This window comes from Hyphomicrobium sp. CS1BSMeth3 (assembly GCF_900117415.1).
GTDB lineage: Bacteria > Pseudomonadota > Alphaproteobacteria > Rhizobiales > Hyphomicrobiaceae.
Genome location: NZ_FPEI01000002.1, coordinates 112983 through 169191 on the forward strand (window position 1 = coordinate 112983; position 56209 = coordinate 169191).

At 65.6% G+C, this 56209-nt stretch carries 48 protein-coding genes (2 of these 48 only partly in view); 18 read left to right on the forward strand and 30 right to left on the reverse strand.

The window, feature by feature from the left end:
- The 3 genes from CS1BSM3_RS00535 to CS1BSM3_RS00545 all read right to left on the reverse strand — a co-directional run.
- A protein-coding gene (locus tag CS1BSM3_RS00535; protein ID WP_072385022.1) for a pyridoxamine 5'-phosphate oxidase family protein crosses the window boundary here: on the reverse strand, positions 1-76 show its 5' end (the start). The gene continues 560 nt to the left of window position 1, outside the view; 76 of the gene's 636 nt are visible here — the first part of the coding sequence; it begins with the start codon at positions 74-76; its stop codon lies beyond the left edge, outside the window.
- 70 nt (positions 77-146) lie between these two features.
- Positions 147-2345 (reverse strand): malate synthase G, encoded by a 2199-nt coding sequence (locus CS1BSM3_RS00540; RefSeq protein WP_072385023.1) that lies wholly within the window; start codon positions 2343-2345, stop codon positions 147-149.
- A 94-nt stretch (positions 2346-2439) separates the two neighbouring features.
- Positions 2440-3054, reverse strand: coding sequence for a hypothetical protein (locus CS1BSM3_RS00545; RefSeq protein ID WP_143149026.1), 615 nt, complete (start codon positions 3052-3054; stop codon positions 2440-2442).
- Between the two features lie 278 nt (positions 3055-3332).
- On the opposite strand from CS1BSM3_RS00545, the gene CS1BSM3_RS00550 reads away from it, so the two are divergent.
- Positions 3333-3713 carry a hypothetical protein gene (locus tag CS1BSM3_RS00550; protein WP_072385025.1) on the forward strand — a complete coding sequence of 127 codons (381 nt, stop codon included), beginning with the start codon at positions 3333-3335 and terminating at the stop codon, positions 3711-3713.
- A gap of 36 nt (positions 3714-3749) precedes the next feature.
- Here the strand turns inward: CS1BSM3_RS00550 and CS1BSM3_RS00555 are convergent, their stop codons facing one another.
- Positions 3750-4559, reverse strand: a complete 810-nt coding sequence (locus CS1BSM3_RS00555) for an SGNH/GDSL hydrolase family protein (RefSeq protein WP_072385026.1) — start codon at positions 4557-4559, stop codon at positions 3750-3752.
- A gap of 385 nt (positions 4560-4944) precedes the next feature.
- On the opposite strand from CS1BSM3_RS00555, the gene CS1BSM3_RS00560 reads away from it, so the two are divergent.
- A complete protein-coding gene (locus CS1BSM3_RS00560) occupies positions 4945-6327 on the forward strand; it encodes a L,D-transpeptidase family protein (protein ID WP_083528112.1) in 1383 nt (460 codons plus the stop codon).
- Between the two features lie 462 nt (positions 6328-6789).
- Here CS1BSM3_RS00560 and CS1BSM3_RS00565 read toward each other — a convergent pair whose 3' ends face one another.
- The 7 genes from CS1BSM3_RS00565 to CS1BSM3_RS00595 form a co-directional block, all read right to left on the reverse strand.
- Positions 6790-7962 carry an acyl-CoA dehydrogenase family protein gene (locus CS1BSM3_RS00565; protein WP_072385028.1) on the reverse strand — a complete coding sequence of 391 codons (1173 nt, stop codon included), beginning with the start codon at positions 7960-7962 and terminating at the stop codon, positions 6790-6792.
- Positions 7963-8033: 71 nt separating this feature from the next.
- Entirely contained in the window at positions 8034-9233 is a 1200-nt protein-coding gene (locus CS1BSM3_RS00570) for an ABC transporter substrate-binding protein (protein ID WP_072385029.1), read from the reverse strand.
- A gap of 95 nt (positions 9234-9328) precedes the next feature.
- Positions 9329-11167: an AMP-dependent synthetase/ligase gene (locus CS1BSM3_RS00575; protein WP_072385030.1), complete on the reverse strand. Its 1839-nt coding sequence runs from the start codon at positions 11165-11167 to the stop codon at positions 9329-9331.
- Between the two features lie 18 nt (positions 11168-11185).
- On the reverse strand, positions 11186-11998 hold the full coding sequence (locus CS1BSM3_RS00580) for an ABC transporter ATP-binding protein (RefSeq protein ID WP_072385231.1): 813 nt from the start codon (positions 11996-11998) through the stop codon (positions 11186-11188).
- A 28-nt stretch (positions 11999-12026) separates the two neighbouring features.
- Positions 12027-12785 (reverse strand): ABC transporter ATP-binding protein, encoded by a 759-nt coding sequence (locus CS1BSM3_RS00585; RefSeq protein WP_072385031.1) that lies wholly within the window; start codon positions 12783-12785, stop codon positions 12027-12029.
- A complete protein-coding gene (locus tag CS1BSM3_RS00590; RefSeq protein ID WP_072385032.1) occupies positions 12782-13933 on the reverse strand; it encodes a branched-chain amino acid ABC transporter permease in 1152 nt (383 codons plus the stop codon). Before CS1BSM3_RS00590 ends, CS1BSM3_RS00585 begins: the two co-directional genes overlap by 4 nt.
- A gap of 15 nt (positions 13934-13948) precedes the next feature.
- Entirely contained in the window at positions 13949-14824 is an 876-nt protein-coding gene (locus tag CS1BSM3_RS00595; RefSeq protein WP_072385033.1) for a branched-chain amino acid ABC transporter permease, read from the reverse strand.
- 218 nt (positions 14825-15042) lie between these two features.
- Between CS1BSM3_RS00595 and CS1BSM3_RS00600 the strand changes: the two genes are divergently transcribed.
- Positions 15043-15708 (forward strand): protein-L-isoaspartate O-methyltransferase family protein, encoded by a 666-nt coding sequence (locus tag CS1BSM3_RS00600; protein WP_072385034.1) that lies wholly within the window; start codon positions 15043-15045, stop codon positions 15706-15708.
- Positions 15709-15759: 51 nt separating this feature from the next.
- On the opposite strand, the gene CS1BSM3_RS00605 is transcribed toward CS1BSM3_RS00600, so the two are convergent.
- Complete coding sequence (locus CS1BSM3_RS00605; protein WP_072385035.1) at positions 15760-17502, reverse strand: AsmA family protein; 1743 nt, start codon at positions 17500-17502, stop codon at positions 15760-15762.
- Positions 17503-17823: 321 nt separating this feature from the next.
- Here CS1BSM3_RS00605 and CS1BSM3_RS00610 point away from each other — a divergent pair, with 321 nt between their 5' ends.
- Positions 17824-19797 carry an acetoacetate--CoA ligase gene (locus CS1BSM3_RS00610; protein ID WP_072385036.1) on the forward strand — a complete coding sequence of 658 codons (1974 nt, stop codon included), beginning with the start codon at positions 17824-17826 and terminating at the stop codon, positions 19795-19797.
- Positions 19798-19952: 155 nt separating this feature from the next.
- On the opposite strand, the gene CS1BSM3_RS00615 is transcribed toward CS1BSM3_RS00610, so the two are convergent.
- The 3 genes from CS1BSM3_RS00615 to nspC all read right to left on the reverse strand — a co-directional run bounded on the left by CS1BSM3_RS00615 (position 19953) and on the right by nspC (position 23343).
- The gene (locus CS1BSM3_RS00615; RefSeq protein ID WP_072385037.1) at positions 19953-21221 is read right to left on the reverse strand and encodes an MFS transporter; all 1269 of its coding nucleotides are present in this window, start codon (positions 21219-21221) and stop codon (positions 19953-19955) included.
- Positions 21222-21399: 178 nt separating this feature from the next.
- Positions 21400-22170, reverse strand: a complete 771-nt coding sequence (locus CS1BSM3_RS00620) for a glucose 1-dehydrogenase (RefSeq protein ID WP_072385038.1) — start codon at positions 22168-22170, stop codon at positions 21400-21402.
- 33 nt (positions 22171-22203) lie between these two features.
- Positions 22204-23343 carry a carboxynorspermidine decarboxylase gene (nspC, locus tag CS1BSM3_RS00625; protein WP_072385039.1) on the reverse strand — a complete coding sequence of 380 codons (1140 nt, stop codon included), beginning with the start codon at positions 23341-23343 and terminating at the stop codon, positions 22204-22206.
- A gap of 179 nt (positions 23344-23522) precedes the next feature.
- Here nspC and radA point away from each other — a divergent pair, with 179 nt between their 5' ends.
- Entirely contained in the window at positions 23523-24950 is a 1428-nt protein-coding gene (radA, locus tag CS1BSM3_RS00630) for a DNA repair protein RadA (protein ID WP_072385040.1), read from the forward strand.
- Positions 24951-25066: 116 nt separating this feature from the next.
- Here radA and CS1BSM3_RS00635 read toward each other — a convergent pair whose 3' ends face one another.
- From CS1BSM3_RS00635 to CS1BSM3_RS00645, 3 genes are all read right to left on the reverse strand, one after another.
- A complete protein-coding gene (locus tag CS1BSM3_RS00635; RefSeq protein WP_072385041.1) occupies positions 25067-28501 on the reverse strand; it encodes a GMC family oxidoreductase N-terminal domain-containing protein in 3435 nt (1144 codons plus the stop codon).
- A gap of 9 nt (positions 28502-28510) precedes the next feature.
- On the reverse strand, positions 28511-30304 hold the full coding sequence (locus CS1BSM3_RS00640) for a GMC family oxidoreductase N-terminal domain-containing protein (RefSeq protein ID WP_072385042.1): 1794 nt from the start codon (positions 30302-30304) through the stop codon (positions 28511-28513).
- Positions 30305-30638: 334 nt separating this feature from the next.
- Positions 30639-31592 (reverse strand): dihydrodipicolinate synthase family protein, encoded by a 954-nt coding sequence (locus CS1BSM3_RS00645; RefSeq protein ID WP_072385043.1) that lies wholly within the window; start codon positions 31590-31592, stop codon positions 30639-30641.
- Positions 31593-31767: 175 nt separating this feature from the next.
- Here CS1BSM3_RS00645 and CS1BSM3_RS00650 point away from each other — a divergent pair, with 175 nt between their 5' ends.
- Both CS1BSM3_RS00650 and CS1BSM3_RS00655 read left to right on the forward strand, forming a co-directional pair.
- Positions 31768-32334, forward strand: a complete 567-nt coding sequence (locus tag CS1BSM3_RS00650) for a DUF2478 domain-containing protein (RefSeq protein ID WP_143149027.1) — start codon at positions 31768-31770, stop codon at positions 32332-32334.
- On the forward strand, positions 32316-32810 hold the full coding sequence (locus CS1BSM3_RS00655; RefSeq protein ID WP_072385233.1) for a CinA family protein: 495 nt from the start codon (positions 32316-32318) through the stop codon (positions 32808-32810). The genes CS1BSM3_RS00650 and CS1BSM3_RS00655 overlap by 19 nt, the downstream gene beginning before the upstream one ends.
- Before the next feature lie 6 nt (positions 32811-32816).
- On the opposite strand, the gene CS1BSM3_RS00660 is transcribed toward CS1BSM3_RS00655, so the two are convergent.
- The 4 genes from CS1BSM3_RS00660 to CS1BSM3_RS00675 form a co-directional block, all read right to left on the reverse strand.
- Entirely contained in the window at positions 32817-33278 is a 462-nt protein-coding gene (locus CS1BSM3_RS00660; RefSeq protein WP_072385044.1) for a type II toxin-antitoxin system RatA family toxin, read from the reverse strand.
- A 184-nt stretch (positions 33279-33462) separates the two neighbouring features.
- Positions 33463-34425 (reverse strand): lipoyl synthase, encoded by a 963-nt coding sequence (lipA, locus tag CS1BSM3_RS00665; RefSeq protein WP_072385045.1) that lies wholly within the window; start codon positions 34423-34425, stop codon positions 33463-33465.
- Between the two features lie 118 nt (positions 34426-34543).
- Entirely contained in the window at positions 34544-34795 is a 252-nt protein-coding gene (locus tag CS1BSM3_RS00670) for a GlsB/YeaQ/YmgE family stress response membrane protein (RefSeq protein ID WP_072385046.1), read from the reverse strand.
- Positions 34796-34959: 164 nt separating this feature from the next.
- Positions 34960-36138 (reverse strand): multidrug effflux MFS transporter, encoded by a 1179-nt coding sequence (locus CS1BSM3_RS00675; RefSeq protein ID WP_072385047.1) that lies wholly within the window; start codon positions 36136-36138, stop codon positions 34960-34962.
- A 234-nt stretch (positions 36139-36372) separates the two neighbouring features.
- Between CS1BSM3_RS00675 and CS1BSM3_RS00680 the strand changes: the two genes are divergently transcribed.
- On the forward strand, positions 36373-37983 hold the full coding sequence (locus CS1BSM3_RS00680; protein WP_072385048.1) for a rhodanese-like domain-containing protein: 1611 nt from the start codon (positions 36373-36375) through the stop codon (positions 37981-37983).
- 148 nt (positions 37984-38131) lie between these two features.
- Positions 38132-39154 carry a KPN_02809 family neutral zinc metallopeptidase gene (locus CS1BSM3_RS00685; RefSeq protein ID WP_072385049.1) on the forward strand — a complete coding sequence of 341 codons (1023 nt, stop codon included), beginning with the start codon at positions 38132-38134 and terminating at the stop codon, positions 39152-39154.
- Here the strand turns inward: CS1BSM3_RS00685 and rfbB are convergent.
- Positions 39151-40206, reverse strand: a complete 1056-nt coding sequence (gene rfbB, locus CS1BSM3_RS00690) for a dTDP-glucose 4,6-dehydratase (protein WP_072385050.1) — start codon at positions 40204-40206, stop codon at positions 39151-39153. The two genes, CS1BSM3_RS00685 and rfbB, sit on opposite strands and share 4 nt — an antisense overlap.
- A gap of 183 nt (positions 40207-40389) precedes the next feature.
- Here rfbB and CS1BSM3_RS00695 point away from each other — a divergent pair, with 183 nt between their 5' ends.
- Together CS1BSM3_RS00695 and CS1BSM3_RS00700 are read left to right on the forward strand one after the other, a co-directional pair.
- Complete coding sequence (locus CS1BSM3_RS00695; protein WP_072385051.1) at positions 40390-41343, forward strand: class I SAM-dependent methyltransferase; 954 nt, start codon at positions 40390-40392, stop codon at positions 41341-41343.
- A complete protein-coding gene (locus CS1BSM3_RS00700; RefSeq protein ID WP_072385052.1) occupies positions 41327-42163 on the forward strand; it encodes a TrmH family RNA methyltransferase in 837 nt (278 codons plus the stop codon). The genes CS1BSM3_RS00695 and CS1BSM3_RS00700 overlap by 17 nt, the downstream gene beginning before the upstream one ends.
- Before the next feature lie 279 nt (positions 42164-42442).
- On the opposite strand, the gene CS1BSM3_RS00705 is transcribed toward CS1BSM3_RS00700, so the two are convergent.
- A complete protein-coding gene (locus CS1BSM3_RS00705) occupies positions 42443-44245 on the reverse strand; it encodes a M3 family oligoendopeptidase (protein WP_072385053.1) in 1803 nt (600 codons plus the stop codon).
- Between the two features lie 320 nt (positions 44246-44565).
- Here CS1BSM3_RS00705 and CS1BSM3_RS00710 point away from each other — a divergent pair, with 320 nt between their 5' ends.
- The 3 genes from CS1BSM3_RS00710 (at position 44566) to CS1BSM3_RS00720 (ending at position 47502) form a co-directional block, all read left to right on the forward strand.
- Positions 44566-46071, forward strand: coding sequence for a sigma-54-dependent transcriptional regulator (locus CS1BSM3_RS00710; RefSeq protein WP_072385054.1), 1506 nt, complete (start codon positions 44566-44568; stop codon positions 46069-46071).
- 152 nt (positions 46072-46223) lie between these two features.
- Complete coding sequence (locus CS1BSM3_RS00715; RefSeq protein ID WP_072385055.1) at positions 46224-46520, forward strand: DUF1330 domain-containing protein; 297 nt, start codon at positions 46224-46226, stop codon at positions 46518-46520.
- 67 nt (positions 46521-46587) lie between these two features.
- Positions 46588-47502, forward strand: a complete 915-nt coding sequence (locus tag CS1BSM3_RS00720) for a CDP-alcohol phosphatidyltransferase family protein (protein ID WP_244540392.1) — start codon at positions 46588-46590, stop codon at positions 47500-47502.
- A 134-nt stretch (positions 47503-47636) separates the two neighbouring features.
- Here the strand turns inward: CS1BSM3_RS00720 and CS1BSM3_RS00725 are convergent, their stop codons facing one another.
- The 3 genes from CS1BSM3_RS00725 to CS1BSM3_RS00735 form a co-directional block, all read right to left on the reverse strand.
- Positions 47637-48383, reverse strand: coding sequence for an SAM-dependent methyltransferase (locus CS1BSM3_RS00725; RefSeq protein WP_072385056.1), 747 nt, complete (start codon positions 48381-48383; stop codon positions 47637-47639).
- Positions 48384-48551: 168 nt separating this feature from the next.
- Positions 48552-49991, reverse strand: a complete 1440-nt coding sequence (locus tag CS1BSM3_RS00730) for a mannose-1-phosphate guanylyltransferase/mannose-6-phosphate isomerase (protein WP_072385057.1) — start codon at positions 49989-49991, stop codon at positions 48552-48554.
- A gap of 172 nt (positions 49992-50163) precedes the next feature.
- Positions 50164-51366 (reverse strand): pyridoxal phosphate-dependent aminotransferase, encoded by a 1203-nt coding sequence (locus CS1BSM3_RS00735; protein WP_072385058.1) that lies wholly within the window; start codon positions 51364-51366, stop codon positions 50164-50166.
- A 242-nt stretch (positions 51367-51608) separates the two neighbouring features.
- Here CS1BSM3_RS00735 and CS1BSM3_RS00740 point away from each other — a divergent pair, with 242 nt between their 5' ends.
- The 3 genes from CS1BSM3_RS00740 (at position 51609) to CS1BSM3_RS00750 (ending at position 54106) form a co-directional block, all read left to right on the forward strand.
- A complete protein-coding gene (locus CS1BSM3_RS00740) occupies positions 51609-51998 on the forward strand; it encodes a TIGR02300 family protein (RefSeq protein ID WP_072385059.1) in 390 nt (129 codons plus the stop codon).
- Positions 51999-52078: 80 nt separating this feature from the next.
- Positions 52079-53146, forward strand: a complete 1068-nt coding sequence (locus tag CS1BSM3_RS00745) for a succinylglutamate desuccinylase/aspartoacylase family protein (RefSeq protein ID WP_072385060.1) — start codon at positions 52079-52081, stop codon at positions 53144-53146.
- Between the two features lie 207 nt (positions 53147-53353).
- Complete coding sequence (locus tag CS1BSM3_RS00750; RefSeq protein WP_174263586.1) at positions 53354-54106, forward strand: CsgG/HfaB family protein; 753 nt, start codon at positions 53354-53356, stop codon at positions 54104-54106.
- A 45-nt stretch (positions 54107-54151) separates the two neighbouring features.
- On the opposite strand, the gene CS1BSM3_RS00755 is transcribed toward CS1BSM3_RS00750, so the two are convergent.
- Together CS1BSM3_RS00755 and CS1BSM3_RS28480 are read right to left on the reverse strand one after the other, a co-directional pair.
- The gene (locus tag CS1BSM3_RS00755; RefSeq protein ID WP_280174703.1) at positions 54152-54703 is read right to left on the reverse strand and encodes a dihydrofolate reductase; all 552 of its coding nucleotides are present in this window, start codon (positions 54701-54703) and stop codon (positions 54152-54154) included.
- Positions 54660-55100: a hypothetical protein gene (locus tag CS1BSM3_RS28480; RefSeq protein ID WP_072385062.1), complete on the reverse strand. Its 441-nt coding sequence runs from the start codon at positions 55098-55100 to the stop codon at positions 54660-54662. The genes CS1BSM3_RS00755 and CS1BSM3_RS28480 overlap by 44 nt, the downstream gene beginning before the upstream one ends.
- 186 nt (positions 55101-55286) lie before the next feature.
- On the opposite strand from CS1BSM3_RS28480, the gene CS1BSM3_RS00765 reads away from it, so the two are divergent.
- Positions 55287-55985 carry a type 1 glutamine amidotransferase family protein gene (locus tag CS1BSM3_RS00765; RefSeq protein WP_072385063.1) on the forward strand — a complete coding sequence of 233 codons (699 nt, stop codon included), beginning with the start codon at positions 55287-55289 and terminating at the stop codon, positions 55983-55985.
- 3 nt (positions 55986-55988) lie between these two features.
- On the opposite strand, the gene CS1BSM3_RS00770 is transcribed toward CS1BSM3_RS00765, so the two are convergent.
- Positions 55989-56209 carry the 3' end of a glutathione S-transferase family protein gene (locus tag CS1BSM3_RS00770; RefSeq protein ID WP_072385236.1) on the reverse strand. The gene runs 406 nt beyond the window's last position, so 221 of the gene's 627 nt are visible here — the last part of the coding sequence; the start codon falls outside the window, past its right edge — the gene reads right to left on this strand; the stop codon is at positions 55989-55991.

Sequence of the window (56209 nt, forward strand, 5' to 3'; positions counted from 1 at the left end):
GCTTCCCGTAGAGCGCCTCCAGCTCGGCGATCGAAGTGATGCGATGGGTATCGGTGACCACAGGTGCGTCGTTCATGCGCGTCCGCCTTCCTCGAAGTCCTAGAACGCTCCGACCATAGGCATGTCCGCCGCCCAAGTCCATCCGCTCAGCCGGCAGCGCTGTCCCGCGCTTTGGCCTCGATCCGGCGCGCGTGCAGGATCGGCTCGGTATAGCCATTGGGCTGCTCCCGCCCCTTGAGCACGAGGTCGAGCGCCGCGGCAAAGGCAATGGAGCTGTCGAAGTCGAGCGCCATCGGCCGATAGGCGGGATCACCGGCATTCTGCTGATCCACGACCGCCGCCATGCGTTGCATGGTCTCGATGATCTGCGCCTCGCTGACGACGCCGTGATGCAGCCAGTTGGCCATGTGCTGGCTCGAGATGCGCAGCGTCGCCCGATCCTCCATGAGCCCGATATTGTTGATATCGGGCACCTTGGAGCAGCCAATACCCTGATCGATCCAGCGCACGACATAGCCGAGAATGCCCTGGGCGTTGTTCTCGAGCTCGCGCTGGATGTCCTCGGACGACCAGTTGGGCCGATCGGCCAGCGGCGGGGTCAAGAGATCGTCGAGCGATGCCCGCTGGCGGCCGGCGATGGCTGCCTGCCGCGCACCGACATCCACGAGATGATAATGCACTGCGTGCAAGGTCGCGGCGATCGGCGAAGGCACCCAGGCCGTGCTCGCGCCGGCTTCTGGGTGCGCGATCTTCTCCGCGAGCATGGCCGCCATCATGTCCGGCTTGGCCCACATGCCCTTGCCGATCTGCGCACGGCCCGGCAGTCCGCAGGCAATGCCGATATCCACATTTCGGTTCTCGTAAGCCTTGATCCAGCGCGTCGCCGGCATCTCCGCCTTGCGGATCACCGGGCCCGCTTCCATGCTCGTGTGGATCTCGTCGCCTGTGCGATCGAGGAAACCCGTATTGATGAAGAACACGCGCGACTTCGCGGCCCTGATACACTCCTTGAGGTTGGCGCTTGTGCGGCGCTCCTCGTCCATGAGGCCCATCTTGAGCGTGTTGCGCGGCAGGCCGAGCACATCCTCGGTCATCGCGAAGAGCTTGTCCGCGAAAGCGACCTCCTCGGGGCCATGCATCTTCGGCTTGACGATGTAGATAGCTTTCTCGCGGCTGTTGCGGAGCGCCCCCGTCTCCTTGAGATCGTGCAGTCCAATGAGGCTCGTGACGAGCGCGTCGAGAATGCCCTCAGGCGCGGGCGCGCTCGAACTGTCGAGCACGCTCGCATCGCTCATGAGATGCCCGACATTGCGCACGAGCATCAGGCTGCGCCCCGGCACTGACGCCTCTCCCGCATCGGGAAGCCGATAGACGCGATCCTCGGCGAGCCGCCTGACCTTCGAACCACGCGCCGTCTCGATCGTCGCTTCGAGCGTGCCCTTCATCAGGCCGAGCCAGTTGCGATAGCAGGCAACCTTGTCCTCGGGATCGACGGCCGCTGTCGCATCCTCGAAATCGATGATCGTCGTCAGCGCCGCCTCGACATGCACGTCCGACAGACCGGCAGCGTGCGCCGCACCGACCGGATTGTTGCGATCGAAGCGCAGCTCGATGCCGAGGCCGTTGTGCTCGAGGAGAATGGCGCTCGGGTTCAGCGGATCGCCCTGATAGCCGAGGAACTGGGCGCTGTCGGAGAGATAGGCGCGCGGCTCGGTGTCGCCGACATCGAAAATGAGCGTGCCGACCTCGATCGTGTAGGCAAGCACCTCGCCGTGCGAGCGCGGTCCTTTGAGGTTCTCGATCGGCAGGAAGGCATCGAGCCACTCGCGGACCTGCGTCACGACCCTGGCGCCGCGAACCGGGTTGTATGCCGCCCCGCGCGCCGCGCCGCCATCCTCGGGAATGGCATCCGACACGTAGAGGGCATCGTAGAGGGAGCCCCAACGCGCGTTTGCAGCATTGAGCGCCATGCGCGCATTGCTCACGGGCACGACGAGCTGCGGCCCGGCCATGCTCGCGATCTCATCGTCGACGCCCGTAGTATCGATGGTGAAATCCGGGCCTTCCGGCACCAGATAGCCGATGCCTTCGAGAAAGGCCCGATAGGCCACGGGATCGTGCGGCTTTCCGCGATTGGCGCGATGCCAGGCATCGATTTCGGCCTGGAGTGCGTCGCGCTTCGCGAGGAGCGCGCGGTTCTCCGGCCCAAGTACGTCCACTATGCGTTCGAGGCCTGACCAGAAAGCCGCGCCATCAACGCCCGTACCAGGCAATGCTTCCTGATCGACGAAGTCGGCGAGGATTTTTGCAACGCTCAGCCGGCCCTTCGAGACGTAGTCGATCATGGTCGCGCAACACCCTGCTTTTGATGGAAAACCATGCCACAGGCTCCAAGGGCCGCGGCGGTCGCAGGGGTTGTTCGCCGAATGCGGCTCGGGGTCAACCCCCGGCGACCACTTTCGGGCATTCCTCGCGGATGAATTTATTCACGGCCTTGATCATCCGGCGATGAAAGAGGCCGACGGAGTCCTCGAGCTGCGCTGCCGACCACACGACCCCTTTGATCACGCCCGGCGCCTTGATGTCGGTGACGTTGACCCAGATCTTCTTGGCTTTGCCGTCCTTCAGCTCGATGATGGGCGCGAGCGTGATCTGCGCCTTGTCGACGCTGTTCTCGCGCTCGACCTCGCAGTCCACGGTATGGGGCGGCAGCGTGACCTTGATCTCGGCCGCGGAAAGCGCTCCGACGATCGTCTCGCGCGGCACCTTGAGATCCACCTCGCATTTGGCCGCGCCAAAGCCCCAGCGCAGCTTGCTGCCCGAGCCTTCCTTCATGGTCTTCTTGGACCAGGCTTTGCTCAGGGGGCACTGCAGGTCGCCCTTCACGGGCTTCTTCGCGACAATGAGCGTGCAGAGGGACTTCTCACAGGCCTTGAGCCGGTCTTTCTCGTCCTTGCGCGGCTCGATGGCCGAAGCAGGCGCAGCTAGGCTCCAAATGAGCGCGATGAGCCCGGCCAGCCGGACATGATGCATCCAGTGTTGCACGTTCACCACCTTGGCCCCCCTTGGCGGGCTGAGCTGTGCGGCCCACCGCCTTCACTGCACTGGGCCGAGCCGTTAACCAGCTCTCGGCCTGGGCGCCACGCCGAAAAATCCGGCTCGCCCTCTGCCTGCTGTCGGGGCGCATTGCGGCATCAGCGTGACAGCTAAAGCCCAAAATTCAGCATTTTGACATTAGATACACAACGTGATCGGCGCTTCGGTGTAAGCTCTCGCGGAACCACGTGATTCGTCGCCCGGGAGGGCGGCGCGCCCGCCTGAGGAGACCGACGATGCGCTGGACAATGCCATTGCTGGGGCTTGCCGCCGTAGCTGCTTTCGGGGCCGTGCCGCTGCAGCAGGCTGCCGCGGACGGCATGAAGGACCGCGGCAAGGTGAAGGTCACCCGGAAGTACGCTCACCACGATCACCGCTACGTCTTCGACGTGGATCCGTACGCCTACCGCTACAAGCCGCGTGGCTACTACCCCTATTACAATTCAGACTACTGGTCTCCCGGGCGCTATGTCCGCGCACGCCAGCTGGCTCACTACTACCACTGGATCCAGGAGCGGCCGCCGTACTTCCAGTCGTGGGGTCATCCGCGCAAGGACTGGAACCAACGCGAGTGGCACGCGCGCCATCACGGCTACATCCGCCGCAACCACTGGTGAGAGCTTCAGGGGGCCGCGCGTAGCGGCCCTCTCAGTTTAGTGAGCCGATGACGGCGACCATCCAGAAATCGGCGTTCTGGACGCGACGCCGGCCGACATGACGGCCCCCGGCGTGCGCTTGAGGTCCGCCTCGACGGCCTCAGCCATCAGCTCGGCGAGGCAGCCGTACGCTACGTCGCTGAGGTGGAACTTATCCTTCCACAGTAGCTCTTCTACCGGGTGCTGGCCGCTCGAGATGAGGTGCTGCATGATCGCGTAGCGGCGGAAGACCGGCACGCCTTGCTCATGCGCGACATTCCGCATGACCGCGACATAGTCCTCGTACCGGGCTACCCCCGCCGAGCGCGGATAGAATTGCGGGTCGACCAGCACGACGTCGATGTTGGCGGCCTTGAGCGCACTGACCCCACTCAGCAACGTCTTCCGGAATGTCTCCACGTCGACGCCCGAGATGGCGTCGTTGACCCCGGTCTGCCACAGCACCAGCGCCGGCCGCGTGGGAATCACATCGCGAACGAGGCGCGTCAGCATGGCATCCGCCAGCTCACCGCCCTTGCCGAGATTGGCGACCTGAAAATCCTTGCCCGGGAAGCGCCGGTCCATCTCCCGGTCGAAGCGCGCCGGATAGGCGGCCTGCTTGCTGGATGCCCCTGTCCCTTCAGTCGAGGACGAGCCGAGCGCTACGACGCGGATCTCATGGCTGCGCTCGACGACGCGCGCAAGCCCCCGCAGAGGTGCATCGAACGTGTTGAGAACGCCCGGCGCGTCGCAGGCGACAAGCTCGCTGGCATTTGCAGTCGGGACAAAATGAAAAACGGCGGTCAAGCCGATGGCCGCCAGAGCCATGCGTCCGCACGAACCAAACCTCGGGGGAGTCGAGTCCGACCCCACCGCACTTCTGGAGTGCCACATGGCCCGTCCTTACGCCAGCCGTTCACAGCGGCGTGATATTACGCGAAGCCTTTGGTCATTGTCGAGGTTTACCGGAGCGGCCAGTTACCACAGTGTTGCCGTCGGGAAACCCCTGCGCGAAACCGAACGTTACTCACGCGAGCGTGAAGGGGGCGGTTTGGCCCGGTCTCCGGAAATCAGCTATAGGTCCGGCAAGAGATGAACGCGCAACCTTGCTGTTGCCGCAAAGCACAACTAAGCGGGCAGATGGGGCTACGCTGATGCGGGCGTAGCGTCCGGCGGATCGGCCGGCTCAGAGAACACCGATCGTGAGCAGACGATGACAAATGAACGGGGTAAGAAGTCTGCCTCCCACAAGGGGGTGGGGGAGCGAACCAATCTGACGCGCCGGCAGGCACTTGCTGGGGGTCTCGGCCTCGCGGCTGGCCTCGTTGGTGCTCAAGCCCAGGCCCAGGAATGGTGGCAGCAGCTTCCGGGCTTTGCGTCGTTCACCGACCCGGGGCGTGATCGCCGCCCGCGCCAGCAAACCCCGTCCGACGTGCTGGACGATCTGCGCCAAGGCGCCGTGCCGCTCAGGTCGCAGGAGATGCTCGGCGCCATGGGCGACGCCATCGAGCGCGTCGAGCGTGTCGTCGCCGAAGGTGGCTGGCCGAACATTCCGGGCAACCGCATGATCCGCCCGGGCGACGAGGACGAGCGCATCCCGATGGTCCGCCGCGTCCTCGTGCTGTGGGGCGATATGCGGCCGCAGCGCGGCTTCAGCTCATTCTCGCTCGATGGGGAGATGGAAGCCGGCATCCGGCGCTTCCAGAGCCGCCACGGGCTTCGCGTCAGCGGTCGCGTCGACCGCCCGACCCTCCAGGCCCTGAACGTGCCGCCGGCAGCGCGCCTCGCGCAGTTGCGCATGAACTACAATCGCGTTCGCGACCTGCTCTCGCTCAAGATCGACGAGCGCTATGTCCTGGTCAACGTGCCGGGCTTCCAGGCCGAAGCCGTATGGCGGCACACCGTGGAGCGGCGCCACCGCGTGATCGCCGGCAAGCCGGATCGCCAGACGCCGGTCGTCACGGCCAACATCCGCGCGCTCAACTTCTTCCCCTTCTGGCGCGTGCCGGAGAGCATCGCCAACCTCGATGTGATCCCGCGTCTCGCCAAGGAGCCGGACTACCTCCAGAAGGAGCACATCCGCGTCCTCACGGGCAGCTTCGTCGGCCCGGAAATCGATGTGAGCAACGTCGATTGGCGCTCGGTGGACGCCAAGAACCTGCGCTTCCGCCAGGATCCGGGGCCGCACAACGCGCTTGGCCTCGTGCGCATCGACATGCCGAACGAGCATGGCGTCTACATGCACGACACGCCGATGAAGCCGCTCTTCGAGCAGCGCTCGCGCGCCTTCAGTGCCGGCTGCGTGCGCGTGCAGGATGTGTTCGATCTCGCCGCCTGGATCGGGCGTGACGAGCTCGGCATGAGCCGCGAGCGCATTGAGGACATTCTCCAGGGCGGCCAGGCGGTCGACATCAACCTGTCGCGCCCCTTGCCGGTCGCCTTCGTCTACGTCACGGCGTGGGTCGAGGAGGATGGCCGCATCGTCTACCGTCCCGACATCTACGGCAAGGATCAGGTCCGCGAGCTTGCGAGCGACCGCGAGCGTGAGCACGATCCCGACGCGCCGCCGATGCCGCGCGAGACACTGGCGCCTTAGTTTACTTGCCGCGGGCTGCTGGGAAGAGGTGCTATCGCCTCTTTCCGTCGTGCTATGCCCGCGGCGGGCTTTGTTTACTTGCCGCCGGCTGCTGGGAAGGGGTGCTATCGCCTACCGGCGTCGTGCCAGGCCGGCGGTGGCAATTTCCACACCGGCGAGTGATGCGGCGGGCTGCTGGGAAGAGGTGCTGTCGCCTCTTTCCGCTCTGCCATGCCCGCGGCGGGCTTTGTTTACTTGCCGCCGGCTGCTGGGAAGGGGTGCTATCGCCTACCGGCGTCGTGCTAGGCCGGCGGTGGCAATAGCGACAGCTTGGAGTTTGACGCGGCGGGACTGACAGCTCTTCCCCTTCTCCCCGTTCTTACGGGGAGAGAAGGTCGGGATGAGGGGCGGCACAATCGCTGACGTTGGCGCACGCCCTCCCCGCACGCGGAGAGAGGGGAAAGTAGTGCCGAATAGTGCCCGCTACTCCTTCTTCCGCGTATTCGCCGTGCCGGGCAGCGTGCCCATGTACTTCGCCAGAATCGTCAGCATGATCTCGTCGGCGCCGCCGCCGATCGAGGAAAGGCGCGTGTCGCGATAGGCGCGGCTGACGACCGTCTCGTTCATGAAGCCCATGCCGCCCCAGTACTGCAGGCATGAGTCGCTCACCTCGCGGCTCAAGCGCCCCGCCTTGAGCTTGGCCATGGACGCAAGCTTGGTCACATCCTGGCCCGCGAGATAAAGCTCGCAACAGCGATAGACGTGGCTTCGTAGCAGCTCGATCTCCGTCTGCAGCTCGGCAAGGCGGAAGTGCACGACCTGATTGTCGAGGATCGGCCGACCGAAGGCGATGCGCCCCCGCGTGTAGTCGATCGTCGCATTGATGATGCGCTCATTCCCCTTGAGCGCGCGCGCCGCCGCCCACAGGCGCTCCTCCTGGAACTGCAGCATCTGGTAGGTGAAGCCCTTCCCTTCCTCGCCGATGCGGTTCTTCTGCGGCACGCGCACGTCGTCGAAGAAGATCTGTGCGGTATCCGAGGCGTGCATCCCCATCTTGTCGAGCTTGCGTGCGACCTGGACGCCCTTCGTCTTCATGGGCACGCAGATGAGCGTCTTGTTGAGATGCACCGGCCCGTCGGACGTGTTGGCGAGCAAACAGATCCAGTCGGCCTGCGTGCCGTTCGTCGTCCACATCTTGCCGCCGTTGATGACGTAGTCATCGCCATCCTTGCGCGCGGTCGTCTTGATCGAGGCCACATCCGAGCCGGCGCCGACCTCCGACACGCCGAGACAGGCCACGTAATCCCCCGCGATCGAGGGCGCGAGGAACTCCCGACGCAATTCGTCCGAGCCGAAGCGGGCGAGCGCCGGCGTCGCCATGTCGGTCTGCACGCCGATCGCCATGGGAATGCCACCGCAGTTGATGGCGCCGAGCTCCTCCGCCATCACGATCGCGTAGGAGTAGTCGAGCCCCTGGCCGCCGAATTCGACCGGCTTGTTGAGCCCGAGAAAACCGAGATCGCCCATCTTCTTGAACAGCGCGTGGGCCGGGAAGGTCTGCTCCCTCTCCCATTGGTCCACATGCGGATTGATCTCGGCGGCGATGAACTTCTGCAGGCTGCGCCGCAGCTCCTCGTGCTCGTGCGTGAACTGCATGGGCGTCTTCTCATGGCGCGAACGCCCGCGCCTTGCGGCACGGGCGCGCGTCGATCTCAGAACTTAGACGGTCAGAACGAGAGGCCGTCCTTCACCGTCTTCCAGCGGCCGTTCTCGATCACGCTGATCTGCGTGATCGTCGAGGCGAGGTGGTTCGTGTTCGAGAACTTCGTCGGCGGAGAGGCGAAGATGTCCTGGAACACATCGCCCGACTCGAGCGCCGTCAGCAGCTTCTGCCCAGTGAGATCCTTGCCGGCGAGGTTCGCATAGTGAGCGAACGTCATGATCGTATTGTAGCCGATGACGGCCTGCGTGTTCGGCTCGGCGTTGTACATCTTGAAGTACGCCTCGGCCCACTCCTTGACCTTGCCCTTGGCCGTGTCGCGATAGGGCACCTCGAAGCCGCAACCCGAGTAGAGACCTTCGACCACGCCCTTGCCGAGCGCCGGCACCTCGAGCACGCACACCGGGGTCGCGCCGAGCCATACGGGCTCGAAGCCGATCTTCTTGGCTTCCGCGACCACGCCGATGGTCTCGCGGATGATGGTGCCGAGCACGACCATGTCGCAACCGTCAGCCTTCAGCTTCGCCGCCTGGGCCGAGAAGTCGGAGGCGCCGCGCTTGTAGGTCGTGATGGAGGCGGGCTTCATCTTCATGGCCTCGACCTGCTGCGTGAAGCCGTCGAGGACGTTCTTGCCGTACTCGTCATCCTGCGACATGACGCACGGCTTCTGGATCTTCTTCTCGGGGATCATGTACTTCACGATCGCCCGCGTGCTCTCGACATAGGGCAGCAGGTTGTTGAACTTCAGTCGCTCCTGCGGCTTCGAGGCGTCGAACTTGTAGGTGAACTCGGCCGCCGTCAGCGGGAAGAGCTGCGGAATGCCGGCCTCGAAGAGAATGTCTTGCGCGGCGAGCACGGTCGGCGAGCCCATGGGCCCGATCATCGCGAAGATCTTGTCGCGCTCGACCATCTTCTGCGTCGCGAGCACGGCCTTGCGCGGCTCATAGGCGCTGTCCTCGGCGATGAGCTTCAGCAGCCGACCGTGAATACCGCCCTTCGCGTTCACCTCCTCGACGGCGAGCTTCATGCCGTTGAGAACAGGCACGCCCCAGACCTTGATCGGGCCGGAGAGATCCTGGTGCGTGCCAATCACGATCTCCTTGGCGCTGATGCCCTGGTTCGTCACCTTGGTCTGCGCCAGCGCCGGCCCTGCCACAACCGCGAGCGCGGCGCCGAGCAGACTCATTTTCAGCATGTGAAGGCTCATTCGTTTCCTCCTCCAAACACCACGCATCGCCCTGTTGTTCTGGGTCCGAAAGCCGGGCGATCCTGGCCTTCGGCAATTGATCGGAGAAACCGCGCTCAAGCCGCAGCTCTCTCCTTGTACATCGCCTCGATCTCGGGCGCATATTTCCTGTTCACGAACGCGCGCTTGAGCTTCATCGTCGGCGTCAGCTCCTCGTCCTCGGGCGTGAGCTGCTGCTCGATGAGATGGAAGCGGCGGATGGTCTCGACGCGCGCGAACTTGGCGTTCACCTTCTCGATCTCGGCCGCGATCAGGTCGCGCACCTCCTGCGCGCGACAGAGGCTCGCGTAGTTCGTGAAGGGGACATTGTGGTCCTGCGCGAACTTCTCGACGTTCTCCTGATCGATCATCACGAGGCAGGTCAGATAAGGCCGCTTGTCGCCGATCACGACGGCATCGGAGATGTAGGGCGAGAACTTGAGCTGGTTCTCGATCTCCGAGGGCGTGACGTTCTTGCCGCCCGCCGTGATGATGATGTCCTTCATGCGGTCCGTGATCTTCACGAAGCCATCCTCGTCGATGAAGCCGACATCGCCCGTATGCAGCCAGCCTTCCTTGTCGATCGTCTCAGCCGTCTTCTCGGGGTGGTTGAGATAGCCGGACATGAGGAAGTCGCCGCGCAGCAGGATCTCGCCTTCCGGCGAGACTTTGGCCTCGGCCCAGGGCACGGACTTGCCGACCGTGCCGAGCTTGATGTGATCGGGCGGCATGACGGTCGCAACGCCGCAGTTCTCGGTCTGGCCATAGACCTCGTACATGTCGAGGCCGAGTGCCAGATACCAGCGGATGAGATCCGGCGAGATCGGCGCAGCGCCCGTAAACATCACGCGGCAGTTGTCGACGCCCATCATGCGCCGCACATTGCGCAGCACGGCCCAGTAGCCGACCGCATTGAGCGCCTTCAGCAGAGCCGAGGGTTTCTTGCCCACAAGGCGCGCGTCCGCAATGCGATAGCCGACGCCGATGGCCTTCTCATAGGCCCATTTCTCGAGCCCCGTCGCATCCTTGAGCGCGATCATGGTGCCCGAATAGAATTTCTCCCACACGCGCGGCACGGCGAGGAAGGTCGCCGGCTGCACCTCGCGGATGTTGTCCGGCACGGTCTCCGGGCTCTCGGCGAAGTTCATCACCGGTCCCATGCCGATCGACATGTAGTAACCGCCGACCCGCTCGGCGACGTGGCAGAGCGGCAGGAAGAGCAGCTTGGGCTCACCCGGCTTGGAACCGAAGATATCCGACGCATGGCGCATCTGTGCGAGCACCGAGCGGTGCGGATGCATGGCGCCTTTCGGCGGGCCGGTCGTGCCGGAGGTGTAGACGAGGATGGCGAGATCCTCGGGTCCGCGCGAGGCGAGCATCTCGTCGATGAGGCCCGGGCGACCGACCATGTGGGCGCGGCCTTCCTCGATGAAGTCGTCGAACGAGATCACCATGGGGTCGCTGAAGCGCGTCAGGCCTTCCATATCGAAGACGACGATCTTCACGAGCGTCGGGCAGCGGCCGCGCACCTCCAGTGCCTTGTCGAGTTGCTCGTCATCCTCGACGAAGAGCACGCGCGTCCTGCTGTCGTTCACCAGATACTCGACCTGGCGCGGCGAATCCGTCGGATAGATGCCCGACGAAACACCGCCCGCGAGCAGCACGCCCATATCGGCGTAGACCCACTCGGGCTTGGTGTTGCAGAGGATCGACGCGACGTCGCCGGGCTTGAAATCCATGGCGTCGAGCGCGTAGGCGACGGCCTTGGAGCGCTCGAGCCATTCGGCCCACGTCACCGTCTTCCACACGCCCATATGCTTCTCGCGGATGGCGGGCTCGTTATGCCAGCGCTCGACGGCGCGCATGAAGCTCTTGGGGATCGTGTCGGAAATGATCGCATCGATGTCGCTGGCCATCTGCTGCGCCTCCAGACTTCAACGCCACGTTTTCTTGCGCTTCCACCGCCGCTCGCCGCGCTCGCCGTGGTCGCGCGCGCCAAGATAGAACTCCTGAATGTCCTTGCTCTCGCGCAGACGCTCGCAGGTATCGGCCATGACGATGCGCCCGACCTCCAGCACGTAGCCGTGATGCGCCGTCTCGAGCGCCATGCGCGCATTCTGCTCCACGAGCAGCATGGAGACGCCCTCCTCGGCATTCACGCGCCGGATGATGCCGAAAATCTCCTTCACCAGGATCGGCGACAGGCCGAGCGAGGGCTCGTCGAGGAGCAGGAGCCGCGGCCTGTTCATCAGCGCGCGCGAGATCGCGAGCATCTGCTGCTCGCCGCCCGAGAGATGACCCGCGGGTTGGTCGAGACGCTCCTTCAGGCGCGGGAAATAGCCGTAAATGCGCTCCAGATCCTCCGCGATGCCGGCGCGATCGCTGCGGATGTACGCGCCCATCATGAGGTTCTCGCGCACCGTCAGGAAGGGGAACACCTCTCGCCCCTCGGGCACATGGCCGAGCCCGAGGCGGACAATGCGGTCAGGATCGAGGCGCTGGATCTGCTTGCCCTCGAACTCGACAGTGCCCTTGAGCGGATCGAGCACGCCCGAGATGGTCTTCAGGATGGTCGTCTTGCCTGCGCCGTTCGCGCCCAGCACCGTGACGATCGAGCCGCGCGGCACTTCAAGGCTCACGCCGCGGATGGCCATGATCGGCCCGTAATAGCTCTCGATGTTCGAGACCTTCAGGATCGGCTCCGCGGAAGGCGCGGCGGCAACCGGCGCGTCCGCCACCGACTTCATCTCGCTCTCGGCGGTCATCGTCATTCGCTCAGGCTCCGAGATAGGCCGCAACGACGTCGGGATGACGCTGCACTTCGGCAGGCGTGCCCTGGGCGATCACGCGGCCATAGTTCAGCGCGAGGACGCGGTCCGACACGCGATTGACGAGGCTCATGTCGTGCTCGACCATCAGCACGGTGATGCCGAGCTCGCTCTTGATGTCGCGGATCCAGTACGACATGTCGTCGGTCTCCTCGACATTGAGGCCCGATGACGGCTCGTCGAGAAGAATGAGCTTCGGCTCCGAGCAGAGCGCCCGCGCGAGCTCGACGACCTTGCGCACGCCGTACGGCAGGCCGGCGATGATCTTCTCGCGATAAGCCTGCAGGTCGAGAAGCTCGATGACCTCCTCGACCTTGGCACGATGCGCCTTCTCGGCGCGCCGCACGTTGGGCATGAAGAGGATCTCCTGCCAGAGCTTCGTGCGTGAATGGCAATGGCGCCCGACCAGCAGGTTGCTGAGGACGCTGGCATTGTCGAAAAGCTCGATGTTCTGGAACGTCCGCGCGATGCCCATGCTGGCAATCTGGTGCGGCGGCACTTCCGTGATGTCCCTGTCCTCGAAGAAGAGATGCCCCGTTGTCGGCTCGTAGAGCCGCGAGATCATGTTGAAGATCGAGGTCTTGCCGGCGCCGTTGGGACCGATGATCGTGAAGATCTCGCCCTGGGGGATCTCGAAGCTCACGGCATCGACGGCCTTGAGGCCACCGAAGTGAAGCGAGAGATTGTCGACCCTGAGGTAGCTCACCGGTTGCGCTCCGACTTCACATAGGTCTTCTGCCGCCTGAAGGTCGCTTTCTTGTAGAGAGGGAAGAGCTGGAAATAGAGCTTGATCTTGAGCCAGCGACCGTAGAGGCCCATGGGCTCGAACAGCACGAACATGATGATGATCAGGCCGTAGATCGCGCCTTTGAGGCCCGGCGCCGAGAAGATCGCATAGAGCCGATCCTGGACCGCTCGAGCGCCCTCCTCGCCGACGCCGAAGCCGCGCGAGAGGCTTGCGACCATGCCAGGCAGGTCGTCCTTGAGCATGGTGATCAGCGGATCGACCATGACGATGAAGATCGCGCCGAGGATCGCGCCGTGCAGCCCGAAGGCGCCGCCGATGATGATCACCATGATGAATTCGATCGACAGCAGGAGCGTGAACATCTCCGGGCTGATGAACGACATCTTGTGTGCATAGAGCGTGCCCGCGAGGCCGGTGATCGCCGCGCTGATCGCGAATGACCGCACCTTGTACTTCGCAAGATCGATGCCCATGCTCTTGGCCGCGGTCTCGCTGTCGCGGATGGCGATGAAGGCGCGGCCCGTCGGTGAACGCATGAGGTTCAGCGTCCCGATGATGACCAGCACCAGAATGCCGAGGCAGAGGAAGTAGAAGGAATTGCTGTCACGCGAGACCGTCTGGCCGAAGAACTCGACGGCGCGCACGCGCATGCCTTCATTGCCGTGGGTCACGCTCTCCCAGCGTGCGAGCACTTCCTCGACGATGAAAGCGAACGAGATGGTCGCGATCAGCAGGTAAATGCCGTGCAGCCGCAATGCCGGGATGCCGACGATGGCGCCGACCACGCCGGTCAGGATGCCGGCAACCGGGAAGTAGACCTCGAAGGGATAGCCGCGCGCCTGGAGGAAGGCCGCGGTGTAAGCGCCGATGGCGAGGAATGCAGCGTGCCCGATCGAGCCTTGCCCCGTGAAGCCGACGAGGATCATCAGCGCGACGCCGACGATTGCGTAGATGAAGACGAAGACGAGCTGGCTCTGCAGATAGCTGCCGATGAGGTACGGCGCCACGGCCAGCACGGCGAACAGAAGCCCATAGGACCACCAAGCTCCGCCGTGCTGGAAGAGCTTGATGTCCTGCTCGTAGTCGGTCTTGAAGATGAACCGCATGGCGCGCGCCGCTCCTCAGACTTTTTTACGCCCGAGCGCGCCGAAGAGCCCCTCGGGCCTCAGCAGCAGCACCAGCAGGAGGATGATGTAGGGCGCCACGTCCTTCCAGCCCTGCGGCAGGTAGAAGCCCGCGAGGGTCTCGACGACGCCGATGATGAGACCGCCAACGAGCGCGCCCGGAATGGAGCCGAAACCGCCGAGCACGGCAGCGGGGAATGCCTTGAGGCCGAGGGCGAGGCCGACGTTCGAATGCACGAACGTGATCGGAGCGAGCAGCACGCCGGCGACGCCCGCCACCATCGCGCTGATCGCCCACACGAGCGAGACGACGCGCTTGACGGGAATGCCCATGTAGTAGGCCGCGAGCATGTTCTCCGAGGTCGCACGCATGGCCGTGCCGAGGCGCGTACGGTTGAAGAACAGGTAGAGCACCGCGATCAGGATCACCGTGACGACGATCACCGAAAGCTTGTCATAGGCGAGCACGAGGTCGCCGATCCTGAGCACGCCCTCGGAAAAGGGCGCCTCAATCTTGAGGTCGTCCGTGCCCCAGATCATGCCGGCGAGCGAGCGCAGCAGGAACCCGAGGCCGATCGTCACCATGATGATGGAGAAGAGCGGGTAGCCGAGGATCGGGCGGACGACGAACCGCTCGATCGTCATGCCGACGAGCCCCATGGTCAGCACGGCGAATAGAAAGCCGAGCCAATAGTTCAGTCCGAGGATGGTGATATACGTGTAGGCGACGAATCCGCCGAGCATCATCAAATCGCCCTGGGCGAAGTTGATGACCTCGGTCGCCTTGTAGATCAGGACGAATCCGAGCGCTATCAGCCCGTAGATACAGCCTAACGCAAGACCGCTCACGAGCTGCTGAAGAAAATCCAGCATGCCGGCGCTACCTCCCACACATCCGGCGCAGCGGCTCTAGGACGGCCGCCTTTCCCCGCAGGATGTCAGCGCACCGATCATTGCGGGAGCTTTCAATTTCTGTCAACGCAGTCGGTGGATGCCGGGCGCCGTTGCGTCCGCGGCCGTGGCGCGCTAGAGCAGTCCCGGGCAATTGGCGGGGTCGCCACAGACCCCCGTAGGGCAACCGGGATTTGACGATGATCGATCACGCCACGCAGCGCCTCAATATGGTCGAATCCCAGGTTCGTCCGAGCGACGTCACCGACCGCCGGATCACCCGCGCCATGCGCGAGATCCCGCGCGAGAACTTCGTGCCGGGCCCCCTGAAGTCGATCGCCTATGCCGACGAGCACCTGAAGGTCGCCGACACCGGCTCGACGCAGCGCTACATCCTTGCGCCCCGCCTGCTCGCGAAGCTCGTTCAGCTCCTGGAAATCGAGCCGGATGGGCTCGTTCTGGACATCGGCCCGGCCACTGGATACTCGACGGCGCTGCTCGCACGCCTCGCCCAGACCGTGGTTTCGCTCGAGGAGGATGCGCGCCTCGCCGAGCGGGCCCAGGAAGCGCTCTCGGCACTCGGCGTCGACAATGCGGTGATCATCGCGGGTGTCATGCGCAATGGCGCCTCCGATGAGGGCCCCTACGACGGGATCCTCATCAATGGCGCGGTCGCCGAGGTCCCTGCCGCGCTGCTCGATCAGCTCAAGGACGGGGGCCGGTGCGTGGCCGTCAGCGTCGAGAACGGCGTTGGCCGCGCGACCGTCTGGCGCCGTCACGGCATGTCCTATGACCGGCGCCCGGCGTTCGATGCGAACGCGCCCTATCTGCCCGGCTTCGAGCCGGCAGCAGGCTTTGTGTTCTGAGCAAAGTCCCGGCCGAGGCATTACGCCCGATCGGGCGCCGCCCGGCTTTCCTCAGGGCTGGTTTGTCGACGACGCCGGAGCCGTAACCGGCGTGAAGCGCTGTTGCGTCTCGTCCGCGCGCCCGAGCCTGATGCTCGGCGATCCCCAAGGCCCACTGAGCAGGACGACATCGCGCGCTGCCGGACGCAACGACGGGTCGGTCGACCCGAGCGCGAGACTGAAATCCAGTGCCTGCTTGGCGAGATCGATAGTGCCATTGCCGGAGAACATGTTCGTTCCCGACTTGGCCTGCAGGATCGTTGCGCGTACCACGCCTTGGCTCGCATCGAGCCGCAGCGCGAGCTCATCGAGCCCGGTCGTTGACGTTCCCGCGGCCTGCCAGCCCTTGAGCTCGCCGCGCTTCACCGATTGCGCGAGCCCCCTGAGATCGAGACCCAGGCGGCTGCCGCCGCGCATCTCGATCTGGGCCTTGCCACCAAGGCTCGTCAGCAGCTCCTCGGTGGTGTCGCCGACGGTGGTGAGGCTCAGGTTGATATCGGCGCGCCCCTGAAGCGGATTGCGGCCGAGCGCGCGCTGCAGAAGCCGCCCCGCCTCGACACCTTCGAACTTGCCACTGAGGGCGTAGCGCGGATCCGGCCCGGCGCGCTCTACAGCAAGCTGGCCTTTGAAGACCCCCTCCTCGATGGCGACTTCCGCCACATCTGCGAGCAGCTTGCCGTTCTTCAGCGTGATCGCGACGGCGGCCTGGCCGGTCTCGATACCGGGAATGACCAGGGTCTCGCAGGAAATGCGCAGGTCCGCATCGACATTGTCCAGAAGCGAGGCGATCGCCGGCGGCCGCGTCGCCGCGAAGATCGGCGCCAGCAGCGTGCGCTCGACCATGGCCGAGACGACGTAAGGTTTGAGATTGAGCTGCTTGAAGGCGAGCGTGCCTTCCACGGCCGTACGCTCGCCGATGCGCGTCACGCTGATCGCCCCGAGCCCCTCGTTGCCGTCGAGCGTCAGGGTGGCGTTCGAGAACGCCATCGCACCGCCAGTCCAATCGAACGCGCCACGCAGGCGCATGGCCTCGAGATTGCCGGCGCGCGGCGCCCCGATGCCGATCCAGAGCGCAATCTCCCTCAGGCGCGGAATGCTGAGATCGATCGTGCCGTTGAGCCGCAGACCCTTCTCCTCCCCGAGCACGCCGTCGAAGCGCGTCTCGAAGAGGCCGCTGGAGATGACCGCCTGCACCGGCCAGCGGTACTCGGCACCGTTGGCCGCTGCTCGCGCCATCGTCGCCGAGAGGCTGAGGCGCTGGCCGAGATAGGCGAACTGACCGGAAACGCTTGCAGATGAGCGCCGCTGGGGCGTGATCTGGATATCGACGTCGGTCAGGACCTCAGGATCCTCGGTGCCCGAATACAGCTTCACCGTGCCGCCCCGGATGACCAGGCTTTGGACGTCGAGCGCCGCAATACGGGTCACGACCGGCTCCAGGGCCGCGATCAGCGACGTCTCCCTGGCAGTACCTGCGGCTGCGACATCAATACTGAAGGTGGGCCGGTCGAGGATCAGCCGGCGCGACCGCGCGACAGTCTCCGGGCCATCGTCATCTGCCCCGGCATCGGCGCCGTGAATGGCAGCACTCTCGAGGACGAGGCGCGGCCTCGCCATGAGCTGGACCGGCTCGGAGAGCACGTAACCGATGCGGGGTGCGGCCTGAAGGCGGAACTGGGCGAGCATATCGCCCGTCTCGTATAACCACGTGATGCTGCCATAGCCGAGCGACGCAGCGAACGCGATGCCGCCCAATACAATGGCCAGCCTACCAATCCCCCAAACTCGGCCACTCGATTTCATAACCGTGGACAGCTTCCCATCGCCCGCACGCCAATTGCGGCACGGGCGTCCACCACGCCCGGAGCCCTGAGTAACACCGCTCCGCACCAGCCAGCCCTCATCCCCGCTATCGCGAGGGCGCGTCCGGCGCGTGGCCCCGCCGTTCGTCTTAGCGGCGCCCTCGGATTGCGGCAAGCTCGGACAAGATTGTGGCAGGGGAGCGTCAGCCAACCACTTGTCGAGCAACAACCTTCAGGCTAGGCGTCAATTAGACTAAGGCGAAGGAGCCAGACCATGTCGCAACCGCTGTGGCAGCCGAGCGAGAGCGCGGCCCGGAGCACGAACCTCGTACGCTTTATGGCCGATGCCGAACGGTCTTGCGGCCGCAAGCTCACGAGCTACGAGGACCTCCACGCATTCTCGGTAGAAGACCCCGGCGCCTTCTGGCGGCTTCTCTGGGATCACTGCGGTGTCAAAGGCGACCCTGGTCCCGCGCCTTATCTCATTGATGGGGATAAAATGCCGGGCGCCCGGTTTTTCCCCAAGGGCAAGCTGAACTTCGCCGAGAACCTGCTCGCCGGCGCGTCTCTGACCTCTGGCGACGCGTTCGTCTTCCGCGGCGAGGACAAGGTGAGCCGCCGCATGAGCTGGGCGGAGCTCGGCCAGCAAACAGCCCAGTTTCAAGGGCACCTGCGCCGCTCCGGCATCAAGGCGGGTGACCGCGTCGCGGCCATGCTGCCGAATGTACCCGAGGCCATCATCGGTATGCTGGCGGCGAGCTCGCTCGGCGCGATCTGGTCGTCGTGCTCGCCGGACTTCGGCGTGCAGGGTGTCCTCGACCGCTTTGGCCAGATCGAGCCGAAGGTCCTGATCACCTGCGATGGCTACTGGTACGCCAGCAAGCAGATCGATGTCGCCGACAAGGTCGTCGAGATCGCCAGGAAGCTGCCGAGCGTCGAGCAGATCATCGTCGTCTCCTATCTCGGCAAGGCCGATGCGGTCGTGCAGAGCCTCAATGCTGCCGGTCGGCCGGCCGCGACGTGGGATGCAGCCGTCCTCGGCGCGCCCGTCGAGGCCATGACCTTCGAGCGCTTCTCCTTCGATCATCCGCTCTACATTCTCTTCTCGTCGGGCACGACGGGCGTGCCGAAGTGCATTGTGCATTCGGCCGGCGGCACGCTCCTCAAACACCTGAGCGAGCAGCAGCTCATGTGCGACTTCCGCCCCGGCGATCGCGTGATGTATTTCACGACGCTCGGCTGGATGATGTGGAACTGGCTGGCCTCCGGCCTCGCGAGCGGCGTGACGCTGCTGCTCTATGACGGCTCGCCGTTCCACCCGGCGGCCTCCGTGCTCTGGGACTACGCGCGGGACGAGCGCTGCACGCATTTCGGCACTTCGGCAAAGTACATCGATGCACTGAAGAAGGCCGGCGCACGGCCCATGGACACGCACGATATCTCGTCGCTGCGCGTCATCCTCTCGACGGGCTCGGTGCTGGTGCCGGAGAGTTTCGACTACGTCTACGAGGCCATCAAGAAGGACGTGCATCTCGCCTCCATGTCAGGCGGCACGGACATTGTCGGCTGCTTTGTCGGTGGCGTGCCCGGCAAACCGGTGTGGCGCGGCGAGATCCAGGGACCGCAGATCGGCATGGGCGTTGCCGTGGTCGACGAGCTCGGCGGCATACTCGCGCACGGCAAGGGCGAGCTCGTGTGCACAGTGCCGTTCCCGTCGATGCCCGTCGGCTTCTGGAATGATGCCGAGGGCAAGAAGTATCGCTCGGCCTATTTCGAGCGCTTCCCGGGCCTCTGGCATCATGGCGACTTCGCCGAATGGACGGCGCACGGCGGCATGATCATTCATGGCCGCTCGGACGCGACGCTCAATCCGGGTGGCGTGCGCATCGGCACAGCGGAGATCTACCGGCAGGTGGAGCAGCTTCCCGAGATCAAGGAAGCGATCGTCATCGGTCAGGACTGGGACAATGACGTGCGCGTTGTCCTCTTCGTGATCACGCAGGACGGCGTCGCGCTCGACGATGCGCTGCGCGACAAGATCAAGAAGCAGATCCGCGTCGGGGCCTCGCCGCGCCACGTGCCGGCGCGCGTTGTCCAGGTTGCTGACATCCCGCGCACGAAGTCCGGCAAGATCACCGAGCTTGCCGTGCGCGAGATCGTCCACGGGCGCGAGGTGAAGAACAAGGAAGCGCTCGCCAATCCCGAGGCGCTGGACCTCTACCGCGGCATTCGCGAGCTGGCGGAGTGAGCGCTGCGAGCCCAACATGTCCCTTCTCCTCGTCCTTACGGGGAGAAGGTTAGGATGAGGGGCGGCGCCAATTACCAACGTTTGTGTATGCCGCCGCCCCTCACCCCGACCCTCTCCCCATTGAAGACAATGGGGAGAGGGAGAAGAGAAACGCCTCACCCGCCGCGCATATCCTTCACGGGCAACAGCAGCACCGCTCCGGCGATGGTCGTGAGAGCCGCGATGGCGCCGTAAGCCGAAAGGTAGCTGCCGGTCGCGGTGATCGCGACGCTGCCCAGTGAGGGCATCACGAGCACGCCGAAGAACATGGCCGCCGAGCCGAGGCCCGTCGCTTCCGTCCGCCGCGCGCCGCCGAGGCGCGCATACTCCGCATAGGCGAGGCCGGTGAAGCCGCTGGCCGTCGCACCGGCGACGGCTGCCACGGTCATGATCGCCCAAACCGGCCAGCCAGGCGCGAAATTGGCCGCGAACAGCGCTGCTGCGGCCATGACGAACCCCTGAATGGCGAGCATGAGGCGGGCGTCGACGAAGCGATCCGCCACCCAGCCGAGAATGGGGCGGCTGATGACGCCAGCGAGCTGAAAAGTCGCGAGCGCCCAGCCTGCCGTGACGAGGCCGAGCCCCGTGCGGCTCGTGACGTGCACGGTCATGAAGGCGACGAAGGCGAGCTGCGCGCCCGAATAGACGAAGCTCGCGAATGTCAGGCGCTGCATGGCGGTGTTGCCGCGCAAGAGAGCGAACGAGCGCCCGAGCACGCCCTGTCCTGAGACGCTCGTCCGCGAGGCGGCGCTATCCCAATCGCGGCGCGGGATTTCGAGGAGGAGGATGAGCGCGATGATCGGAATGGCCTGGAGCAACAGCCCGCTCTTCCAGCCGACGGCGAGGGCCAGTGGCGGCATCAGTGTCGCGGCCAGAACACCGCCGAGCGGCACGCCGATCTGGCGCGTTGAAAGCACCATGTTGAGGATGGCGGGCGGTGTGCGCGGCACGAGCAGATGCGTGCTGACTGGCGCCGTCAGACCGTAGGCAATGCCCAGTGCGAAAGCACCGAGCGCCACGCTCAGCGCCGTGCCCTGCGCGCAGATGACGACAAGACCGAGCGCACAGACCAGCACGAACTGTGCGGCGCGGACGGCGCCATAGCGCGCGATGAAGCCGGCCGCCAGTAGCGACGACACGATGCCGACGCCATAGACGACCGACACGAACATGCCGATGAGTGCGCCGTCGACGCCGATGTCGCGCGCCACCATCGGCGCTAGCGCGGGTATCGAGTAGGCCGCCATGGTGGCGACCGTCTGCATCGCCATGGTGGCAATGAGCGGCCAGAGCGGAAAGGCCGTCGGCGCGGCATCTGGCAACGGCGAGCGATCGACCATCAGCGGTGAAATTCCCGCGCGGCGCGCGCCGATATCGGCGCGCATTCCCCTCCCCCAGCGCCGAAGGCGCGCCTTCGGCGCGAGTGTGGGGAAGGGTTAGGGGTGGGGGGAATCCCTACCGCCAACGTTCTGCAATCCCCCCCTCCTAACCTCCCCCACAAGGGGGGAGGGACTGGTGCACAGGTTGGAGCGATGCGGAGCGGCATATGATGGCCGAGCCTACTCATGCCGCGGCGTAGCAGCCATCGACGTTGTAGGCAGCGCCACTCACGTACTTCGCCCGATCCGAGCAGAGCCACACGACCATCTCCGCGATGTCCTCCGGCGTGCCGAGGCGGCCGAAAGGAATGCGCGACATGATCTGCTCGCCCTTGCGCTCCATGGGTTCACGCGTCATCTCGGTGACGATGTAGCCAGGGCAGACCGCATTCACGCGGATGTCCTTCTTCGCATACTCGAGGGCCGCCGTCTTGGTGAGGCCAATGACGCCGTGCTTCGCGGCGACATAGGCCGACGATGTCTCGAGGCCGACGAGCCCCGCAATCGAGGCCGTGTTGACGATCGCGCCGCCCTTGCCGTCCGCCAGCATGGCTTTGATCTCGTCGCGCATGCAGAGCCACACGCTCTTCAAGTTGATCTCGATCATGCGGTCGAAGGCCTCCTCGGACCAGTCGGCTGTCAGCTTGCCCTGGGCGCCGACCGCATTGCCGGCGATGCCGGCATTGTTGAAGGCGCAGTCGATCCGGCCGAACGTCTTCACGACCGTGTCAACCCACGCCTTGACCATCTCCGGCTTCGTGACATCACCGCTGACCGACACGGCCTGACCGCCGCCGGCATTGATCATCGCGACGGTTTCCTGCGCACCGTCGGCCAGAAGATCCGACACGACGACGCGCGCGCCTTCACGCGCAAAGGCGAGCGCCGCGGCGCGACCGATGCCTCGCGCGCCGCCGGTGATCAGTGCCGCCTTGCCTTCGAGCAGTCCAGCCATGGCTTCCTCCGCGATTTATTTGTTCAGCGACGATCAGCCCAGCCTACGCCGGAACTCCTCGTAGCCGAAAGTCTTGATCACGCGGTAGGTGCCATCCTCCTCCAGCATGGCGAGGTCCGGGAGCGGCGTGCCGTTGAAAGTCGTGTTCTTCACGAACGAGTACTGCATCATGTCCGAGAAGATCAGCCGGTCGCCGGGTTGCAGCGGCTTGTCGAACGAGTAGTCGCCGATCACGTCGCCGGTCATGCAGGTCTTGCCGCCGAGAATGTAGCCGTGCGGCTTCTCGCCGGGCGCACCCGCACCGATGATGGCGGGCCGATAGGGCACCTCCAGCACGTCCGGCATGTGCGTCGAGGCGGACGTGTCGAGGATCGCGATGTCCTGCTCGTTCTTGTGAATGTCGAGCACGGTCGCCACCAGCCAGCCCGTATCGACGACGAGGCCCGCGCCCGGCTCAAGGATGACCTCGACGCCGAACTCGGCGCGAAAGGCCCTGAGCGCCGCGATCAGGCGATCGACGTTGTAGTGCGGCTTGTTGATGAAGTGGCCGCCGCCGAAGTTCACCGCCTTCACCTTGCGCACATAGTCGCCGAGCGTGCGCCCGACGTGCTCGATGAGCCCGACCGAGCCATCGTCGAGCGACTCGCACAGCGCGTGCGTGTGCAGGATGTCGATCGAGCCCCAAGGCAGCTTATCGATCTCCGCGATCGTCGTGCCGAAGCGCGAGCCGGGCGCGCACGGGTCATAGAGCGCGCCGCCGAGCGTCGTGTTCGAGTAGCCGGGATTGATGCGGATGCCGACCTTGCGGCCGGCCGCCTGCACGGCGCCGAGATGGCGCGCAATCTGGCCGGGCGAGTTGAAATAGATGTGGTCGGCAATGCCGACGAGGCGCTCGACCTCGCCGGGCCCATAGGCCGGCGCGTAGACGTGCACCTCCTTGCCGAACTCCTCGCGGCCGAGGCGTGCCTCCTGCTCGCCGCTCGCGGTCGTGCCGTCGAGCGTGTCGCGCATGAGCGGGAAAGCCGCCGGCATGGCCCAGGCCTTGGTCGCGAGCAGGATCTTTACGCCCGCCTCGTGCCGGATGCGGGCTGCCGTCGCGAGGTTGCGCTTGAGCAACGCCACGTCGAGAACGTAGGCGGGCGTGCGGATATCGGCAGGGAGGCGGGGCGCCATGGCAGTATCCTTGGGCGTGGGAACGGCTCGGTTGCCAGAGCCTATAGAGCATCCGCGGACGGCGTGCGACAGTGGGGTGCAGCCGGCCGGAACGGCATGATGTGGGGTTCGCAGGCGTTCACTGCAAGTCCGCGCAGAATCAGGCTATCCAGCATCGCGGATGGGGGCACGGGGAGCCGATGGCCAAGGCAGCAAAGACGAGCTTCGTCTGTCAGGCGTGCGGCGCGACGTCCTCTCGCTGGGCGGGCAAGTGCACGGCCTGCGGCGAGTGGAATACGATCGTCGAGGAGGCGGGCGTCGCGGCGCTCGCGGCAGCGCCCGGCAGCGGTCTCACGCGCTCGGCCAAGGGCAAGCCTACGCCGCTGGAGACGCTTGCCGGCAGCACAGCAGAAGCGCCACGCATTCCAACAGGCCTGCCCGAACTCGACCGCGTGACGGGCGGCGGCATCGTGCCCGGCTCGGCGCTGCTCATCGGCGGCGAGCCCGGCATCGGTAAATCGACGCTTCTGCTTCAGCTCTCGGCGCAGTTCGCCAATGCTGGCCGCCGTGCCATCTACTTCTCGGGCGAGGAAGCCGCGGCGCAGGTGCGGCTCAGAGCCGAGCGGCTCGGCCTTGCGGCGGCGCCCGTCGCACTCGGCGCCGAGACGAACCTCGCGAACATCCTCGCGACACTCGAGCAGGGCGGGCGTCCTGATCTCGTGATCATCGACTCCATTCAGACGCTCTGGGCCGATGGTCTCGATGCGGCGCCCGGCACGGTCTCGCAGGTGCGCGCGGCATCACAGTCGCTCATCCGCTTTGCCAAGCAGTCCGGCGCGGCCATGCTGCTCGTCGGCCACGTCACCAAGGACGGGCAGATCGCGGGCCCCAAGGTCATCGAGCACATGGTCGATACCGTGCTCTATTTCGAGGGCGACCGCGGCCATCCCTACCGCATTCTGCGCTCGGTCAAGAATCGCTTCGGCCCGGCGGACGAGATCGGTGTCTTCGAAATGGTGGAGAGCGGGCTGCGCGAGGTCGCGAACCCGTCGGAGCTATTCCTCGGCGATCGCGACAACAGCGCGCCAGGCACAGCAGTCTTCGCCGGCATCGAAGGCAGTCGTCCGCTGCTCGTGGAATTCCAGGCGCTCGTGGCACCGTCCTCGCTCGGCACACCGCGCCGCGCGACCGTCGGATGGGACTCGAACCGCCTGTCCATGCTGCTCGCCGTGCTGGACGCGCGCTGCGGCGTGAGCTTCTCGCAGGCCGATGTCTATCTGAATGTCGCCGGCGGCCTGCGCATTGCCGAACCTGCTGCCGATCTTGCAGCCACGGCGGCGCTCGTGTCGTCGCTGCTCGCAACGCCGCTCGCGCCCGATGACGTGTTCTTCGGCGAGATCAGCCTATCAGGCGCCGTGAGACCGGCAGGGCACATGAATACGCGATTGCGCGAAGCGCACAAGCTCGGCTTCAAGCGGGCAGTCATCCCTGCAGCCGGCGACATCGACAAGGGCAACGACAAGCCGAAGACCCAGCGCCTGACCCATCTGCGCGAGCTCATCGATATCGTCGGTGGGAGCAAAAGAAGCGCGGCTACTTCCTCATCTCGCGCGCGCGGAGAGGACTAGGATGAAATGCGGCAACTCCCCGTGGTGGTGAGCCCCTCTGGCCGCGCGTCCCCCCGGCCCTCTCCTCGTCACGAAACGGGCGATGTCGGAAGAAGTTCCGCCCTGGCGCCAAAATCTCACCCCTCCGCCGTCTTCTCCAAGTGCGCGTGAATGTGCGGATAGACGTCGCTCGCTGCGTCCTTGCCGAAAATGCAATCGATGTGGCCGTAGCCCTCGATCACGTGACGCGTGTAGAGGTCCGCTCCGTTGCGCGCCGCGAGCCTTGCAACCGTGCGCTCCGTGCTCTCGGGCAGGAAGCAGCGGTTGAGCGCGCCGTGAATGAACGTGATCGGGATCGCGAGGCGCTCGAGGTTCGGCACGTAGATATCGCTGCCGTCGGCGCCGAGGATGGTCTGGTGGCGCGCGATCAGCGCGAGTTGCTTGAAGGCACTGATGTTGGCTTCGCCGAACATCTCCGGCAGCGCGACCTCGAAGGTCAGATTGTTGAGCTGCGCGGTCTCATAGAGCTGGCCGTAGAGCGCGGTAATGCGGTTCGACGTGGCGCTGCGTGTGCGCTCCTCGCGGCGGAAGGGTACGAACACGCGGATCATGCCATCGGCGATGCGCCCAGCGACGCCATCCTCGGTCGTCGCGCGCGCGTTGACGTGATCGAGACCCATGACACTGAACAGTGAGGGCGCTCGAAGCTGCGCCAGCATCCGCTGCGGGAAATACGGCACGACCACATCCGTCGCGATCTGCGAGATGACCGCCGAGCGCACGCCCTTGAGCCAGCCGCCGAGCATGGCCATGACGAAGGTCGTGGCGCCGAAACAGTGCGCCATGACTTGCACGCTTTTCGCACCCGTTGCCTTGAGGATCAGGTCCACGGCGGGCTGGTAGTCCTCGCGGGCCGCATCATCGGCCGTCCAGAGATCGCGCGCATAAGGGAGGTCGATCGAGGCGCGGTAGTCGAGCAGCCAGCAGTCGTAGCCGGCGCTGACGAGATACTCGACGAGGTTCGTGTCGATCGTGTCGATCGTATAAATGAGTGACGAGACGCCGAGCCCGTGCGTGAAGAGCACTGGCCCTTTCTTCCCGCCGGCATAGCGGATGAGCCGCAGGCGCTTGCCATCACCCGTCGTGAAATAGTGAACCTCAGGCTCGCCGACACGCAGGTCGCGCTTCTTGCGGGCACGCTCGGCATCGAAGCGCTTGAGCGGCGAGAACACACCGCCATAGATGTCGAAGAGCTGGCTCGCGAAGAGCGCGCCGAATTTTGCGACCGCCGTCGCCCTGTCGCGCGGACCGCTGCCGCCAAGGCCCTGGATGGTCCGCACCTGCTTGGTGAAATCCTTGAGCGCGATCTTCAGCACGCCGAGCCGCTTGCGGCTGCCGCGACCGCTCCCGTCGGCATCGGTCAGAGTGACGAAGAGCGTCGTCGTATCGCGAATGAGATCGCCCGGCAGGCGGTCGTTGTGCACGACCTTGTGGCCGGCGAACTGGAAGCGACGGCCGTTGCGCGCCGTGAGCAGCATGTTGTATTCGAAGCGCCGGGTTTCGACGTTGTTCTCGTCGCGGCGCATGAGACTGAAGCGGCCGTCCGAGATGTCGAGCGGCTCCGGCGAGAGATGCGGCGCCTCGACAGTACCCGTGAGGGTTCCGGCGTGTGCGGCATCTCTGAGGAAGACGTCGATATCGTCGATACGCACCGTGACCGTGAAGGCGAAGTGCTGGTTGATGGTCTCGCCTGTCTTGGCCGCAGTCTCGTAGTTGCCGTCCGTGCTGTCGGCAATGAAGCCGGCCATGCGCTCGGTGAAGGTCACCCCCGCCGACCGATGTGCCTCGGGCGCCGGCATGAGCGAGATGACCGACGCATTCGGGATCGGTGCATCCGTGAGCGCACGGCCGAGATCGCGCGCGAGATGGATCATCGCGCGTTCGGCGAGTGCGGTGATGGTCAGCAGCGGGTTCACGCCGAGCGGGCGCGGAATGATCGAGCCATCGCAGACGTAGAGGCCCTTGTGCACCGCCTGCGGATCGGACGACGCCGCATCGAACACGCGCGCGGTATCGTCCACGACGCCCCGCTTGGAGTCGAAGCCGATGCCGCAACCGCCGAGCGGATGAACAGTGATGAGGTTCTTGCCGAGGAAGGTGTTCTGGATGGGATTGCGGACGTACGTGGCGCCATTGGCCCCCGCCGCCTTGATAAGATTTTCCTCGATCTCCTTGAACACGCGCTGACCCGCGACGCCCGGCCAATCCACCTGGATGTCATCGCCGCGCATGGCGATCCGGCCCTTGCCATCGTCGTGCGCCATGACGAGGTAGGTCTCGGTATTGTGCATGGCGCCGCGCCAGGCACCGAGGAGGATGCTGTCGAGACGGCGCGCCTGCTCCTGCACGGTGTCGATGAGGCCCGTGTCCGTATCCTTGCCGAAGAGCCGCGAGGCCACAGAGAAGGTCGCAGGCAGGATCTCGGCGAGACCCGAGGGCAGCACGCCTTCCTCGATGATCATGCCGTCTTCGAGACGGCGCGCCGCCCGCAGATCGATGGCGCCCGTGATGCACGGTCCCGGCGGCGCGGCGCCCGAGCGCGGCGGATGGCCGATGCCGACAGCGTTCGCCGGCAGATCGCCGTTGTAGGCAAAGGCAAGCACATCGCCGTTGCCTGTGAAGCCCTCGCCGAGCCGATCGGAAAGCGCGAGCCCTTCCTGGCGCGAACGCAGCAGGATCTCGGTCGAGCCGAGCGCGCCGGCGCCGAGCACGACAATGCCCGCATAGACCGAGCGATCAGGCTGGCCGAACCTGTCGCGGCGATTGCGCGTCGGCATGAAGAAGACGCGCCAGCCCTCGCCTTCCTTACGCACATGACTGACGGTCGCCTCGGTGAAGATCTCCGCGCCATGGCGCACGGCATCGGGCAGATAAGTCATCTGCACGGTATTCTTGGCGCCGACATTGCAGCCCGAGCAGCAGTCGCCGCAGAGCGTGCACGCGGGCTGCTCGACCCCCGCCGCATTCGGTCCTGCAGTGAAATTGACGTTGATCGGCACCGTCGACATCTCCGTGCCGAGGGCGGCGGCCGCCGTCTGCAGGCGCGCGCGCTTGTCGAGGCGCACGGTGTTCGGATAGGGCACGGGCCGCAGCATGCGCGTCGCGCGCTGGAAGCCTTCCTCAAGCGTGCCTTCGGAGAGGATCGAGGCCGGCCAGCAGGGGTCCTCCCAAACGCGCGGATCCGGCGGCAGCGAGACATTGGCATTGATGAGCGACGTGCCGCCGAGCCCGCAGCCCGTGAGCACGTGCATGTCGCGCCCGAGGTGCAGATCATAAAGGCCCGTACGGCGGCCGATGTGCCCATCGCCGAGCGTGTACTGCAGCTCGGCGGTCGCTTCCTCCATGGTGTCCGGGAACGTGCCGCGCTCGAACTCGCGGCCGCGCTCGAGCACTGCGACCTTGAGGCCGATCCGCGCGAGGCGCGAGGCGGCGACGCCAGCGCCGTAGCCTGAGCCGACGACAACAGCCTCGTACTCCGGCTTCAGCTCATCGAGGCTGGAAGACAGGCGCATTGGCAATCCTCAGGCGGACTCGGCGCGGCCGAACAGACGACCGAAGCGGGAATGGGCAGCGCTGCCGTTGGGCGCCGGCTCGGCGCGGAAGGTGCGCTTCGGCGCCTCGGGGTTCGGCGAGACATCCAGCGCCAAGCCGTGCTCGCGCGCGAAAAGCATCATGGCGCGCTCGGCGACCGCCGTGATCGTGAAGAGCGGGTGCACGCCGAGCGGACGCGGAATGACCGAGCCATCGCAGATGTAGAGCCCGTCGTGCACGGCATCGGCGCGCTTGGTGGGATCGCCATCGAAGACGCGACCCTTGTGATCGACGACGCCGCTGGTGCGGTCGCGGCCCATGGCGCAGCCACCGAGCGGATGGACCGTCATGAGGTCACCGCCGAGCCACTTGCTGCTGACGGGGTTCGGCACATAGGTGCCGCCGTTGGCCGCGACGCCGGTCCGCAGCATCGCCGAGATGTGCGTGAAGACCGGCTCGTCAGCCGCGTTCGGCCAGTGCACGGCCGCCGTGTCGTCCTCGAAGAGAAGGCGGCCCGCCGCGCCGTCATGGCCGACGGCGAGAAAGGCATGACTGTGGTGCACCGGGCCCTGGTAGGCGCCGGCAAAGAAGCTCTCGGTATTGCGCTTCACGTCAGCGAGGAGGCCGGAAAGGCCGCCGCTCGCTTCCTCGGGCGCAAGCGTCGCGCCGGTCGCGAGCAGCATGGGCATGAGCCGCGCCATGACGCTCGGCACGGTCGCTTCGACAAGCGCGAGACGATCGAGCGGATCGCGGCGGCGGCGCAGATCTATGAGCCCGACCACCGCGGGGCCCGGCGGCGCGACGCGTGCCTTGTCCGAGCGGCCGATGCCGACCGAGTTGACCGGCTTGTCGTAGTTGTAGCCGAAGGACATGACATCGGCGTTGGTCGAGAAGCGCCAGCCGAGGCGGTCCGAGACGCGCAAGCCGTTCTCGCGCGAGCGCATCATGATCTCGGCCGTGCCGAGCGTGCCGGCGGCCAGCACGACCATGGCGGCTGTCACCGTTCCGACCGGCACATGGCTGTCCTTGTCGCCGATCTTGCGGAAGACGACGCGCCAGAGATCGCCGCCGGTCCGCTCCACGAGCCGCACGTTGGCGCCCGTGAAGAGCTCGGCGCCGTGATTGACCGCGTCGGCGAGGTAGGTCGAGTGCACCGTCGTCTTGGCGCCGACATTGCAGCCGCCCATGCAGTCGCCACAGAGCGTGCACGCGGGCTGGACTACGCCGGCTGCGTTCGTCTTCTCCTGAAAGGCAACATGCAGCGGCACGCGCTCGACGTGGTGGCCGATGGCCTTGCCGGCACGCTCGAGCGAGGCGAGCTTGGTCGGCGTGGCCGACAGAGGCAGCGGCTCCGGCGCCAGCATCTGCCGAGCGCGGTGGAAGCCGAGGTTCAGGCGGTGATCGACACGGATCTCCTCGGGCCAGGAGGCGTCCTCGAGCACCATCACGTCCGGCGTCAGGCAAACATTCGCATTGATGAGCGAGGTGCCGCCGAGGCCGCATCCGACGAGCGCGTGCACGTCCTTGCCGACGCGGAGATCGAAGAGGGCATCCTGCGGGCCGATCCGGCGGCCCTTGCCGTTGATCTGCATGGCCGTGCTGGCGGCGAGCAGGTTCTCGGCGAACTCACCGGGCAAGTACTCGCGCCCGCGCTCCAGGACTGCGACCTTGAGGCCGATGCGCGCGAGGCGCGACGCCGCAACGCCGCCGCCATAGCCTGAGCCAACGACGATCACGTCGTAGGTCGGCTTCGCTTGCGCGACCGGACGCGCCAGACGCGACATCTGATTGAACTCCCACCCGTGTATGCGAAACCCGCCAACTCCCGGCGGAAATATCTAACGGGCTATAATGGCATTTGCGAGAGAGGCGCACGCACCTCCGCCGCCGTTGCTGACGCAAGGCGTGGCGGAATGGCAACAGCGAACCGTGCCGGAGTAGCGACGCTGCCGCGACTAAAGCGTCGGGCCTCAAATGCGACCCATGGCCTGTATCGGGGTTCGTAGTCGCATTTGAGGTCCAAAGACGCTTTAGATCCTTAGAGTTCTAGAGCAACTTTGGACGTGAAATTCGCTCCCTGCCTAGCTTCGAAGCGCGGCGAATTTCAAGTCCGTTGCTCTAGCTCTTGCGGATCGCCTTGATGGGCTGGCCGATCTTCCTCTCGAGACGGGCGAGCAGGCGGTCGAGCTCGGCCATGTCGGTCACATCGAGCTTGGGACCCGGCGCGCGGATCGCGGACGAGCGGATAGCACCGCGGCGCTTCAGGATCTCCTTGCGGAGCGGCAGGCCGATACCCTGTTGCAGCTCGTGGCGCAGCAGCGGCAGATAGAGGTCGTAGAGGTCCTCGCCCTCCTCGGGCTTGCCCGCTGCGAAGAGCGCGTGCATCGCAACCATCATGTCCGGGAAGGCAAAGCCGGTCATGGCGCCGTCGGCGCCGCGCAGATATTCCTGCGGCAGGTGGATGCCGCCGTTGCCGCAGAGGATCGGGATGTAGCGGCGCGCCTTGCCGTCGCACGCCTTGCGGATGACCGAGAGCTTGGCGAGCCCCGGCATGTCCTCGTGCTTGAACATGGCAATCTGCGGGAAGGCATCGACGAGGCGCACGAAGCAGTCGGCGCTGAAATAGACGTCGGTGAGCTTGGGATAGTCCTGGATGCAGACCGGGATCGACGGCCCGAGCGCCGTCAGGATCGAGCGCAGGTAGTTCTCGACGGAGGGCTCCGTGGTGAGGCCGCGGATCGGCATGGCCATGACGCCGGCCGCGCCCATCTCCATGACGGCCCGCGCCGTCTTCACGAGCTGGTTCGTGCCGGGATTGGAGACGCCGACGATGATCGGCACGCGCCCCGCCGTGCGCTTGATGAAGCGCTGCGAGACTTCGAGCGTCTCGCTTTCGGAAAGCTTCTGGAATTCGCCCATGACGCCGAGAATGGTCATGCCCTGCACGCCGCAGGCGAGGTAGAAGTCGACGAGGCTGTCGATGCTCTCGAAGTCGATGCGGCCGTCGTCGTGGAAGGGCGTCGCAGCGATGACGTAGAGACCCTTGGCGTCGGCAGTGAGCTTGGCGGTCATGGCGCTCCCTCTTGAGGCCGCGTGGGAAATGATCAAAATCAAGGAACTGTAACACGCCGGCCGGCCATCATGTCGACGGCTCGCGCATATCTCGTGTGGGCTAGCGGAAATCTCCGTGAATGCGGCCTCGACCATCGTGCGTGCGGTCGGAAATCAAGAGAAGGAGCCTACAGCCATGCCTGATCCGTTCGCGCCGCTGGCGGCCATGATCTACGGCAGCGGCCAGGGTCCAGAAATGGACCGCATTCTCGAGAGCGTCGCGCATGATCTCGCCGCAGATGGCCTGCGGCTCGCGGGCGCCGTTCAACACACGGCGCACCCGGCAAGTTCTCCGCGCTGCGGCATGGTGCTCGAGGATCTCGGGAGCGGCGGGATCCACCCCATCGCGGTCGATCCGGGCATCGAGGTGCAAGGCTGCCGCATGGAGCCTGAAAAGATCGAGACGCTGGCCATGCTCGCCGGCGAAGCCATCGATCGCGGCGCCGATCTCTTCGTACTCAATCGCTTCGGCAAGAACGAGATCGCAGGACGCGGCTACCGCGACGTGATTTCCGAAGCCGTCAGCCGCGGCATACCAGTTCTGGTCGGCGTCAGCTCCGCCAATGCCGGCAAGTGGGATGCGTTTGCAAATGCGGGCTACGAGCGTCTCGACATCGATGGCGAAGCGGCGCGGGCATGGTGCCGGAAGGCCGTCGACGCACGACGGCGGCAGAGAGAACAGACATGTTTGATGAAAACCTGATCCGCACCGCCGAAGCCCTGCTCGCGACGCTTCGGGCGCGCAAGCTCATGCTCGCGACGGCGGAGAGTTGCACCGGCGGCCTCATCGCCGGCGTGCTGACCGAGATCGCGGGCTCGTCGGATGTCGTCGAGCGCGGCTTCATCACGTACTCGAACGAGGCCAAGATCGAGCTGATCGACGTGCCGGCCGAGATGATCGCAGCGCATGGCGCAGTCAGCAAGGAGGTGGCGCTCGCCATGGCAGCAGGTGCGCTCGCCCATTCACGCGCGGACATCGCCGTCGCTGTGACGGGCGTGGCGGGTCCCGGGGGCGGCAGCGCGGCAAAACCTGTCGGCCTCGTGCATCTGGCCGCCCAACGGCGCGGGCTACCGCCGATCCATCGCAAGTGCCGCTTTGGCGAGATCGGCCGGCGCGGCATCCGCATGGCGACCGTTGCGGTGGCCTTCGAGATGGTGGACGAGCTGGTCCGGGTGTGAGCGGTTTCAGGCCGAGCTGACGCGCCGGCCGTAGATTGCGTGGGCGCGTTCTTCGAAAGCTTCGGCAAAGCGCCCGAAAGCCTGCTGAAAGAGACCGCCAACGAGCATCTGCAGCAGCATCGACTTGAACTCGTAGTCGATGAAGAACGTCACTTCGCAGCCCCCCGGCTTGTCGACGAAGCCCCACCTGTTGATGAGCTTCGTGAAGGGGCCTTCGACGAGATCGGTCCGCACGCTCGGCGCGGCCCCGTCGAGCGTCACGCGGCTCGTGAAGGTCTCGCGGATGCCCTTGTAGCCGACCTCCATGGCCGCAACGAGCGTACGCTGCTCGCCGTCGCCATCGCGCGAGAGTACGCGCAGGCCCTCGCACAGCGGCAGGAACTCGGGATAGCGCTCGACGTCGGCGACGAGATCGAACATCTCATGCGTCGTGAACGGCACCTGCCGGCGGGTCTCGAATGAGGGCATGGTTTAGCTGCGCCCTTCGCCGCGCAAGGCCCCTGTCCCTCCCCCCTGGTGGGGGAGGTTAGGAGGGGGGGATTGCAGAACGCTGGCGGCAGGGATTCCCCCCACCCCTAACCCCTCCCCACAAGGGGGAGGGGAATTTAGGGCGGCGAGTATTGAAGTGTGCGGCATCCGGCAGAACGACACGTCAGGCCACCTGCGCGGCGCGGGCCGCCTTGAGCCGGGCGAAGTCCGCGTCGGCGTGATAGCTCGAGCGCGTAAGCGGGCTCGACGAGACCAGCAGGAACCCCTTGGCCTGGGCCGTGCGCTTGTAGCTCTCGAACTCGTCGGGCGTGACGAAACGCTTGACCTCGGCGTGCTTGCGCGTCGGCTGCAGGTACTGGCCGATCGTGAGGAAATCGACGTCGGCGGTCCTGAGATCATCCATGAGCTGGAGCACCGCCTCGCGCTCCTCGCCGAGCCCGACCATGATGCCGGACTTCGTGAAGATGGTCGGGTCGAGCTCCTTCGCCCGCTGGAGAATGCGCAGCGAGTGGAAGTAGCGCGCACCAGGCCGGATGCTCGGATAGAGGCCCGGCACGGTCTCCAGATTGTGGTTGAAGACGTCGGGGCGCGCCTCGATGACGACCTCCAGCGCACCGTCCTTGCGCAGGAAGTCCGGCGTCAGCACCTCGACGGTGGTGTTCGGTGCCAGCTTGCGGATCCAGCCGATGACCTCGGCGAAATGCTGCGCGCCGCCATCCGGCAGATCATCTCGATCGACCGAGGTGATGACGACGTGATTGAGCCCGAGCTTGGCAACGGCCTCGCCGACATTGCGTGGCTCTTGCGCGTCGAGCGGCTTCGGCAGGCCGGTCGCGACATTGCAGAAGGCGCAGGCGCGCGTGCAAGTGTCGCCCATGATCATCATGGTGGCGTGGCGCTGGCTCCAGCACTCGCCGATGTTCGGGCAGCCGGCCTCCTCGCAGACCGTATGCAGGCCATGCTGGCGGACGATATTGCGGGTTTCGGTATAGACCGGCGATCCAGGGGCCTTGACGCGGATCCAGTCCGGCTTGCGCAGAACGGGCGTATCGGGTCGCGCAGCCTTCTCGGGATGGCGCGCCGCCCCGGTTCGCTTTCCCCCCGTCATGTCGAAAACGGTGACCATCGGCCTTTACATGCTCTTTTTGGGCTCACCCAACAAGTGCGGGCAACAAGTGAGGCAGCAAGATGGGCGGGCCCTCATCGGCGCCCGCCCAGAAAATACACGATCTGTCAGCCAGTTGCTATCGTATGAGGCGCGCAATCAGGATGACCACGATGGCACCGATCGCGGCTGTGACGATCTGATTGACGATGGGATGCCCCAGATTGATGTTCAACTTGGCCATGTTCAGGAGCCATCCACCGACCACACCGCCGATGACACCGGCAACGATGTAGCCGAGGAGACCCCAAGGGCCGCCGACGACGAGGCTGGCGAGCCAGCCCGCGATGGCACCAACGACAAGCATGACAACGATTGCAGCAGCGTCCATGTGCTCGACCTTCCCGTTTGCGCCGCCCAGCGCGCGGGCGGACCGTCCGAACGATCTTACGCCAACCTGCATTCACAATTTTGAACTGAGTCGTCGCCGCTGTCGATAGGCCGTCCGTCGCACCAACATATTGATGCGACGCACAATATTTTCAAGCTGGCGCGCTAATGTTCCGTGCGCGGCCGGTAGGCCATGATCGCGGCCGCGACAATGACGGTCACAACCACCATGCCAAGCGACCACGGCAGCAGCCGGCCGTGGAAGAGGGGCAGGGTCGCAAACACGAGCAGGCTCGAGGCGAGCTGGGAGACGAAGCCGATGGTCGAGGACGCGACGCCGGCGATCTCGCGGTGCGGGTCGATGACGAGGCTCACGGCGTTCGACATCACGACGAGGAACGCCGCGTTGTAGATCAGCATGAGCGCGGCGAACATGAGCAGACTGATGACGCCGAGATGGCTCAGCAGCGCGATCGTGATGGCCGTCGCGGCGAGCACGAGCGCCGAGGAGCGCGTTGCCGCCATGACGCCGAGGCGACTGATGAGGCGCGCATTGATGTACTGGCCGGCGATGATGCCGGCGCCCGTCGTCGCGAACAGCGCCGTGAAGGCGAGCCCCTCGATGCCGAACGCGCTCTTGTAGAGGCGCGGCGCGTTCGTGACATACGAGAGAATGGCGAACGAGTTGATGCCGGAGAGCAGCACGAAATAGCGAGACTGCCGATTGGCGAACACGCGGCCGATCGCGTTCGCGAGACGCACCGGCGCAATGGCCCCCCGATCCGGCGACTTGTTGGTCTCCTGAAGACGCATCAGGGTCATGGTTGCGAGGCCGGCGCCATAGATGGCCATGCCGACGAAGACGCCGCGCCACTCGCCGATGACGACGAGCCCGTAGCCGACCAGCGGCGCGATGATGGGCCCGAGTGCGATGACCGAGCTCGCAAAGGCCATGGTGCGGGCAAGCTCGGGGCCCGAGTGGACATCGCGGAGCAGGGCGCGGGCGATCACGGCGCCGCAGGCACTGCCGAAGCCCTGCAGCGCGCGGCCGTAGAGTGCGACCGTCAGCGTGTCGGCCGCAGCGGCGATCAGTGCGCCCGCGATATAGCAGGCGACACCCGTCAGGATGACGGGTTTGCGCCCGTAGGCATCCGAGGCGGGACCGAAAACGAGCTGGCCGATGGCGGAGCAGAACAGAAACACGGGGATGACGGCCTGCACGTGCTCGATGGGCGCCCCGAGGCTCTTCTCCATCGACCAGAAGGCCGGCAGCGTGATGTCGCAGGAAAAGGCGTTCAGGGCGAGCAGCAGCCCTGTGAACATCACCAGAAACGGGCGCGACATGCCGTGGCCCCCCAAAGCCTATCGTCAGCTTTTCGTCGATCGCTGGGAGCGTGTACGGACGGCCACCCGCGGCATCTGCTTATAGGCGGGGGCGAGGGGCAGCGGCCACAGGGCGTTTTCGCGCAGGTCATGCGCATTTGCGGCAGGGCCCTCTGCCGCCGCCGGGCGACACGGACCGGGGCGGACTGCTATAGTGAGCCCGATCCCCTATCCCGACATTGCATGAGGTAGACGATGGTGAAGGCGATTTCCGCCCGGACCGTAAAGACAATGCTCTCCGATGGCGAGGAGATCGCTCTCCTCGATGTACGCGAGACAGGGCAATACGCCGACGGGCATCCGTTCTTCGCCGTGCCGCTGGCGTATAGCCGCCTGGAGATCGACCTCGAGCGCCTGGTCCCGCGCCGGAGCGCGCGCATCGTGCTGATGGATGACGGTGATGGCGTCGCGGAACGTGCCGCGCGCCGGGCCGAGGGCCTCGGCTACAGCGACGTCGCGATCATGGAAGGTGGCGCGCCGGCCTGGAAAGCCGCCGGCTACACACTCTTCGACGGCGTGAACCTGCCGTCCAAGACGTTCGGCGAGCTCGTCGAGCTCGAGCGCCATACGCCGCGCGTCACCGCCGAAGACCTCGTCGCCATGAAGAAGCGCGGCGACAACATGGTCATCGTCGACGGCCGCACCTGGGCGGAGTACCAGCGCTTCAACATTCCGGGCGGAATAAGCTGCCCCAATGGCGAGCTGGCGCTGCGCATCGACGCCATCGCGCCCGACCCGAACACGCGGATCGTCGTCAATTGCGCCGGCCGGACGCGCTCGATCATCGGCGCGCAGACGCTGATCGACCTCGGCGTGCCGAACGAGGTCGTGGCACTGGAGAACGGCACGCAGGGCTGGTTCCTCGCCGGCCATGAGAACGAGCGCGGGGCCTCCCGCAAATACCCGGAACCGTCGCTCAGCGGGGAGAAGCTCGCCGAGCGCCGCGCTCGCGCCGCCGAGCACGCTGCTCGTTGTGGCGTGCGTGCGGTTACGGCGGCCGATGTGCGCGCCTGGCTCGCCGATCCGCGCCGCACGACCTACCTTCTCGACGTGCGCACACCCGAGGAAGTTGCCGCTGCGCCGCTTCCCGGCTTCGTGCACGCACCGGGTGGCCAGCTCCAGCAGGCGACGGACCAGTGGATAGGCGTCAAAGGCGCACGCGTCGTGCTCGCCGACGGCGAAGGTGTACGCGCACCCATGGTGGCGGCGTGGCTGCGTCAGCTCGGTCATGAGGCCTGCGTGCTCGAAGATCGCGACAATGCTCCGAGCATTGCGGCGTCCTTGCCGGAGGATCGCCGGCCGCGTGGGCCCGAGCTCCTCAAGGCGCGCGCCAGAGAGCTGCACGCCGTCACCCCGCAGGGGCTCTCGGCCCTGCTCTGGTCCGGCGGCAGCGTGGCGCTCGATCTAAGAGGTAGCCAGGACTATCGCGATGGCCATATCCCCGGCTCGGTCTGGGCCACGCGTCCGCGGATCGCGAAGGCGGTCGCAGATATCGCCCAGCCCGTGGTCCTGATCGCGGACAGCCCCGAGATCGCGGCGGCCGCGAGCATCGACCTCGCCGAGCTCGGCGTTCGGGAAATCTCCGTCCTCGCCGGCGGCGCCAAGGCCTGGAAGGCTGACGGGCAGGCCCTCAATGCAACGGCCGACAATCCACCCGACGGCACTCGGATCGACTTCGTTTTTCACACGCACCAGCGCCACGATGGCAACGTCGAGGCCGCTCGCGCGTATCTCGCCTGGGAGGTGGACCTCGTCGGCCGCCTGGACGAGCAGGAGCGTGGCGTCTTCCGCATTCCCGGCCACTAAGGCCGGCCGGAAAAAGGACGTCTTGCAAATGACACCGGGCGGCGCCACTTGTTCGGGGTTCGCCCGTATGCTGAATTGTTCTTGACTGGCGGCCCTTCGGCCGGCAAGGGCTCGCGGCGCCGGGAGACCGAGGCCAGGAGTTACCGTCATGCGCTACGATGATCAGGATCGCGAGAGCAGCAACGTCGAGGATCGGCGCGGGCAGGGCGGCGGCGGTGGCTTCCGTTTCCCGGGCGGCGGCGGTCGCGGCGTCCAGATTCCTATTCCCATGGGCCGCGGTGGCGGTGGCTTCAGCATCACGACGCTGCTGATCATCGGCGCCATCATGCTGCTGTTCGGGCTCAATCCGCTCGATCTCCTGCGCGGCGGCAGCCCGGGCGGCTTCAGCTTCCCCGATATGCCGCAGAACCAGCGCGTCGACCGCCCCGGTAGCGGCACGAACCCGTTCGACATTCCGGGCCTGCCGGGGAGCCGCGACGGGACGCCTCAGCAGCCCGGCCAGCCGGCGCAGCGCTCGGCACGCCCCGACGATCAGGCTGCGCAATTCGTCCGCCGCGTGCTCGCCGACACCGAGGATGTCTGGGGCCGCGTCTTCCAGTCCTTTGGCCGCAAGTACGAGGAGCCGCGTCTCGTGATGTTCTCGGGCGGCACGAATTCGGCGTGCGGCCAGGGCGTCGCGCAGATGGGCCCGTTCTATTGCCCGCTCGACAAGAAGGTCTACATCGACCTCTCCTTCTTCAATGAGCTCGACCGGCGGTTCGGCGCGCCTGGCGATTTCGCGCAGGCTTACGTCGTCGCGCATGAGGTCGGCCATCACGTGCAGAACCTGCTCGGCATTGCCAGCAAGGTGCAGGAAGCCAAGCAGCGCATCCCCGAGCGGCAGGCGAACGCGTTGCAGGTCCGCATGGAGCTGCAGGCCGATTGCCTCGCGGGCGTGTGGGCCTCGGTCAACGATCAGCTCAAGAAGCGGCTGCAGCCGGGCGACGTCGAGGCGGGCCTGCGTGCCGCGGCTGCGATCGGCGACGACATGATCCAGAAGAAGATGCAAGGCCGTGTCGTGCCCGAGGCCTTCACGCATGGATCGTCGGAGCAGCGGGTGCGCTGGTTCCGCCGCGGTCTCGAGTCCGGCCAGATCCGCGATTGCGACACGTTCAACACGAGCGATCTCTAGCTCTCGGTCTCGAGGCCTAGCCGCTCGCCGCCGTAGACGCCCTCGCGCAGAGGGCGCCACCAGCGCTCGTTGTCGAGATACCAGCGGACCGTGCGCTCGATCCCGCTCTCGAAGGTTTCTTCGGCGCGCCAGCCGAGCTCGGTCTCGATCTTCGTCGGATCGATCGCGTAGCGCCGGTCATGGCCGGGCCGATCGGCGACGAACGTGATCAGCTCGCGATATGGACGTGCTGCCGGGCGCAGCCGGTCGAGCGTTGCACAGAGCGTCTCCACGACCCCGATGTTGGTTCGTGGCGCGCGCCCGCCGATTGCGTAGATCTCGCCTACGCGCCCGCGCTCCAGGGCCAGCACGAGCCCGCGCACATGATCATCGACAAAGAGCCAGTCGCGCTGATGGAGGCCATCGCCATAGACGGGCAGCGGCACGCCTTCGAGCGCGTTGATGAACATGTGCGGGATCAGCTTCTCGGGAAACTGATACGGGCCGTAGTTGTTCGAGCAGTTCGTCGTGATCGTCGGCAGGCCGTAGGTCTCGCGCCATGCGCGTGCGAGATGATCCGAGGCGGCCTTGCTCGCCGAATAGGGCGAGTTGGGCGCGTATGGTGTCCTCTCGTCGAAGATGACTTCGGGCGGCGCGCTGCCGAACACCTCGTCCGTCGAGCAATGCAGAAAGCGGAAAGCGCTGCGCTTCGCCTCTGGCAGCTTCTGCCAATAGGCTCGCGCGGCCTCGAGCAGCGTATAGGTGCCGACGACGTTCGTCTCGATGAACCGGGCCGGGCCGTCGATCGAGCGGTCCACGTGGCTCTCGGCGGCAAGATGCAGGATCGCATCGGGCGCGGCCTCGGCAATGATCGCATCCATGGCCACGCGATTGCAGATGTCAGCCTGGACGAAGCGGTAGCCGGGCCGATTGGCAATGGGATCGAGCGAGCGGAGATTGGCCGCGTACGTCAGGCAGTCGACGTTCACCACCTGCCAGCCCCGCTCCGTGAGCAGATGCCGGCAGAGCGTCGAGCCAATGAAGCCGGCACCTCCCGTGACAATGACTTTCATAGCACCTGCATCGGATCCCGCTGCCCGCCCCGGATGCACGATGCATCCAGCAAGAGCCAACTCGCGCAAGGCCTACAATTACCGTTAATTGGGGCAAGTGGACCGCATTTCATAGGGCCGCAGGCGTTGCGGGCCCGGCGGCGAGCCTCTATGTCTGCCGCGAGAGCCGGAACCGCAAACACAATGTCCAAGCCCCGCCCCAGCCCCGATACCGCGTCGCGCCAGCCGGCGCCGACCATGGGCCTGAGCCTCATCGAGAGCAATGGCTTTGCCGACTACCGGCTCATCGACAGCGGCAATGGCCGCAAGCTGGAGCGCTTTGGCAAGATCATCGTCGACCGGCCCGAGCCGCAGGCGCTCTGGCGCCCCCTGGCCGACGAGAAGCAGTGGGCCGGCGCGCACGCCGTGTTTTCCGCGAGCGATGATGAAGAGAGCGGGCGCTGGCGGAATAACAAGCCGGTGCCGGAAAGCTGGCCTGTTCGGCTCGAAGATGCCGTCACGCTGAGCTGCCGGCTCAGTGCCTTCCGCCATCTCGGCATCTTCCCCGAGCAGCTTCCGCACTGGCGCTGGATGATCGACGCGCTCAAGCAGCAGAGCGGCAGCGAACGTCCCCGCGTGCTCAATCTCTTTGCTTATACGGGCGCCGCGACCTTGCTCGCAGCACATGCCGGCGCCGAGGTCACGCACGTCGATGCCTCGAAGAAGGCGATCACGTGGGCGCGGGAGAACCAGGCGGCATCGGGTCTGAAGGACGCCCCCGTCCGCTGGATGCTGGAGGATGCGCGCAAATTCGTGCAGCGCGAGGTGCGTCGCGGCAAGAAGTACGACGTGATCCTCGTCGATCCGCCGAAGTTCGGGCGCGGGCCGAACAATGAAACGTGGGATCTCTTCATCGACCTGCCGGATATGCTGCGCAACTGCGCTGCGCTGCTCGCGGGACCGCGGAGCGCGCTCATCCTGACGGCCTACGCGATCCGCGCCTCGGCGCTCATGCTCGACCAGCTCTGTCGCGAGGCGCTGGCTGAAAAGGGCGGCCGCTTCGAAAGTGGCGAGCTCGCCATTCGCGAGGAAGGCGGCGCGCGGGCCGTGCCGACATCGCTCTTCACGCGCTGGTGCGGCGATGACCTCAAGATCTGATCGTGGCCCGCCCGCCTCGCGCGTCATCACCAGCCTGACGAACGATCGCGTCAAGCTCATCCGCTCGCTCGACATGCGCAAGGCGCGCCGCGAGACGGGGCTTTTCGTTGCCGAGGGCGCCTCCGTGCTCATGACGGCGCGCGAGAACGGCTGGCGGCCGCAGATCCTCGCTCATGGTGCGGAGGCTCGCGAAAGCCGCGCGCACCGCGAGCTCATTGATTGGGCGCTCCGTGAGGGCACAGAGGGGCTCGAAGTCTCGCACGCGGTGCTGGAAAAGCTCGCAGCGAAGGAGAACCCGCAGAACCTCATGGGCGTGTTCGAGCAACGCTGGGCGGCGCTGCCGGAGACGAAGTCGCTGGCGAAGTCGGCGCTCTGGGTGGCACTCGACGAGATCCGCGATCCCGGCAATCTCGGCACGATCATCCGGACGGTCGATGCGGTCGGCGCCGATGGCGTGATCCTGGTCGGTAACTGCTGCGATCCCTATCAGCGCGAGGCCGTGCGCGCGACCATGGGCTCGCTGTTCGCCGTGCCGCTCGTGAAGGTCGAGCGCGCGGCGTTCGTCCATTGGGCGAAGACCTGGCCCGGCGATCGCATCGGCACGCATCTCGATGCGACCGCAGACTTTCGCGATGGTGGCTACAAAGGACCGACGCTGCTGCTCATGGGCCGCGAAGGTCCGGGCATGTCGGACGAGGTGGCTGCCGTCTGCAACCGCCTCGTGAAGATCCCGATGGCCGGGCGCCTCGACTCGCTCAATCTCGCTGTCGCGACAGCACTCATGCTCTATGAAGTGAAGCGCTCAGCGTTGAAGCTTTAGCGTCGCGCCTTCGGCGCGAGCGGGGCTACCGCCCCTGCACCCCGTCCGGGGGACACCCCCGGAACCCCCGCCTTTTTGTCATTTGGAGATTGTGCATTCGGCAGCGTCATACGCGACGCTCTGACTTCCCCCTCTCCCCGCAAGCGGGGAGAGGGTCGGGGTGAGGGGCGGGAGCTTGCTGAAGCGTCAGCGTATGCCGCCGCCCCTCATCCTAACCTTCTCCCCGTAAGGACGGGGAGAAGGGACAACGGCGCACTCATGGCGAGCGGCTGCGTCCGCTCAAGCCACCTTATCCATCTTCTCCAGCTCATCGATCATGCCTTCGATGACCGAGAGGCCCTTCTTCCAGAAAGTCGGATCCGCAGCGTTCAAGCCGAACGGCGCCAGCAGCTCCGTGTGATGCTTCGAGCCGCCCGCCTTGAGCATGTCGAAGTACTTCTCGACGAAACCCGGATGCGCCTCCTGATAGAGCCCGTAGAGAGAGTTCACGAGGCAGTCGCCGAAGGCGTACGCGTACACGTAGAACGGCGAATGAATGAAATGCGGGATGTAGGACCAGAAGACCTCGTAGCCCGGCTTCATCTCGATCGCCGGCCCGAGGCTCTCGCCCTGCACCGACATCCATAGCTCGCCGAGCTTGTCCGCCGTCAGCTCGCCCTCGCGGCGCGCCTCGTGCACCTTGCGCTCGAAAGAATAGAACGCGATCTGGCGCACGACCGTGTTGATCATGTCCTCGACCTTCTGCGCCATGAGTGCCTTCTTCTCGCGCGGATTGGTCGTCCCCGCGAGAAGAGCGCGGAAGGTCAGCATCTCGCCGAACACTGAAGCGGTCTCAGCGAGCGTCAGCGGCGTCGGCGCGAGCAGCGCCCCCTGCGGCGCCGCCAGCACCTGATGCACGCCATGGCCAAGCTCGTGCGCGAGCGTCATCACGTCCCGCGGCTTACCCTGGTAGTTGAGCAGGATGTAGGGATGCGCGGAGGGCGTCGTCGGATGCGAGAAGGCGCCCGAGGCCTTGCCTTCGCGCACGGGCGCGTCGATCCAGCCCTTGTTGAAGAACGGCAGCGCGATCTCGGCCATGCGCGGCGCGAAGCCGGCGTAGGCATCGAGCACGATCTTCTCGGCGTCCTTCCAGGCATAGACCTGATCGGGTTTGTCGGGCAGCGGCGCATTGCGATCCCAGTGCGCGAGCTTGTCCATGCCGAGCCAGCGCGCCTTCATCGCATAGTAGCGGTGCGAGATGCGCGGATAGGCATCGCGCACCGCGCTGACGAGCGCCTCGACGACCTCCGGCTCGACGCGGTTCGCGAGGTGGCGCGAGTCGGCGACATCCTTGTAGCCGCGCCAGCGATCCGAGATCTCCTTGTCCTTGGCGAGCGTGTTGGTGATCAGCGTGAAGAGGCGGATGTTGTCCTTGAAGACCTTCGCCAGCGCCTCGGCACCGGCCTGCCGCCGCGCGGATTCGGGATGCATGAGCAGGTTGAGCGTCGGCTCGAGGCTCAGGGGCTTCGCCTCCCCCTCGACCTCGAAGCGCAGCGCCGCCATGGTCTCGTTGAAGAGCCGGTCCCAGGCCGCCCGCGAGGTCGCGGCCTTCTCCACGAAGAGTCGCTCGAGCTGCTCCTCGAGCTGGTAAGGCTTTTCCTTGCGCAAGTCCGCAAACCACGGCGCATAGCGCGCGAGATCGGGATGCGCGAGCGCCTTGGCGATCGCCGCATCATCGATCTGGTTCATTTCGAGTTCGAAGAAGACGAGCTCGGTCGAGATCGCCGTGATCTTCGTCTGCATGTCGCCGAAGAACTTGGCGCGCTCGCCGTCGGACGTATTAGCGTAGTAGAGGAGGCCAGCGAACGAGCCGATACGGCCGATCACATCGGCGAGCTTCTCGTAGGCCTTCAAGGCCACCGCCAATGCCGCGCCGTCACTGCCGATGGCGAGGAGCTTGCCCTGATATTCCGCCCGAATGCGGCGCGCCTCCTCGCTTGCCCAGGCGAGATCCCGCTTCAGCTCGGCGGAGTCCGTCCCTGGATAGAGGTCGCGGAGGTCCCATTCCGGCATTGGGCCGAGGGCGGCTTCGCTGGTGCTCATGAGCGGTCTCCGAATCTGTTTGCCGTCTTGTCTCTCAACATTCTTGCACGGCACTGGCAAGGCGCGGACGCGGCGCGGCATTGTGGCTCGGCTTAGCGTCGCCTGAGATTCGAGTTGTATTTCAAGCGCCTCAGCCTGCAGAGCCAGGCCGCTCAGAAAAAATTCAAAAGCGATCGTTTCGAAACGATCCATTTACCCCGCTCGGGCACTCTCGCCCCGTGAGTAAGCCGCTCCTGAGGATCTGTTCGAAATTGGGCCGCGCCCCGAACGACCCAGGATGACCGGCCTACGTGTCCCGTATCGTTGCGTGAGTATGCCTCATGTCCAAGCGCGTCCTCGTCGTCGATGACGACCCCGCTCAGCGCCGCATCCTTGAAGAAATGATCAAGCGGTTGGGCTACGACGCCCGCACCGCACAGGGCGGCGAGCACGCCCTCCAGATCCTCGAAGGCCCCGAAGGCCCCTCGATCTCCATCGTCCTCCTCGACCTCGTCATGCCCGGCACCGACGGTATGACCGTGCTCGAGCGCCTCGGCTCGAAGCCCGGCACCCCGCCGATCATCGTGCAGACCGCTAACGGCTCGATCGAGGCCGCCATCGGTGCGATGCGCGCCGGCGCCGCCGATTTCGTCGTCAAGCCGGCGAGCCAGGAGCGTCTCGACGTCTCCATCAAGAGCGCGCTCAAGATCGAGGCCTTGCAGGGCGAGATCACGCGCATCAAGAGGAAGGTCGAGGGCACGCTGACCTTCAACGACCTCGTCATGCGCGGCGACGTCATGCACAAGGTCATCGCGCTCGGCCGCCGCGCCGCAGCCTCCAACATCCCCGTTCTCATCGAGGGCGAGTCCGGCGTCGGCAAGGAGCTGATCGCGCGCGCCATCCAGGGCGAGAGCGAGCGCGTCGGCAAGCCGTTCGTCACCGTGAACTGCGGCGCCATCCCCGAGAATCTGGTCGAAAGCATCCTCTTCGGCCATGAGAAGGGCTCGTTCACCGGCGCCGTCGACAAGCGCATCGGCAAGTTCCAGGAGGCCGACGGCGGCACGCTCTTCCTCGACGAGGTCGGCGAGCTTCCGCTCGATGCCCAGGTCAAGCTGCTGCGCGCGCTGCAGGAAGGCGAGATCGATCCGGTCGGCTCGAAGAAGAGCCTCAAGGTGAACTTCCGCCTGATCTCGGCGACGAACCGCGACATGATCCAGCTCGTCAAGGAAGGCAAGTTCCGCGAGGACCTCTACTATCGCCTGAACGTCTTCCCGATCGTGGTGCCACCGCTGCGCGAGCGCATCGATGACGTGCCCGAGCTCGCGCGCCATTTCCTCGCCCGTTTCGCGGCCGAGGAAGGCAAGCGGATCACCTCGATCACCAGCGACGCCATGGACATGCTCGTCAGCTACGCCTGGCCCGGCAACGTCCGCCAGCTCGAGAATGCTGTCTTCCGTGCAGTGGTGCTGGCCGACAAGTCCGAGCTGACCGTAGACGAGTTCCCACAGATCGCCGCGCACGTCGAAGGCTTCCGCGCCGAGATGCCCGAGGCGCCGGAGTACGTCGATCCCCATCCGGCCTACACCGGCCCGGCCCTGCTCGGCGCCGAGGACAGCATCCCGCGCACCATCGAGGTGCGCGAGTCCGGCAAGGGCGCGCTCGGCATTCCGGCCATCGACGACAGCGGCGAGATCCGCTCGCTCGAGGCCATGGAAGCCGACATGATCCGCCTCGCGCTCGGCCGCTACCGCGGGCACATGACCGAGGTGGCCAAGCGCCTCAACATCGGCCGCTCGACGCTCTACCGCAAGATGCGCGACTACGGCCTCGAAGGGCGCTTGAACTGACCGGTACCCCGCGCGAAACCACTGATTTCTTGTCTCGGCCGGGCCTCGGTGCCCGGCCGATGTGCATTTCGAGGCTCATTCCTCAGCGGCCTTGTGTTCGCCATTGGGACGGCTAATCTCCCCGCCCATAAGCTCAAGCCGGAGAGAAGCGCATGGCCAAGGGATACTGGATTGCCCACGTGAAGGTGCGTGATCCCGAGCGCTACAAGGACTATGTCGCGGCAAACGCCGTTGCCTTCAAGAAGTACAATGCGCGGTTCATCGTGCGCGGCGGCAAGAACGAGGCCCGCGGAAACCCGATTACGGGCGATCGCCACGTCGTCATCGAGTTCGAGAGCTACGATGTCGCACGCGCCTGCTATGACAGCCCGGAGTACAAGGCGGCCGCCGCCATTCGCGACGAAGCGTCCGACGCCAGCGTCGTCATCATCGAGGGATATGACGGCTGAAGCCAGACGGAAGTAAGACAGTCCCCTCCCCGTGCTTACGGGGAGAGGGAGAGATAGGAGCGACCACTTGATCGAGGATGAGCCATTCCGGGATCCGGGCGTGCGCCGCCGCCGGCGCCTGCTCTTTCGCGAGCGCAAGATCCCCGTGCGGATGCTGGTGCCGAATTTCTTCACGCTGCTGAGCCTGTGCGCCGGCGTGACGGCAATCCGCATGGCCATCGAGCATCGCTTCGAGTTGGCGATCGGCCTCATCGTCGTCGCCGCTATTCTCGACGGTGTCGATGGCCGGCTCGCACGCGCGCTCAAGGCGCAGTCGCGCTTCGGCGCCGAGCTCGACAGCCTCGCCGACTTCATCAACTTCGGCGTCGCGCCCGCGATCGTGCTCTTCACGTGGGGACTTTCCGGCCTCAAGGGCTTCGGCTGGATCTCGGTGCTGCTCTTTGCCTGCGGCATGGGACTGCGGCTCGCGCGCTTCAACTCCATGCTGGAGGTGGACAAGCCCAAGTGGCAGTCGAACTACTTCACCGGAATGCCGGCCCCTGCCGGCGCCATCACGGTGCTGCTGCCCTTCTACATCAACGGCCTCGGCTGGATCGATGTGCGCGGCTATCCGCTGGTGATTGCGATCTACACGCTCACTATGGCCTTCCTGCTCGTCTCAACGATCCCGACCTTCTCGGGCAAGCTCATGGGTGAGCGCATCCGTGGCGAGCTGATACTTCCGATCATGACGGCGGCGGCAGCTCTCGTCGGACTGCTCGTGACATATCCCTACGGCACGCTGACCGTCCTCACGCTCGCCTATCTCGCGATGATCCCATACAGCTACCGGCGCTTCCAGCAGCTCCAGAGAGAGTGGGACCGCGCCCACCCGACGGAGGCATCGAAAGAAGCCGCGGCACCTGCGACAGGCAGTGTGACATCGCGCGTCGCCGCCAACGATCCGGGCTCGGAGAGCGACGCGAAGCGGGGCTCGTCCTGAGCAGGTGATCGTACCTCTGCCCAAGGCCCTCTTCGGGTCGGAAGGGGTCATGACTTCGGCTCGCCGACCAGGAAAGACACACCAGCGGTCGCGCGGCGCAGCCGATGATCCGCCGGATATTCAGCTACCTCACATCACCGCGCCATCAGCGCGAACACGCCCCACCCAAGGTATTCACGCGTGTATGCGGCGTAGCGTTCGGGTGCCGAGATCAGCTCGGCTCGAACATCTTTCGCAAAGTCGTCGTCGGGATTCGCTTCGAGCCATCGGCGCATGGTGAGCCACTTGGCCGCCTCGTACCTGTCCCAGCTATCTTGGTCTGCCAGAACCATTTCCACGACGTCGTAGTCGAGGTCGCCGAAGGACGCGAGAAGTTCTGGAAGCATGAGAAAGTCCGAGATGCCACCTGCACGGCATCCCTTGGCGACCTCTTCTGTCGGCGGCGACTGCCGCCAGTACGGCTCGCCAACGAGGATGATCCCTCCGGTGCGAAGGCTCTCCGCCAGAAGCTCGATGGTGCCGACGACTCCCCCGCCGATCCATGTGGCACCGACACAGGCTGCCACATCGACCTTTTCGTCGGTGACGTAGCCGGTAGCATTGCCGTGGATGAACTCGACCCGATCGGCAACGCCGAGTTCTTCTGCGCGGAGTTTCGCCTGATTGGTGAACAACGGGCTCATGTCGATGCCGGTGCCACTGATCCCGTAGTCGCGTGCCCAAGTGCACAGCATCTCGCCCGAACCGCTGCCGAGGTCGAGCACGCGGGTCCCCGGTTCCAGGCGCAATGCCGCGCCGAGAGTGGCGAGCTTCTCGGGTGTGAACGGATTATGGATGCGGTGAGCGCTTTCGGTGATGTTGAAGATCCGTGGAATGTCCACCGTGGAAAAATCCTATAGGTGTGAATGGATTCGGCACGCCGCCAACAGCACGTCCTGCAAGCCATGCCGCGGAAGGTGCGGGTGGCAGAGAGGGCAAGGAACGCCTCACTCGTCCTGCTTCGGATCCCAAGCGGAGGAACTTCAAGCTGAGACGCGCCGAACTCTCCCTCAGCGCGTCTCGTCGGCCGCGCGGTGGTAGATGTCGTCCGTGCGCTCGATGTCGTCCTCGCCGAGGTAGCTGCCGATCTGCACCTCGATGATCTCGACCGGCACCTTGCCCGGGTTCTCGAGACGGTGCCATTGCGTCGCGACGATGTAGACGCTCTCGTTCTCGCGCACGAGTTGCTCGTTATCGCCGATCACGACCTTGGCCGTGCCGTGCACCACCACCCAGTGCTCGGAACGATGATGATGGCGCTGCATGGAGAGCTTGGCGCCCGGCTTTACGTGCAGCAGCTTGACCTGAAAGCGCGGGCCGATGCTGAGCGTCTCGAAGAAGCCCCAGGGCCGGTAGTTGCGCACGTGCTGCTCGTGCTCGCGGCGGCCCTCGCTCTTCAAGCGCGCTACGATCTTGGACACGTCCTGCGCGCGCTTCTTGTCGGCGACGAGCAGCGCGTCGGGCGTATCGACGATCACGAGGTCCTTGACGCCGATCGCGGCAACGAGCGAGCGATCGCTGTGCACGTAAAGCCCGCTCGAGTCCTCGATGATGGCAGCGCCGCGGGCATAGTTGCCCTTGTCGTCCTGATCGGCGATTTCCCAGAGCGAGGACCAGGAGCCGACGTCGTTCCAGCCGACGTCGATCGGAAGCACCGCGGCTTTCTGCGTGCGCTCCATGACGGCATAGTCGACCGAGATGGCCGGCGCCGCGGCAAAGGCATTGCCATCGAGGCGCAGGAAGCCCAGATCCTCGCGCGCCTTTGAAAGCGCACCCCGCGCGGCGGCAAGGATGTCGGGCGCGAGGCGCTTCAGCTCATCCAGGAACGTGCGCGCGTGCAGAACGAAAATGCCGCTGTTCCAGAGGTACGTGCCCGCAGCGAGGTAACCTTCGGCCGTCGCCTGATCCGGCTTCTCGACAAAGGCCTCGACCACGCGCGCGTCACCGTCCGCCAGCGGGCCGCCAGATCGAATGTAGCCATATCCCGTATGAGCCATGTTCGGCCTGATGCCGAACAGAACCAGACGCCCGGCCGCGGCAACCGCCCCCGCACGGCGCACGGCATCGGCAAAGGCCGCCTTGTCATCGATCACGTGGTCGGACGGCATCACGACCAGAATGCCCTCGGGATCGCGCGCCGCGACGTCCAGGGCCGCAACGGCAATCGCCGGCGCAGTATTGCGGGCTACCGGCTCGAGATAGATCGCCTCGGGCTTGATGCCGGCGCGCTCGAGCTCCTCGCGCACGAGAAAGCGATGGTCGTTGTTGCAGAGAAGGATCGGGGAAGCGAAGCCTTCGGACGGGAGGAGGCGCCGCAGCGTCGCGCCGAGGAAGCTCGGGTCGCCGTCGTCGAAAAAGCGGATGAACTGCTTCGGGTACATGGCGCGCGAGAGCGGCCAAAGCCTCGTGCCGGAGCCCCCGGACAGAATGACCGGATAGAGTGTCGCCACCGAAATCGCCTCCAGAACCCACCCAATGCATCAATAGCACGCAGGGCCCCGTCGGCGTGGCACCTCCACTCCGATCGGGTTAACGCCGGGACTATGCACTCAAAAATGTAACAGCAAAAAGGGCGCGTGGTCGCGCCCTTCTGCCGTCGTCTGAAATGTGGCGCCGCCCAGGCTACTTGAGGCTGGCGCAGAAGCGCTGGATGCGGGCGCAGGCATCCTCCAGCACATCCAGCGAGCTCGCGTAGGAGATGCGGAAGAACGGGCTCAGCGCGAAGGCTGCGCCGTGCACGGTGGCCGCCCCCGTATCCTCGAGAAGTGCGGTGACGAAATCCTCGTCATTGTTGATCTTCTTGCCGCCCGGTGTCGTCTTGCCGATCGCACCCTCGCAGCTCGGATAGACGTAGAACGCACCCTGCGGCGTCGCGCACTTGATGCCCTTGGCCTGGTTCAGCATCGAGACGACCAGATCGCGGCGCTCACGGAAGGCTTCATTGTTTTTCGGAATGAAGTCCTGCGGGCCGGTGAGCGCCTCGATGCCCGCCCACTGCGAGATGGACGAGGGGTTCGAGGTCGACTGCGACTGCAGCTTGCGCATGGCGTCAATCAGCGGCTTCGGGCCGCCGGCATAGCCGAGGCGCCAGCCTGTCATGCAGTAGGCCTTGGAGAAGCCGTTGACCGTGAGCGTACGCTCGTAGAGCCCCGGCTCGACCTGCGCGATCGTGTAGAATTTCAGGTCGTCGAAGATCAGGTGCTCGTACATATCGTCGGTCAGCACCCACACGTGCGGATGGCGCATGAGCACGTCTGTCAGCGCCTTCAGCTCGTCGCGGGTGTAGGCCGCGCCGGTCGGATTGCACGGCGCATTGAACATGAACCACTTGGTCTTCGGCGTGATGGCCTTGTCGAGCACGTCCGGCTGGAGCTTGAAGCCATGGGCCTGCGTGCAGGGGGCCTCGACCGGCTTGCCGCCGCCGAGCAGCACGATGTCGGCATAGGACACCCAGTACGGGGCCGGAATGACGACCTCGTCGCCGGGGTTCAGCGTGGCCAGCAGCGCGTTGTAGAGCACCTGCTTGCCGCCGGTGCTGACCGAGATCTGGCTGCGGTTGTACTCGAGGCCGTTCTCGCGCTTGAATTTGCCGCAGATCGCGTCTTTGAGCTCGGGAACGCCGTCGATGTCCGTATAGCGCGTTTTGTTCTCGCGCAGGGCGCGGATCGCGGCTTCCTTGATGTTGTCGGGCGTATTGAAATCCGGCTCGCCCTGGCTCAGCACGATAATATCGCGTCCCTCGGCGGCCAGCGCGCGCGCTTTGGCCGAGATCCCCATGGTTTGGGAAAGCTGGATCCGGTTCAAGCTGTCGGCAAAAAAGCCCATGGCAGGGGGTCTCTCGTTTGATTCGGGCATACCTGTCCCGGGGCCGGCCTCATGCCGGTCCCCGCAAGGCGGCGCGGACACTAGGCGCCACGGTCCGGTGGCGCAAGCGGCGTTTCACCCAAAACCGGGAAAAATGCGCCTCCCGGGCAACTGCGAATTGGTTTTGACACCGCAAAAAGCACGTGGCAATGAGCAGGCCCGAAAAAACCCGAAGTTCCGCCCCTGAGGCGCGAGGCCAAGCCATGTCGATGAAAGCTGAGCGTGGCACCAAGCGGACGTGCCAGAGCGCGTCCTGTGGTGCCCGATTTTATGATCTCAATCGCGATCCGATCGTCTGCCCGATCTGCGGCACGATCTATGAAATGATGACCACGACCGCCGTTGGCGCGGTTGCCGGAGCTGCGGCCGAGAAGACGCGCCGTCCGGTCGCCAAGAAGCCCGAGTTCGAAGGGGCTGCGCCGACCGACACGCCCGATGTCGAGGCCGATGACACACTCGCCGATATCGAAACCGATGACGAGGCCATCAGCGACGACGACGACGAGACCTTCCTCGAGTCCGAGGAAGAGGACGGCGGCGACGTCAGTGGCATCATCGGCGGACCGGTGCCGGAGGGCGACGAGGAGCCCTGAGACGCGGAGAACCGCGACGGGTTTCCCGGCGACGCGGTATCTCATGTGCGGCGGAGGGCCCAACTGGAGCTGAGGCGGCCGTGAGCATCCGCGCGCCCTTCGAGATCGGCGGACAGCAGGTGCCGGCAGGCACCCGCGCGCTCGTTGATCTGCCCGTCTCCAAGCTTTCGAACCACACGCCCGTCACGCTGCCCGTGCACGTCATCCATGGACGTGAAGGCGGCCAGACCATGTTCGTGTCGGCCGCCGTGCACGGCGACGAGCTCAACGGCGTCGAGATCATTCGGCGCGTGTTGCGCTTCGTCGATCCGAGCACGCTGCGCGGCACGCTCCTCTGCGTGCCGGTGGTGAATGCCTATGGTTTCATCGGCCGCTCGCGCTATCTCCCCGACCGCCGCGACCTCAACCGCTCCTTCCCCGGCTCGCCGACCGGCTCGCTTGCGGCGCGCCTCGCGCACATCCTGCTCGGCGAGGTGATCCGCCGCTCGCACTTCGGCGTCGACCTCCACACCGCGGCGGTGCATCGCGTGAACCTGCCGCAGATCCGCGCCGACTTTTCCGAGCGGCCCGGCTGTCGTGCGCTCGCCGAGATTTTCGGGGTGCAGGTCGTGCTGGCTTCGCCCGAACGCGATGGATCACTCAGGGCGGCTGCCACCGAAGCAGGCGTCGACGTGCTCGTCTATGAGGGCGGCGAAGGCCTGCGCTTCGACGAGTTCGCAATCAAGGCCGGCGTCGAAGGCATTGGCCGCATCATGGCAGCGCGCGGGCTCATCGAGCTGCCGGGCGGCGAGATCGAACCGCCGGCCAAGGAACTGCTGCGCGGCCCCGTGTTTGCCAATGCCTCGAAGTGGGTGCGGGCGCCCGACGGGGGCGTGTTCCGCAGTGCCCGACGCATCGGCCAGGCCGTGAGCGAGGGAGATCTCCTCGGCTGCGTCGCCAATCCTTATGACGACAGCGAGATGGAAGTGCGCGCGCCCGTGCGCGGCATCATCATCGGCGCGACGACACTGCCGATCGTGAATATGGGCGACGCGCTCTTCCACATTGCCTGGGCGCGCGAGCATCAGCGTCAGACCCAGCGTCAGCGGCCTGCGCGTCCCGCCGATCTCGCTGCAGAGCCCGTCATGGACGAGGACGAGATCATCTGATTCGGGCTCGCTCGGGGCTTTGGATCAGGCGCATCATTTCTGTGGCCGTCACGTCTCACCGCCGTGCCTCCCCGGCGAATGATCCCCATTTACCTTGGACAGGCCAATTGCCGAGTGCTCATTTCCAGGCGGATAGTCCGGCCACACTCGCTTCTGTATCGATTCGCGGGCGGCATCAGGACAAGTTGAGCTGTTTGGGAGATGGCTATGTTCCTAAGGTCATTGGCAGTTGGCGCGTGCCTTGCGCTGGCGGCCTGCTCATCGACGGAGATGGGCAGCGACGTCTTCGCGACAAGCGCCACAGGTACGGAAGGACGGCCGCAGAAGAAGGCGCAACTCCCGCGGTGCGAGCAGCCGCTCGGCACGGTCGCATTGGTCGACAAGGACATCCCGGCGCTGGCGCCGACAGGGCTCAGTGCGCCGTCGTCGGTGCTGCGCCTCATGATTGCGCAGTCGAACTGCTTCCAGGTCGTCGATCGCAATGAGGCGCTCGAGAAGATCAAGGAAGAGCGCAAGGTCAGCAAGAAGGGCAAGCGCCCCGAGCTCGTCAAGGCGGACTACTTCCTGACGCCCGACGTGCTCACGGCGAACGAGAATGCTGGTGGCGTCGGCGGTGGCCTGGGCGGGCTCCTGCCGGGTTACGCAGGCACCCTCGCCGGTTCGGTCGCGGTCAAGGTGCAGGAAGCCGAGGTCGCGATCTACCTCACCAACGGCAAGACGGGCGTCCAGGTCGCCGCGGCGACGGGCAAAGCCTCGACGGCCGACGCCGGCTTCGACGTCGCGCGGGCGACGTGGGGTGGCGCGGGCGGTGGCGGCGTCTATTCCAATACGGACATCGGCAAGACCGTCTCGGCGGCCTTCTTCGATGCCTACACGAACCTCGTAGCTCAGGTGCGGGCACAGCAGCTCCAGGTCGCTGCGAAGGCTCCGGTGGCCGCGCCGAAATCGGTCAAGCGCTAGCGCCGCTGATCGAAAACCGAACTGCAAACACCGAGCGGGCCGCTATCAGGCGGCCCGCTCGTATATGTGCAGCGTCGCGCGCGCCGTATCGCGGGCGTCCGGCGCGATCGGCTCGGCGGAAACTTCGCGCCAAACAGCAGCATCCAGCTCGGGAAATGCAGTATCCCCATCGGGCCGCGCATGAATGCGCGTGAGGTAAATCCGATCGGCGAGCGGCAGCACGGCCGCAAAGACCTCCGCGCCGCCGATCACCATGACCTCGTCGGCGCCGCGCGCCTCGGCTCTTACTCGAGCAAGATCGAGCGCCTCCTCCACGCTGCCTGCACGCTCGATGCCAGCAGCACTGAACGCCGCATTGCGCGTGACGACGATGTTGTCGCGACCTTCGAGCGGCTTGCCGATCGAGGCATAGGTCTTGCGCCCCATGATCACGGGCTTGCCCATGGTGAGCCGGCGAAAGATCTTCAGATCGGACGGCACGCGCCACGGCAGCGAACCGTCGCGCCCGATGACGCCGTTCTCCGCCACGGCGACGACGAGTGAGATCGTCAGCTCAGTCCGACCATGCCTTCGGCTTTTCGGCGCGTGGCTTTCGATCGGTGGAAGCCGTCTGGATGGATGCCTGGCGTCGGAAATCAAAACCGCACTTCTTCTGTATGGCGACCTGCTCGATGGTCTCGAACTCACCTTTGAGGCGAGCCAGCTCGGCGGAGTTCTGGTCATTACCGCCGACAAGGAAGGCTGCTGGCCAGAATATCACGAGCGCCACGCCGGTCGCGATGGCGTCGTTCGTCGCCTTCTGATCCTGGACGCCGGACAGGTGCGCGACGCGCGACGAAATCCGCTGTGCTTCGAGCGAAAGCTGACCGCAGTCATAGTTGCTGAACTGCAGTGGAGAAACATACTGAGGACCAATATTGTCGGCTGTCGACGCACAGCCTGCCATCAACGTCAAAACGGCGGCTGAAATCGCCACCTTCCCCAAAATATGCATTTTCGTGCTCCCAGCGTCCCACCCGCGCCAAATCGAGCACCAACGTGGGTCATCAGCAACAGCCGGCGATGCAGAAATATCGCGATGCTGTTAGACTGGGATGGTTCTGCCACACTCGCGTGACTATGAACTGACAACGTCGATAGCCATCCAGAAGTTGTGCCACCGCCGGATCCCGGATCAAAGATGAAGCACGTCTCGGTCATCCAGCACACGCAATCCGAGTGGCTCGGCCAGATCGAGGACCATCTCGAAGGGCGCGGCATTCGCTTCGGCTATTTCCGTCCTTTCACGACGGGTGGGAGCATCCCGCAAGCCTCCGTCGTCGGGGACGGTCTCATCCTGCTCGGCGGCGGCCCGTGGGGCACATGCGCACCAGGGCCGGTGTTGCCGACGCTCGAAACCGAAGTTCGCCTCGCTCGCGCGTGCCTCATGCTGGGCAAGCCGGTCATCGGCATCGGCCTCGGCAGCCAGATCCTTGCGCTCGCAGCGGATGGCGGCGTTGAAGCGGCGCCGCTGACGTTGTCGGTCGGCGAGGCGCGGCGTGTGGCCGGTGACGCCCTGGGCGGACTGCTGCCGGAGCACTTCCCGAGCGTGGTCTACATGCGCGACCGGCCCGTGCCGCCCAGCTATGCGACAACGCTCGCGGTCGATGAGCGCGGGGGCCCCACGCTCTTCCAGGTGGCGCCCAATGCCTTTGGCTTCACCAGCCATCCGGGCGTGCGCCGCGCCATGATCGAGGATCTCGTCATGGAGTTCGACGAGGCACCGCCGGACACGGCCGAGGGCCTCGCAAAAATCGCGACGCTCGGCGCGGCCATCGATGATGCGCTCGTGCCGATCATGGCCGGCCTGATTGCCGCGACCGGTTGGATGAGCGTGTAGCGTTCAGCTCGGAATTGCGGCTGCCTTGAAGGGCCCGAGCGCCTCGCAGCGCGCCGCGAAGCGCGCGACGTTCGGCGCCTTCTCCGCAAGTCCGAGATTGGGCCGCACGATCTGCACGAACGTGAAGCCGACGGCCGTCGTGATATCGGCCTGGCTCATGCGTTGCGTGCCGGCCATCCACTCGTTCTCGCCGAGCTTGGCCGCGATGGCATCGAGATACGTGA

What these genes read in the sequence shown, in the direction of transcription:
- CS1BSM3_RS00540 (WP_072385023.1), bottom strand. Translation starts at nt 2,345, where the DNA reads ATGATCGACTACGTCTCGAAGGGCCGGCTGAGCGTTGCAAAAATCCTC.
- CS1BSM3_RS00550 (WP_072385025.1), top strand. Translation starts at nt 3,333, where the DNA reads ATGCGCTGGACAATGCCATTGCTGGGGCTTGCCGCCGTAGCTGCTTTC.
- CS1BSM3_RS00555 (WP_072385026.1), bottom strand. Translation starts at nt 4,559, where the DNA reads ATGGCTCTGGCGGCCATCGGCTTGACCGCCGTTTTTCATTTTGTCCCG.
- CS1BSM3_RS00560 (WP_083528112.1), top strand. Translation starts at nt 4,945, where the DNA reads ATGACAAATGAACGGGGTAAGAAGTCTGCCTCCCACAAGGGGGTGGGG.
- CS1BSM3_RS00565 (WP_072385028.1), bottom strand. Translation starts at nt 7,962, where the DNA reads ATGCAGTTCACGCACGAGCACGAGGAGCTGCGGCGCAGCCTGCAGAAG.
- CS1BSM3_RS00570 (WP_072385029.1), bottom strand. Translation starts at nt 9,233, where the DNA reads ATGAGCCTTCACATGCTGAAAATGAGTCTGCTCGGCGCCGCGCTCGCG.
- CS1BSM3_RS00575 (WP_072385030.1), bottom strand. Translation starts at nt 11,167, where the DNA reads ATGGCCAGCGACATCGATGCGATCATTTCCGACACGATCCCCAAGAGC.
- CS1BSM3_RS00580 (WP_072385231.1), bottom strand. Translation starts at nt 11,998, where the DNA reads ATGAAGTCGGTGGCGGACGCGCCGGTTGCCGCCGCGCCTTCCGCGGAG.
- CS1BSM3_RS00590 (WP_072385032.1), bottom strand. Translation starts at nt 13,933, where the DNA reads ATGCGGTTCATCTTCAAGACCGACTACGAGCAGGACATCAAGCTCTTC.
- CS1BSM3_RS00595 (WP_072385033.1), bottom strand. Translation starts at nt 14,824, where the DNA reads ATGCTGGATTTTCTTCAGCAGCTCGTGAGCGGTCTTGCGTTAGGCTGT.
- CS1BSM3_RS00600 (WP_072385034.1), top strand. Translation starts at nt 15,043, where the DNA reads ATGATCGATCACGCCACGCAGCGCCTCAATATGGTCGAATCCCAGGTT.
- CS1BSM3_RS00610 (WP_072385036.1), top strand. Translation starts at nt 17,824, where the DNA reads ATGTCGCAACCGCTGTGGCAGCCGAGCGAGAGCGCGGCCCGGAGCACG.
- CS1BSM3_RS00615 (WP_072385037.1), bottom strand. Translation starts at nt 21,221, where the DNA reads ATGCGCGCCGATATCGGCGCGCGCCGCGCGGGAATTTCACCGCTGATG.
- CS1BSM3_RS00620 (WP_072385038.1), bottom strand. Translation starts at nt 22,170, where the DNA reads ATGGCTGGACTGCTCGAAGGCAAGGCGGCACTGATCACCGGCGGCGCG.
- nspC (WP_072385039.1), bottom strand. Translation starts at nt 23,343, where the DNA reads ATGGCGCCCCGCCTCCCTGCCGATATCCGCACGCCCGCCTACGTTCTC.
- radA (WP_072385040.1), top strand. Translation starts at nt 23,523, where the DNA reads ATGGCCAAGGCAGCAAAGACGAGCTTCGTCTGTCAGGCGTGCGGCGCG.
- CS1BSM3_RS00635 (WP_072385041.1), bottom strand. Translation starts at nt 28,501, where the DNA reads ATGCGCCTGTCTTCCAGCCTCGATGAGCTGAAGCCGGAGTACGAGGCT.
- CS1BSM3_RS00640 (WP_072385042.1), bottom strand. Translation starts at nt 30,304, where the DNA reads ATGTCGCGTCTGGCGCGTCCGGTCGCGCAAGCGAAGCCGACCTACGAC.
- CS1BSM3_RS00645 (WP_072385043.1), bottom strand. Translation starts at nt 31,592, where the DNA reads ATGACCGCCAAGCTCACTGCCGACGCCAAGGGTCTCTACGTCATCGCT.
- CS1BSM3_RS00650 (WP_143149027.1), top strand. Translation starts at nt 31,768, where the DNA reads ATGCCTGATCCGTTCGCGCCGCTGGCGGCCATGATCTACGGCAGCGGC.
- CS1BSM3_RS00655 (WP_072385233.1), top strand. Translation starts at nt 32,316, where the DNA reads ATGTTTGATGAAAACCTGATCCGCACCGCCGAAGCCCTGCTCGCGACG.
- CS1BSM3_RS00660 (WP_072385044.1), bottom strand. Translation starts at nt 33,278, where the DNA reads ATGCCCTCATTCGAGACCCGCCGGCAGGTGCCGTTCACGACGCATGAG.
- lipA (WP_072385045.1), bottom strand. Translation starts at nt 34,425, where the DNA reads ATGGTCACCGTTTTCGACATGACGGGGGGAAAGCGAACCGGGGCGGCG.
- CS1BSM3_RS00670 (WP_072385046.1), bottom strand. Translation starts at nt 34,795, where the DNA reads ATGGACGCTGCTGCAATCGTTGTCATGCTTGTCGTTGGTGCCATCGCG.
- CS1BSM3_RS00675 (WP_072385047.1), bottom strand. Translation starts at nt 36,138, where the DNA reads ATGTCGCGCCCGTTTCTGGTGATGTTCACAGGGCTGCTGCTCGCCCTG.
- CS1BSM3_RS00680 (WP_072385048.1), top strand. Translation starts at nt 36,373, where the DNA reads ATGGTGAAGGCGATTTCCGCCCGGACCGTAAAGACAATGCTCTCCGAT.
- CS1BSM3_RS00685 (WP_072385049.1), top strand. Translation starts at nt 38,132, where the DNA reads ATGCGCTACGATGATCAGGATCGCGAGAGCAGCAACGTCGAGGATCGG.
- rfbB (WP_072385050.1), bottom strand. Translation starts at nt 40,206, where the DNA reads ATGAAAGTCATTGTCACGGGAGGTGCCGGCTTCATTGGCTCGACGCTC.
- CS1BSM3_RS00695 (WP_072385051.1), top strand. Translation starts at nt 40,390, where the DNA reads ATGTCCAAGCCCCGCCCCAGCCCCGATACCGCGTCGCGCCAGCCGGCG.
- CS1BSM3_RS00700 (WP_072385052.1), top strand. Translation starts at nt 41,327, where the DNA reads ATGACCTCAAGATCTGATCGTGGCCCGCCCGCCTCGCGCGTCATCACC.
- CS1BSM3_RS00705 (WP_072385053.1), bottom strand. Translation starts at nt 44,245, where the DNA reads ATGAGCACCAGCGAAGCCGCCCTCGGCCCAATGCCGGAATGGGACCTC.
- CS1BSM3_RS00710 (WP_072385054.1), top strand. Translation starts at nt 44,566, where the DNA reads ATGTCCAAGCGCGTCCTCGTCGTCGATGACGACCCCGCTCAGCGCCGC.
- CS1BSM3_RS00715 (WP_072385055.1), top strand. Translation starts at nt 46,224, where the DNA reads ATGGCCAAGGGATACTGGATTGCCCACGTGAAGGTGCGTGATCCCGAG.
- CS1BSM3_RS00735 (WP_072385058.1), bottom strand. Translation starts at nt 51,366, where the DNA reads ATGGGCTTTTTTGCCGACAGCTTGAACCGGATCCAGCTTTCCCAAACC.
- CS1BSM3_RS00740 (WP_072385059.1), top strand. Translation starts at nt 51,609, where the DNA reads ATGTCGATGAAAGCTGAGCGTGGCACCAAGCGGACGTGCCAGAGCGCG.
- CS1BSM3_RS00750 (WP_174263586.1), top strand. Translation starts at nt 53,354, where the DNA reads ATGTTCCTAAGGTCATTGGCAGTTGGCGCGTGCCTTGCGCTGGCGGCC.
- CS1BSM3_RS28480 (WP_072385062.1), bottom strand. Translation starts at nt 55,100, where the DNA reads ATGCATATTTTGGGGAAGGTGGCGATTTCAGCCGCCGTTTTGACGTTG.
- CS1BSM3_RS00765 (WP_072385063.1), top strand. Translation starts at nt 55,287, where the DNA reads ATGAAGCACGTCTCGGTCATCCAGCACACGCAATCCGAGTGGCTCGGC.